Below are 57,671 nucleotides of genomic sequence, written 5' to 3'. Positions count from 1 at the left end.
TCCCGGTAGGGGACCACCATCTCGGCAAACGAGAGGCGATGCGCCACCGACCGATCCCGGCCGCCGTCGCGGTAACTCACCTGGTGCAGGGTCATGCCCTCGCGGTAGTTGAAACCGACGCGCAGTGACCAGTTCTGCCAGGTGAGCTTGTTGCCGTCCAACTGAAACGACGGACCGTCGGGCTGGGTGATCTCCAGCGGCTTCAGGTCGGGCCGGGCGAAGGTGTCGCGGATTCGCTGCGGAATGCGACGCGGCACATACTCACCCATCACCTCCGGCGTCTCGAATCCGCCGGTATCTTCAATCCGCAGCAACTCCATCGTGTTGACGTCGATGACGCAGTGAAGTCCCGGAACAGGATTCGCGTACGGGTTGGTGCCCTCCGCGTCCTTGACCCAGGTGTCCGACCAGCCGAGCCGCCGACCCCGGTACTCCTCGGGAATGAGCACCCCGCCGTAGGTCCAGGTGTCCATGAACACCAGGTCCAGATCGGTGATGCCGCGAGCGGCCAGTGCCGCCTGGACATCCGGGTGTGCACGCAGCACGCGGTCGCATTCCTCGAACTCGTCGACGGTGAAGTTGGCCTGCACCCCCGGGATGGCGTCGAAGGACTCCACGCTCGAATCCGACAGTGAGACAAACGACTTGTAGGTGAGATTCTCCCCGGTGTTGAAGCACACCACCACCGCGCGCCGCGGTGGCACCGTGCCGTCGGCGTCGAAGGCGGCGAGCTCGGCCTTGGACGGTTCGGCCAATTCGATGGAGGCATAACGCCATCCGTCGCCGACCCCCTGTTCGGCCGCCAACAGAGCGGTGACACTGCGGAATTCGTCGGATGACAGCGGATCAAGCGGGTACATCGACTCGGCCTCCTTAGGCGTTGTTCTTGATGGCCTCACACAGTACGGACAGTCCCTCACGCAGCAGGTCCTCACCGATCACCAGCGGCGGCAGCAGCCGGATCACGTTGCCGAACGTTCCGCAGGTGAGGATCACGACGCCGGCGGCGTGACATGCGGCGGCCACCGCCTTGGTCAGCGCAGGATTGTGGTTCGACGCGCGCGGCGCATCCGGCGTCACCAGCTCGATCGCGATCATCGCACCACGTCCACGGACCTCACCGATCACCGGCTTGCCCTGCGCGGCAAGCTCATCGGCCAGCGATGACAGTGCCTCGCGGACGATCTCCTCGATCCGGCGGGCCCGCCCGGCGAGATCGAGGGTCTGCATCTGATCGATCGCGGCGATGCCCGCCGCGCACGCCACCGGGTTCCCCCCGTAGGTACCGCCGAGGCCGCTGGGATGCACCGCATCCATCAGTTCGGCGCGGCCGGTGACCGCGGCGAGCGGCATGCCGCCGGCGATACCCTTGGCCATCGTCATCAGATCGGGGACGATGTCCTCGTCGTCGCAGGCGAACCACGATCCGGTGCGGGCGAACCCGGCCTGCACCTCGTCGGCGATGAACACCACACCGTTCTCCCGGCACCACGCCACCAGCGTCGGCAGGAAACCCGGTGCGGGAACGATGAATCCGCCCTCACCCTGAATGGGTTCGATGATCACCGCGGCCAGTTGGCCGGCGCCGATCTGCGTCGACATCAGCGAGATCACGTGCTCGGCCGCGGCCACACCGTCGTCGCCGAACTGATCGCGCAGCGGATAACTCATCGGCATCCGGTACACCTCGGGGGTGAACGGCCCGAAACCCTGCTTGTACGGCATGTTCTTGGCGGTCAACGCCATCGTCAGATTCGTCCGACCGTGGTAGGCGTGATCGAAGGCGACCACCGCGTTCCGGTCGGTGGCCAGACGCGCGATCTTCACCGCGTTCTCCACCGCCTCGGCGCCCGAGTTGAACAGCGCGGTGCGCTTGTCGTGATCACCGGGCGTCAGCGCGTTGAGCTTCTCCGCGATCTCCACGTACCCCTCGTACGGCGCGACCATGAAGCAGGTGTGGATGAGATGCCCCGCCTGATCGGCGACCGCGGCCGCCACCGCCGGGTTGGCCGAACCGACCGAGGTCACCGCGATGCCCGACCCCAGGTCGATCAACGAATTGCCGTCGACGTCGACGAGGACGCCGCCATCGCCGTCGACGGCATAGGTCGGCAGGATCGAACTCACGCCGGCGGCGACGCTCGCCGCGCGGCGCGCGCCCAGCTCCCGCGACCGCGGGCCGGGCAGTTCGGTCACCAGCCGCCGCTCCTGCGGGAGGCGGTAGGCGATCTCGGTCGTGGTGCTGGTCATGGGGCTCACCTCGTGGAGATTATGGTGGATATGCGGAGCGCGAACGCGATACGCCCAGTCTTCGCCCAATCCCGCGCCGCGTGCGCCTGACAGTTTGTCGAACGATCCGCGAAGCGCACGCCATCTTGTCCAGCTCGCGTACGGTGGGGGGATGTCGACGTCGGTCCGCTGGCTTCTCGCTCAACGCCGCCTGGAACTCGAGTTACGGGGTGGCGCCGACGGCCTCGACCGGCCGATGGACTGCGCGGTGAGCTCCGAACTGGTCACCGCCGCCGACTGGATGGTCGGTGGGGAAGTGCTGCTGACCACCGGCCTCCGCCTTCCTGACGACCCACCCATCCGCGAGCAATACGTGGAATCGCTCGCGGATGTCGGCGTCGCCGCCATCGGATTCGGCGTCGGCCTCGGCTACGAGGAGATCCCGCCCGAGATCTGCGCCGCCGCCGACCGCGTGGGTCTCCCGCTGTTCGAGGTGCCCTGGCACATCCCGTTCTCCGCCATCACCCGGGCCGTCCTCGACCACATCGCCGCGGGACGCTCCGCGCGCCTGGTCGCGGCCACCCGCGCCCAGCCGCGGATGACCCGCGCCGCGGTCGCGCGCGGCCCGGCCGCGGTCATCTCCGAACTCGCCGACGCCGTCGCGAGCCGCGTGATCCTGCTCGATGCCGCCCACGCCGAGGTGGCGGCCGCACCCGGCGGCGCCGCGGCCCCCGCCGACCTCGACCACGTTCGCACTCTCGCAGCGCGCGACCCCGCGTCGGCGGGCGCGGTCGTGGTGACCGACGACGCCACCGTCACCCTCGCCCGGATAGGCTCGTCGACAACCACATTCGGGTTTCTCGGGGTCGTCGGACCGACGCTCGACGAGGTCGCACGGATGCTCGTCGGACATGCCGTGTCACTGCTGGCGATCGAATACGCCAAGCCTCGCGACGTCCGCCGCGACATCGCCCGCGTGCAATCCGACGTCCTCGGCAATGCCCTCGACGGCGTCGTCGGCGCCACCGCGCGCTCGATCCTCGAGCGGGTCGCCACCCCCGACGGCCGCGTCCGCGCCGTCGTGTACACCTTCGCCGACGACGCGTCCGCCCGCCGTGGTGCCGACCGCCTCGCCGACGAGCTCGAGAGCCGATGGCGACCGGTGTTCGTCTTCTGCGACGGCACCGAGGTGGTGGTGCTACTCGACGGCGACGACCATGTGGACGTCGCCGTCGGAATGCTGAATCTGCTTGTCGCGCAGGGACCATTGCGGGGTGGGATCGGACCCGCCGTCGCCCTCGCCGACGCCGACGGAGCGCCGCGGCCGGACGCGATCGCCGAGTCGGTGGCCCACGCGCGGCTCGCCGCGCGCTCCGCCGCCACCGGTCAGCTCGTCGATCTCGCGGCCACCCGATCACTGCTCGGCATCCCCGAGATCCGAAATATGCTGGCCGACAGTCGAAGTCATCGTCTACGCCCGATCATCGAGCATGATCGCGAACAGGGCGCCGGGCTGGAGGCGAGCCTGCTGGCATTCCTCGAGGCCAACGGCAACTGGGGTGCGGCCGCGACGACGATCGGTGTGCATCGGCACACCCTGCGCAGCCGGGTCGAGCGGATCGAGGACATGCTCGGCATCGACCTCACCGACGCCCGGACCCGCGCCGAACTGCTGCTGATGATGCTGGGTGCCGACGCGTGAGGTGGCTGCGCCTGCTCACCCTCGCGGTCGCGCTGCTCGGGATCGTCGGCTGCGCCAGCGAAACCGGCAGCAGCGCAACACCATCGACGTCATCGGGTGTTGCGTCGTCGAGTGCTGTGCCGACCGAGTCGGCCGGTGCCACCTACGTCCACCTCGGCGACAGCTACGCCGCGGGTACCGGTGTGCTCCCGGTGGTCGGCGGATCGCCTTTCCTGTGTCAGCGGTCCGCGCTCAACTTCGGCCACCTGATCGCGCAGCGACGCGACCTCGCGATAGACGACGTGAGTTGCGCGGGCGCGACGACCGCCGACCTCACCACCGACCAGTACTACGGCGTCGGCCCGCAACTCGACGCACTCGGCCCCGACACCCGACTGGTGACGATGATGCTCGGCGGCAACGACGAGAACACCTACGGCGGCGCCATCAGCAAGTGCAGCGACCTCGGCCGCGCGACCGGCGGCGTCGGATCACCATGCCGCGACCGCTACGGCGACGAGTTGACCGCACCCATCGACGACGACATCCGCCCGGCCCTCACCGACGTGCTGCGCCGGATCCGGGAGCAGGCACCGAACGCGCGGGTCGTCATCGTCGGCTACCCGTGGATACTTCCCGCCGCCGACGGCTGCTATCCGACGATGCAGGTCGCCGCCGGTGACGTCGGATACCTGCGCGACCTGCAGGCGACCCTCAACGACGCCGTCCGCCGCGCCGCAGACGACGCCGGTGCCACCTTCGTCGACATGGCGCCGGCCTCCGAGGGACACGACGCCTGCGCCGGGGCCGATCGGTGGATCGAACCCCAGCAGGGAAGCTCCGCACGGATCACCCTGCACCCCAACGCCACCGGACAGCAGGCGCTTGCCGATCGGGTCATGTCGGTTATCGGCCGGTGACCGGAGGCGTTGTCCACAGAGGGCAATCGATCCACAGATTCGCCCGTGCGGGAGCTGTGACGCCGCGGTGATGTCGTCCGGAGCGGCACACTCACCGCCATGAGTCTTGCCAATCTCGAACTCGCACAAGATCACTGGCGCGGAGTGTTTTCGTGGACGGAACTGTCGCGTCGGGGATTCAGTCAGGCGCAGGTCGCGCGCATGGTCCGAGGTGGTGATCTGCACCTGCTCCGGCGCGGGTGGTACGCCACCGGATACGCGCATCCGCTGGTGGTCCAGGCGGTGTCGGCGGGCGGGGTGTGCTCGTGTGTGACCGCCTTGGATCTGCACGGCATCTGGGTCGTCGCACGAGGAAACCGCGCGCACGTGCGCGCCCGGAAGGCGGCGCACAACGCCGGTGGACGACGATTCTGCAAACAGTTCAGTGGCCCCGAACCCGAGATCTACCCGCTCGACGACATCCCGACGGCACTTCGGCACGCACTGCGGTGCCTCGACGCCGAAGGGATCGTGGCAGCGTGCGACTCCATCTTGAACCAGGATCTTCTCGACATGGCCGACTTGGTGGCGACCTTCGCCACGGCGCCCCTCGACATTCGTGACCTGCTCGAACTCTGCGACGGCCGAGCACAATCGGGTACGGAGAGCATCGTTCGGCTTCGTTTCCGGGCGATGGGCCTCAGGTTCGATATACAAGTGAAGATCGTCGGTCTGGGGCACGTTGACTTCCTCATCGGCGACCGTCTGATCGTCGAGATCGACAGCATCGAGTTTCACGACAAGTCGCCCGAGCAACGCGAGGCGGATCGTCTGCGTGACGAGATCGCCCATCGGCTCGGTTACATTCCGCTGCGCATGTCCTACAACCGCGTGATGTTCGAGTGGAAGGACGCCGCCGAGACGATCACTGATCTGGTTCGCCGCCGCGAGCACCTCAAGGCCCTTGCCGGTCCACGCGAACTCGTCGCAGAGATCGACGCCGCAGTCGACGGTGATCCGGATGTCGATGACACGCCCAACGGGGATGACGAGGGTGACATCGGCGGCGATGAGTACTGGGACGATCCCGATTTCGAGGGATGTTGACGTCGCGGTCGGCCGCACGCCGATACAACCGGGATGGCTCAGGGGTCTCGCGTCAATAATTGTCGTGGGTGGGCGTATTCGTCCCGGTTATATGTGGGCTGTCGGGGTGGATACCCCGACGGTTGGGCAACGTGTGGCGTGTGTGGCCGGTGGTGCTGTGAGGTGGGTCGGGCTGGTCGTTCGGGGGTTGGGATCACGGCTCGGCCGGCCGGTTGGGGTGAGTCGGGTGGGGGATTGGCCGTCGGTGCCGATACAACCGGGATGGCTCAGGGGTCTCGCGTCAATAATTGTCGTGAGTGGGCGTATTCGTCCCGGTTATATGTGGGCTGTCGGGGTGGATACCCCGACGGTTGGGCAACGTGTGGCGTGTGTGGCCGGTGGTGCTGTGAGGTGGGTCGGGCTGGTCGTTCGGGGGTTGGGATCACGGCTCGGCCGGCCGGTTGGGGTGAGTCGGGTGGGGGATTGGCCGTCGGTGCCGATATAACCGGGATGGCTCAGGGCTTTCGCGTCAATAATTGTCGTGAGTGGGCGTATTCATCCCGGTTATATCCGCACCGACCGGCGTCCGCCCGGAATACAGCGAACAGCAACCGCCCATGACGACGGCACGCTCGGCGTGCGAAGCGCCCAGTGAGTCGCAGCCCGACCGCACCGAACCCCCTGACCAGCGTGAATTTGGGTCACTCGGTGCCATTTGGAACACTGGAGCCCGTGAGCAGATCCGCCGAGGCCGCGCCGAAGTCCAGTGAACTGTTCCGTCGGGCTCAACACGCCATCCCCGGTGGGGTGAACTCGCCGGTCCGGGCGTTCTCCGCGGTCGGCGGCGATCCGCGGTTCATCGCCTCGGCCAAGGGCTGCGAGCTCACCGATGTGGACGGCAACACCTACGTCGATCTCGTCTCCTCCTGGGGACCGATGATCCTGGGTCACGCCCACCCGGCCGTCGTCGAGGCCGTGCAGAAGGCCGCCGAGGGCGGACTGTCGTTCGGCGCCCCCACCGAGTCGGAGATCGCCCTGGCCGAGGAGATCATCGACCGCGTCGACCCGGTGGAACGGGTCCGGCTGGTCAACTCCGGTACCGAGGCCACCATGTCGGCGATCCGGCTGGCCCGCGGTTTCACCGGCCGTCCCAAGATCATCAAGTTCTCCGGCTGCTATCACGGACACGTCGACGCACTGCTCGCCGACGCCGGATCGGGAATCGCCACCCTCGGGCTGCCGACCAGCCCCGGCGTCACCGGCGCGTCGGCGCACGACACCATCGTTCTGCCCTACAACGACCTCAAGGCCGTCGCGAAGGCCTTCGAAGAGTTCGGTGACGACATCGCCGCCGTCATCACCGAGGCCGCCGCCGGCAACATGGGAGCGGTACCCCCGGTCGACGGCTTCAACGCCGGACTGCGTGAGGTCACCCGACGTCACGGCGCCCTGCTCATCATCGATGAAGTGATGACCGGATTCCGGGTCAGCCCGGCCGGCTGGTTCGGACTCGAAGGCGTCGGCGCCGACCTCTACACCTTCGGCAAGGTGATGAGCGGTGGCCTACCCGCCGCGGCCTTCGGTGGTCGCGCCGACATCATGGAACGCCTCGCCCCCACCGGCCCCGTCTATCAGGCGGGCACCCTGTCCGGGAATCCGGTCGCTGTCGCCGCCGGACTCGCCACCCTGCGTACCGCCGACGCCGGCACCTACGCCACGCTCGACGCCAACGCCGACCGCCTCGCCGACCTCCTCACCACCGCCCTCACCGAGGCCGGCGTGGAGCATCGCGTGCAGAAGGCGGGCAATCTCCTCAGTGTGTTCTTCGGAACTCCCGCCGACCGCCCGATCACCGACTATGCCGCGGTGAAAGCCACCGAGACCTGGCGTTTCGCCCCGTTCTTCCACGCCCTGCTGGACGCCGGCGTGTATCCGCCGCCGAGCGCCTTCGAGGCCTGGTTTGTCTCCGCGGCCCTGGACGGGGATGCTTTCACTCGAATCGCCGACGCGCTGCCCGCGGCCGCCCGCGCTGCCGCCGCGGCGGTGCCCGCCCAGGCCGGCGCCGCGCGCACGACCGAATCCGACTCCGGGGAGAACGACTGATGCACACGATCGTCCACATGATGCGCCACGGTGAGGTGCACAATCCGGACGGCATCCTCTACGGCCGGCTGCCCGGATTCCACCTCTCCGACGCCGGTCGGGCCCAGGCCCGCAAGGTCGCCGAATCCCTCGCCGACCACGACATCACCGCCGTCTTCGCCTCGCCGCTGCAACGCGCGCAGGAGACCGCGACGCCGATCGCCGCCGCACACGATCTGCCGATCTTCACCAACGACGAACTCATCGAGGCCGACAACATCTTTGAGGGCCTCAAGGTCTCCGTCGGCGACGGCGCGTTGCGCAAGCCGCGGCACTGGCCCAAGTTGCGCGATCCGTTCACCCCGTCGTGGGGGGAGCCCTACATCCAGCTCGCGCATCGCATGCTCGCCGCCGCCAACAAGGCCCGCGACACCGCCCGCGGCCACGAGGCCATCTGCGTCAGCCATCAACTGCCGGTGTACACGCTGCGCCGCTTCCTCGAAGGTCAGCGCCTGTGGCACGATCCGCGTCGTCGGCAGTGCTCGCTGGCGTCGCTGACCAGCCTCATCTACGACGACGACGCGCTCGTCGACATCATCTACTCCGAGCCCGCCGGCTCCTCGGATCCCCTCGTCACCGGGGCGTGACGGGAAGAACGTGAAGGTTGTGAAGGTGCCAGTTCGTGGTGTGCCCGGCACGCCGATGTCCGCTCCCCGGACCGCCCGGTACCTGAAAGTCGTTTTCGCACTGTTCATCTCGATTGCCGCATTCATTGCCGCCGGCTGTAGCACCGGCGACGACGCCGTCTCCCAGGGCGACACCTTCCAATTCGTCTCGCCCGGCGGCAAAACCGTCATCACCTACGACCCCGCCGACCGCAAGCAGATCGCCACGATCTCCGGCGAGGACCTCGTCACCGGTAAACCGTTGTCGCTCGATGATCCCCGGTTCGCCGACAAGGCCGTGGTGATCAACGTGTGGGGATCGTGGTGCGCACCGTGCCGCGGTGAGTCCGCCGCCCTGGAAGAGGTGTACGAGAAGTACAAGTCGCAGGGGGTGGAATTCCTCGGCATCAACCTGCGCGACGACCGGCAGTCGGCGCAGGACTTCGTCACCGACCGCAACGTCGGTTTCCCGTCCCTCTACGACTTCCCCGGGGCGTCGCTGGCCGCGCTGACCACCCCGACGTCGGTGGTCCCCACCACGATCGTGCTCGACCGGCAGCATCGTCCGGCCGCGGTGTTCCTGCAGGCCGTCGACGCGCAGATGCTCGGCGACGCGGTGGCGAAAGTGGTCGCCGAATCACCGCAGGCGGCGCCGTGAGCACCATCGGGGAGACCTTCGCCGACACCGTGTCGTCGGGGCCATTGCTGCTCGGCGCGGCGGCCGCCGCCGTCGCCGGTCTCGTCTCGTTCGCCTCGCCGTGCGTGGTGCCGCTGGTACCCGGCTACCTGTCCTATCTCGCCGGGCTCGTCGGTGCCGAGGCACCCGCGGTGACCGTCGACGAACCCGCCAAACGCGGCCGGTCGCGGGTGGCGCTGGCCGCCGGACTGTTCGTCGCCGGATTCACCGTCGTCTTCGTCGCCGCCACCGCCACCGTGCTCGGCATCACCAGCACCTTCATCCTCAATCATGAACTGCTGCAACGCATCGGCGGTGTGGTGACGATCCTGATGGGTCTGGTCTTCATCGGCTTGGTGCCGATGATGCAACACGAGTTCCGGTTCGCGCCGCGGATGGTGTCCAACATCGTCGGCGCCCCACTGCTCGGCGCGGTGTTCGCCCTCGGCTGGACGCCGTGCCTGGGGCCGACCCTCGCGGCGGTCATCGCCACCGCCAGCGGCACCGAGGGCGCCACCGCTGCCAGAGGCGTGTTCCTCATCGTCGCCTACTGCCTCGGACTGGGCATCCCGTTCGTGATCCTGGCGTTCTCGTCGGCGTGGGCGCTGCGCAGCCTGGGCTGGCTGCGTGACCACGCCCGCGCCATCCAGGTCTTCGGTGGTGTCATGCTGATCCTCGTGGGTATCGCGCTGGTCACCGGGCTGTGGGATCAATTCATCGTGTGGGTCCGCGACGCCTTCATCACCAACCAGGAACTCCCCGTATGACGCGCGCCGACACCCCGCTCGAGGTCCCCGCCACCCCGCCGCCACCGCACAAGCCGCATTGGGCGATCCGCCGTCTCTGGTGGCCGGCCCGCAACCTGTGGCGGTCGCTGACGTCGATGCGCACCGCGCTGGTGCTGCTGTTCCTGCTGGCGCTGGCCGCGATCCCCGGCGCCCTGCTACCGCAACGTGAACTCAACGAGCAGAAGACGCTGACCTACATCGCCGACAAGGGCTGGGTCGGCCAGTGGATGGACCGGCTGCAACTGTTCGACGTCTTCTCCAGCGTGTGGTTCACCGCGATCTACGTGCTGCTGTTCGTGTCATTGGTGGGGTGTCTGACCCCACGCATGATCGAACACGCCAAGAGCCTGCGCGCCAGCCCCGTCGCCGCGCCCCGCAACCTGGCGCGGCTGCCGCGGCACATCGAGGCCACCGCCGACGGCGAGCCCGATGACCTCGCCGAACGCATCTCCGGCAACCTGCGTGGCTGGCGTCGCCACGTGGTGGTCCGGGAACCGTCGGAGAAGTATCCCGACGGCTGTGTCGAGGTGTCCGCGGAGAAGGGGTACCTGCGCGAATTCGGCAACCTGGTCTTCCACTTCGCGTTACTGGCGCTGCTCGTGTCGATCGCCGTCGGCAAGCTCTACGGCTACGAGGGCACCCGCAGCCTCGTCGCCGACGGCCAGGGCCTGTGCAACACCTCGACCGCGGTCTACGACTCCTTCCGCGCCGGCGCCCTCGTCGACGGCACCGACCTCGAGCCGTTCTGCTTCCGCGTCGACGACTTCTCGGCCACCTTCCTGCCCAACGGTCAGCCCGACATGTACGACGCGACGATGTCCTACACCGACAACGCCGCGACCCCGCCGAGCGATTGGAAGCAGACCTCGGTGCGCGTCAACGACCCGCTGCGGGTGGCCGGCGACCGCGTCTACGTCCTCGGCAACGGCTTCGCCCCGACCTTCACCGTCACCTTCCCGAATGGTGAAAAGCGGACGCAGACAGCCATTTTCATACCCGATGAACTGCAGACGATGCTGTCGTCGGGGGCGGTGCGATTCGACACCCCGGCCGGGATGTACCCCGACGAGGACGTCCGCCGCAAGAATCAGATCGCCATCGAGGGCTTGTTCGCACCGACCGCCACCTACCAGGGCACCCTGCTGAGTTCGTCGTCGCCCGTCCCGCACGACCCGCAGGTGGCCATCCGCATCTACAAGGGTGACACCGGCCTGGACACCGGCCTCCCGCAGAACGCCTACACCCTCGATCAGAGTCTGGTCGATCAGGGTCGGCTGCAGCGGCAATCCCAGGTGAATCTCGCGCAGGGGGCGAGCACCCGCCTCGCCGACGGCACCGAGGTCACCTTCGACGGGTACCAGCGATGGGTGTCGGTGCAGGTGTCCCACGACCCGGCCCAGACGTGGGTGCTGGTCTCGGCGATCGCGATGCTCGTCGGGTTGTTGGTGTCGCTGCTGGTGCGGCGTCGACGGATCTGGGCGAGGCTGGTGCCGGTGACCGCCGCCACCGATGGGGGCGGAGCGAGCACCACCTCGACGCAACGACGTACTGTAGTAGAAATCGCCGGGCTCGCCCGGACCGACCAGGCCGGTTGGGGTGAGGGCTTCGAGGAGCAGGCCACCGCCCTGATCGATCCCGACGCCCGGCCCACCGGGTGGACGGCCAAGTTCCGCAGACTCTAGCTCCGCAGGCTCTGAAGGCTGAAGAGTGACAACCGAGGTGAACCGATGAACACTGGCGCAGTACAGATCGACGAGACCCTGGCGCGGTACTCCGACCTGCTGTTCGGCACCGCCATCACCGTCTACGTGATCGCGATGTTCCTGTTCCTCGCGGCGCTCGCCGGCGCCCGCAGTCGTCGGCTCGCGGCCAGGGAACTGGTCGGCGCCACCGCCGGATCGGCCGGATCGTCGGCGTCCGGCTCGTCGACGCCGGTCGACCGGACCCCCGGCAAACTGGCACAGGGGACCCGACGCAGCTTCTCCGAGAAGCTCGGCGCGATGGCCTACCCGGTCGTCTTCGTGGGGCTGGCCGCGCACATCGCCTCGATCGTCACCCGTGGCATCGCCACCGGCCGCGCGCCGTGGGGCAACATGTACGAGTTCATCTCGATGACGTGCGCGGCGTGCGTGGTCGCCGGCGTCGTGGTGCTGCGCAAGCCGTCCAACCGGCCGCTGCTGTCGTTCGTGCTGCTGCCGGTCATCCTGCTGATGTTCATCGCCGGCCGCTGGCTCTACACCCAGGCGGCGCCGGTGGTGCCCGCGCTGAAGTCGTACTGGCTGGCCATCCACGTCTCGATCATCTCGATCAGCTCGGGCGTGCTGCTCGTCTCCGGCGTCGCGAGCGTGTTGTACCTGGTGAAGATGCAGTGGGGCGCCAAGGCCGACGATCCCAAGCGCAGCGACTCCGGATTCACCGGCGGCGTGATGCGACTCGTCGCGCACATCCCGGGCGCCGACACCCTCGACCGCCTCGCCTACAAATGCGTCGTCTTCGGGTTCCCGCTGTTCGGTCTCGGCGTCATCTGCGGCGCGATCTGGGCTGAGTCGGCGTGGGGCCGGTTCTGGGGCTGGGACCCCAAGGAGACCGTCTCGTTCATCGCGTGGGTGATCTACGCGGCCTACCTGCACGCCCGCGCGACCGCCGGCTGGCGCAACACCGCGGCCGCCTGGATCAACGTGGCCGGGTTCGTCGCGTTGCTGTTCAACCTGTTCATCATCAACCTGGTGGTCTCCGGCCTGCATTCCTACGCCGGGCTGTGATCACCGGCTGACGACGCGGTTGGTCCCGCGGACACAGCGATGTCCGGTCGATCCCGGCAGGTGTGCCGGTGATCGACCGCATCTTCACGCGTCGAGAGCGGGATGGCCGAGGATAGGTGACGCTCACGTCGAAGGCGCGGGCAATGGCCTCGACCGTCCGGAACGACGGCGTGCGGGCCCTTCCCGGAGCGTGGTTGCGACGGTGTCGCGTCGCCCCGGGGTGTACGTGCCGGGTCGTGCGTGGATGGCTGGTGGGCGTCGGTCGCGACGGTACGACGCCGACGAGGGGAGTGGTCGGACGCACCCAGTCGACGGATGCATTCAGTGGTCGGACGCACCCAGTGGTCGGACGCACCCAGTGGTTGGACGCACTCAGTGGTCGTCGGCGTCGGAACCGTTGCTACCGCGACTACGCCGGTCGAGATCCTTCAGGAAGTCGGGATCATCGTCGGGGCCGACCGGCCCCCGCGGTGCCGACCTCACGTGCCGTGACTCGTCGGGCATCTGCGGCCCGAAGGCACGCCACAACAGGAACCCGACGGCCACGATGCCGATCAGCGTGAACAGAAATGCCATGGCAACCTCCCTGTAAGCGAGTTTACGTGAGGTTTGTTGCCCAGTGGGTCATCTGTCCGACGTCAACGGGTCGTCGGCGATCGGTCGTCGCGGGGCGACGGTTTGGCTCGGTCAGGGGCGACGGTTCAGCAGCGCGACGACGTCCTCTTCACGGAAACGACGATGCCCACCGGGGGTGCGGATCGAGCCGAGGATGCCCGAGCTGGCCCAACGCGCCACGGTCTTGGGGTTCACATTGAACATCGAGGCCACCTGACCGGGGGTCAGGGTGTGCTGGCTGGCCATGCCCGGGGTGATGACGCTCATGGGGTGATTGATGGCGGTCATGAGAACTCCCTCTTCTTGCGCCGCGAATCCGATGCCGCGGCCGTGCACCATGAATACACGCAAATCGCCCAGGTACTCGAACCGTCAGCGGTAAGTAAAGAGAGTGCAAAGAAGCCTGTGACCTGCGCACACGCCCCACCAGCGCCTTTTACGCGTGCTTTGCCAAGCCCTGCCACACCGTTGGTGGGAAACCGCGCCGACGGCGGTGCACACAGCGTTCGTACAGGGTTCGCCCGGACGCCCGCGTCGACGTTGACGGCGCTCCCGCTCGCGTTGACGGCGCTCACCCACACGTTGACGGCGCTCTCGCTCGCGTTGACAGCGCTCTCGCACACGTTGACAGCGCTCTCGCTCGCGTTGACAGCGCTCCGCCGACCCGAATCGACCACCGGGTTACCCTGGAAATCGTGAGTGAAGAGCAACAAGCGCAGGGCAGCGCCGGCAGCCTGGCCCTGGCCGTCGCCCTGTACACCCTGGCCCGTCTGGCTCTCGTGGTCGTCCTCGCGGCGATCATCTGGGGCATCGGCAAGCTGGCCGGGGTCGACGTCCCCATCCTGGTGGCCGCCGTGTTCGGTGTGCTGATCGCGTTGCCGTTGGGCATGGTGGTGTTCAAGTCGCTGCGGTTGCGCGTGAACGAGCAGATCGCCGCCGTCGACGAGCAGCGCCGACGCCGTCACGACGACCTGCAGACGCGTCTGCGCGGCAGCGGCAGCTGAACCGCGGCCGATGACCCGCGACACCGTGCCCCCGACGGCACCCCCGACGCCACAGATCCGCACCGTCGACATCGACCGCCGCCTCGATCGCGGCTGGGCCGACAACGCCGTCCGCATCATCGAGGCCGACGCCCGCCGCAGCGCCGACACCCATCTGCTGCGCATCGAACTGCCCGAATGGTCCCGCTGGATCGACGAGTCGGGTGCCGAGGTCGGCGTCGACCTCTACCTCAAGGACGAGAGCACCCACCCGACCGGATCGCTCAAACACCGCCTCGCGCGGTCGCTGTTCCTGTACGCGATCTGCAACGGCTGGATCACCGAGGGCACCACCGTCATCGAGGCGTCGTCGGGCTCGACGGCGGTCAGTGAGGCCTACTTCGCCCGCCTGATCGGCGTGCCGTTCATCGCCGTGATGACCTCCAACACCTCGCCGTCGAAGACCGCTCTCATCGAACGTCAAGGTGGCCGTTGCCATCTCGTCGACCGGCCGTCCGACGTGTACGACGCGGCGCTCACCCTGGAAGCCGAACTCGGCGGCCATTTCATCGACCAGTTCACCATGGCCGAACGGGCCACCGACTGGCGCGGCAACAACAACATCGCCGAGTCGATCTTCGCGCAGATGGCCGACGAGGAACACCCGGTGCCCACCTGGATCGTCGTCGGCGCCGGCACCGGCGGCACGTCGGCCACCCTCGGCCGGTACCTGCGCTATCGCCGCCATCCGACCTGGCTCGCCGTCGTCGACCCGGAGAACTCGGTCTTCCTGCCCGCCTACTCCTCCGGCGACGGATCGATCACCTCGGAAATCGGTTCCCGCATCGAGGGCATCGGCCGACCGCGCGTCGAGCCGTCGTTCGTCTCCCAGGTCATCGACCGCATGATCGGCGTGCCCGACGCCGCGTCCGTCGCCACCGCCCGCTGCATCAGCAACCGGCTCGGCCGGCGCGTCGGCGGATCCACCGGCACCAACGTGTGGGGTGCACTGAAATTGGTGTCCGAGATGGTCGCCGGCCGTCGGCCCGGCAGCGTCGTCACCCTGCTCTGCGACTCCGGAGACCGTTACAGCACAACGTATTTCGACGATGATTGGCTGGCATCGCAGGGGCTGGAGCTGACCGCGCCGACGGCCGTGCTCGATGAGTTCTACGCCACTGGACGGTTCACCGGGTGAGCCTTCCCACTACGATCTGATCCCATGGCAGCGGTGGGGGAGCAGAACCTGGTGGAGGCCGTCGATCTGGTGCGGGAGTACTCGCTCGGTGATGAACGGGTGCGAGCCCTCGACGGGGTCAACCTCTCGTTGCCGGGCGGCCAATTCGTCTCCGTCGTCGGACCGTCGGGTGCGGGCAAATCGACGCTGCTGCACCTGATGGGTGCGCTCGACACCCCCACGTCCGGCTCGATCCGCGTCGACGGCGTCGACCTCGGCTCCCTCGACGACAACGCCGCATCGGCGTTCCGCCGCACCCGCGTCGGCTTCATCTTCCAGTTCTTCAACCTGGTGCCGACGATGTCGGCGTGGGAAAACGTCGCTCTGCCAAGGCTTCTCGACAGTCAGTCGCTGCGCAAGGCCAAACCCCGCGCCATCGATCTCCTCGACCGCGTCGGTCTCGGTGACCGCGTCAATCACCGGCCGTCGGAGTTGTCCGGCGGCCAGATGCAACGCGTGGCCATCGCCCGTTCGCTCATCATGGAACCAGCGATCCTGCTGGCCGACGAACCCACCGGCAACCTCGACTCGGCCACCGGGGCGTCGGTCCTCGACCTCCTCTCGGAGGTGGCGCACGAGGGTCAGCGTCGCCTGGTGGTGATGGTGACCCACGACGCGGCCGCCGCCGGCGTCGCCGACACCACGATCACGGTGCGCGACGGACAGATCGCGTGAACCGCGTCCGCGCCGTCGCCGGCGGGGTGCTCGCCGGGCTCACCCGCGTCCGCATCCTCAACCTGCGCGAGATCCGCACCCACCGACTACGCGTGTTCACCTCGCTCAGCGTGGTGCTGGTGTCCTCGGCGTTGCTCGTCGCCGTGCTGGGGACATACGGGTCGTTCACCGAATCGGTCCGTGATTTCAACGCCGCGATCTCCGGGACCGCCGACGTCGAGGTCGCCGCCATCACCGACTCCGGGATCGACGACTCGCTGGCCGGCCGGATACGCGCCGAGGTGCCCGACGCGAAGGCGGTGGTGCCGATGATCCGCGGTGCCGTCACCGTCGACGGCAGACCGATCCCGTTGTTGGGCTCCGATTTCCGGGTCACCGCCCTGTCCGGTGACCTCCGGTCGATGCAGGGCGGCACCGGCCTGTCGCTCGACGATCTCGCCGACGGGGTGATCGTCGGCCCGAACACCGGATTCCGTGAGGGCCAACGGCTCTCGATCGACGGCATCGACTTGCGGGTGCTGCAGGTCGCGACCGGCGAGGGCGCCGACCGGCTCAACGGCGGCACCTACATGTTCGCCTATCTCGATCTGGCACAACGGCTCACCGGCAAGGAGGGTGGACTGGGCAACGGTGATGTGGTGTTTCCCGGGAAGGTCGACTCGATCTTCATCGTCGCCAAACCCGGTGTCGACATCGCCTCATTGCGCACGCAGATCTCCGACGTCGTCGGCGGGCGGGCGGTGGTCGTGGACCCCGACTTCCGCACCCGCCAAGCCGAAGTCGCCACCTCGGTCACCCGCGATGCGACGCTGCTGGTGTCACTGATCTCCCTGGTGATCGCGGCATTCCTGGTGTTCAACACGATGAACATGGCCGTCGCCTCCCGCCGGCAGTCCCTGGCGATGGTGCGGGCCCTCGGGGCGCATCGTCGCAACCTCGTCGGCGACATGCTCGGCGAGGCAGCGCTGTTCGGCCTGATCGGCGGTGGGATCGGCGTACCGATCGGCATTCTCGCCGGCCGGTGGGCGGTGTCGACGGTGCCACCGGTGACCCGCGACGCGGTGACCATGAAGATCGCCTACCACCTACCCGCCTACGCGCCCGTCGTCGCCGTCGTGGCCTGTGTGATCGCGTGCGTCGGTGCGACGAGTCTGGCTGCGCGATCGGTGTTCTCGGTGTCGCCGGTGGAGGCGATGTCGCCCGGCGAGGTCGCCGACAGCGTGCCCCGTCGTCGTGTGGTGGTCTGGAGCGCCGGCATCGTCGGGGTTCTCACCGTCATCGCCGCGTGGATCGTCGTCACCGTCCCGGGCCGCCCGGCCATCGTCGCCGGTGCCGTGTACGCCGTCGGCGCGCTGCTGATCTGCTTCGCTCTGACCCGGCCGCTGGTGGCCGCGGTGGTCCGATTGGCCCAATTATTCGGTGGCCCAGGGCGTCTCGCGTCGGTCAACACCCAACGTGCGCCGCGTCGTGCCTGGGCGACACTGATGACGGTGGCCGTCGCGATCGCCGTCGGCATGGGTACCTCCGGTGCCCTGGACAATCTGGTGTCGTCGATCTCGTCGTCGCTCGACGGTCTCGGTGACCCGGACTTCTACATCTCGTCACAGTCGAAAGATCAAGTGCCCCTGGGTCCGGAGCTGCCACCGGAGATCTATCACGAGGCCCGGGAGGTCCCCGGCGTCACCGATGTGGTGGTCGGCCAGTGGGCCAACGTCAACGCCGGTGCCGACCGCATCCTGCTGCAGGGCCTGGTGCCGGGATCCCGGGCACCGTTCATGCGCAAGGCCTCTCCCGAGGCGGTGCGACAGGTGTTGGACGGCAACGGGATTCTGCTGTCCAACGTGCTGGCGCGCACCCTCGGCGTCGAGACCGGCGACACTCTGCGGCTGGCGTCGCCGACCGGATATCACGACGTGATCGTCCGCGACATAGTCGATTACGTGTCCATCGACTCCGGAACGGGTGCGGTGTCCAACGCGCTGCTGTCGAGGTGGTTCGACCGCAGCGGGGCCACCTACCTTCAGGTGATCACCGCACCCGACGCCGACACGACCGCGGTCCGCGCGGCGCTGGAACGCATCGCCGTCGAGAATCCGTCGCAGGGCGGCTCCCCGGTGTATGTGTACTCCGGCGCCGAGGCGCTCGCCGCGACCCGTGGGCAGGCCGAGCAGTCCGGTGCCTTCACCGTCGCCATCCAGTGGATCGTCTCGGTGGCCGCGGCGATCGCGCTGCTCAACACGCTGTTGCTGTCGGTGATCGAACGGCGACGCGAACTCGGCGTGCTGCGTGCGATGGGCGCATCCCGACGGTTCGTGTCCCGCATGGTGCTCGCCGAGGCCGGCGCGGTGGCCGTCGTCGGAGCGCTCACCGGCCTCGTCATCGGCGCCATCCTGCATGTGCTGAGCGACGAGATCCTCGCCGCCACGACGTCGATCGACGTCGCCTACTCGCCGCGGCCGATCACCATCGTGTTCGTGGCGGCATCGGTGGTGCTGTGCCTCGTCGGGGCGGTGGTCCCTGCCCGACGCGCAGCCCGCATGAACATCACCGAGGCCATCGCCAACGAGTAGGGCGGGGCGCCCCCCCCCGGTTGCACTGACAGCGTTCTCTCCGACGTTGACAGCGCTCTGTCCTGCACTGACAGCGCTCTCTCCGACGTTGACAGCGCTCTCGGACACGCATAACCCCAGTTCAGACCCGCCACCGAGCCGCGCGCGTCGTCGCGGAATAATCCTTCGTCAATGATTCTTGACATAGGTAGTCAGTCAAGATAACCTGACACTATGCACGACGAGAACACCGAATCCACCAAGGCTCAGAACCTGGCCGGAGCCGCCGCGAGCGACGACCCGGCACGGGGGTTGGCAGCAGTACGCGCCCTGCGCACACTCGCCGACCACCTCGAGGGAGTGCAGGTGGCCAATGCCCGCGACAAGGGCTGGAGCTGGCAGGCGATCGCAGAGGTCTTGCAGATCAGCCGCCAGGCCGTGCACCAGAAACATTCATCACGCGAGACCCAGTGATGGGGCCCGCACAATCTCTAAGGAGAGCCATCATGTTTGGTCGATTCACTCAAGACGACAAGATGCTGCTGGCCTTTGCCACGCAGGAAGCCGCCGATCTGGGGCACACCCGGCTCGGCAACGATCACCTGATTCTCGGAATGCTGTGCAACGCGCGTTCGCCGCTGTTCGGCATCCTCACCGAGCAGGGGTTGACCCTGGCGGGGGCGCGTGACGCGGCCCGCGCCTACCACGACGAGAACGACGTCGACGACGACACCGCCGCCGAGCAGAGTGCCGCCGACCGCTACGAGGAAGACCGGGAAGCATTGCGCTCCATCGGTATCGACCTCGACAAGGTGCGGGACGCGGTGCGTGACAACTTCGGCGACGACCTCGCCGACGGCTGGGCCGAGCGCCCCGAACGTGGACGCGGTCGAGGCCGCGGCCGTGGATCGCGTGGTCATCGCGGCCACCACGGTCACGGCGAAGGACGCGGCCGTGGTCAGGGAATCTGCGGTCCCGACGCATTCGGTCCCGGCGGTTTCGGTCCCGGGGGCCCGGGCGGACGCGGCGGTTTCGGTCAGGGCGGTCCCGGCGGACGGGGCGGTTTCGGTCAGGGCGGTCCCGGCGGACGCGGTGGCTTCGGTCAGGGCGGTCCCGGTGGACGGGGCGGTTTCGGTCCCGGCGGTCCGGGCGAGGACGTTGACTTCGGTGACGGACCGTTCGAACCGGGCCGCGGCCGGCGCGGACCGCGCGGCCGGGGCATGCGCCCCCGCTTCGCACCCGAGACGCGACAGGCGCTCGAGGCCGCGATCCGTATCGCCCGTGAACGCGGGGACACCACCCTGCGCGGCGAGTACCTGCTGCTCGGCATCCTCGAGACCGCAGACGCCGCGTCGGTGGCCGTGATCACCTCGGCCACCACGGTCGACGATCTCAAGGCCGCGGTCCTCGCGAGCCTTCCCGAGGCGCCCGCCGGCGTCTGACTCCCGTCAGGCCAGGTCAAGCACCCAATCGCAATCGGCCGCACACCACCGGTGTGCGGCCGATTGTCGCGTCCGGACCCCGTCGCCGGCGATCTGCGCGCGGCCACCTCGGCCACGCGCGGTAGCTTAGTGTCACCTAAATAGTTGCCCACGAGTCCGTGACGAGGTGATGCGAGTCCATGAACCGTTCCCGCTACCGAGCCCACCCGTTGGTGCTGCGTTGTGTGCAGGTGCGCCGCGTCGAGGACATCACGCCGCGGATGCGCCGCGTCACCGTCGGCGGCCCCCAACTCGGTGAGTTCACCCGCGACGGCATGACATTCCCCGCGTTCGACGCCCCGATGTTCGACGACCACGTCAAACTCATCTTCGCGCCCGGCGGAGACATCGCCGACGCAGTGCCCCACCAGAGCGAAAACGGCATCGACTGGCGGCCGTCGGAGCATCGTGAGACGCGCGACTACACCCCGCATCACCACGATCCGGCGGCCCTCGAGGTGTCCTTCGACTTCGTCGTCCACACCTCGGATCGACACGCGGGTGGCCCGGCCGAGGCGTGGGCGCGGTCCGCGCAACCCGGTGACGACCTCTGGTTCGTCGGGCCCAAGGCCTCGACGATCATTCCCGATGACGTCGACGAGATGATCCTCATCGGCGATGAGACCGCCGTCCCGGCGATCGACCGATTCTTCACCGAACGGCCCGTCGACGGCCCCGCCCGCGCGATCATCACCATCTCCGATTATCGTGCCCGTCAGGACATCCTTACTCGCACAGGGGATTCGGTCACCTGGGTCCTCGCTGAACCCGGCGATCGGGACGCCTTCACCGCGGCGGTGGCATCCGTGCCCGCGCCCCGCGGAGTCGGTTACGTCTGGGCCGCCGCGGAAAGCCGTGCACTGCTAGCGCTTCGACGACACGTCAACCGGGACTGGGGAATTCCCAAGTCGCACAGCGATATCACCGGCTACTGGCACATCCGTGACGATCACGGTGTCGATGCTGTGGCAGAGGCGGACACGTCGACCTCGCCTGCCGAGATCGGTTCTCCCGTGCCGTGGTTGGCGACCCGCGCGGCACTGAAGCTGGGACTGCTCGATGCTGTCGCCGCGGGCCCCCGCGACCGCGGTGAACTCGCCGATTCCCTGAATGTGGCTGCCGCACAGATCGACCCGGTGATCAACGTGCTGCTGGATGTCGCGGTTCTACGTCTGGACGGCGACAAGGTCGCGGTCGGGGAGTACGGCGAGCGACTCGTCGACGATGACCACGCCCGTGAGGAATTCGACAGCCTCTATGCCGATCAGGTGCTCGCGCTCGCCGGACTCGCCGACGCCGTCACCGCGCGACGGTCGGCGTGGGAACACAGCACGGATACCACCTTGCGCCGGCATGTCGCATCCGCGGCGGATCGCTACGACGAACTGGTCGACGAGGCCGACGGCCTGACCTTCCTGATGCCCGCTCTTGCTCGACTTCCTTTGTGGCGCGGATACTCCGACATTTCCATCGGCGGCCCGGCCGCACTCGTCGTCGCCGACGGGCTGCGCGACGGCGGCGTCAAAGCATCCATGCGGATCGTCGAGGAGGCGGAACCGCTGTCTGCGCTCCGGCGGGCAGATTCGCAGGGCGACAAGGACTTCGGTGAGGAGTGGACCCGCACCGACGTGATGGTGCTGGCGAGCGCATGCGAACACCGCACCGACGACGAGGTGATCGGACACCTACGGGAACTCGTCGAGATCGCCGACTCGCTGATCCTCGTCGAATCGACCGAACCCGACGCGCTCAACACCCGCGCCACCGAAATGGCCCTGGTGCACCTCGGCGCCGTCGGCGTCCCCCCGCGCACCCAGGTCGACATCGAGCGGCTCACCACCGCCGCCGGCTGGTCGATCGTCACCTCCACGCCACTCGGGTGGGGCGTGGACTGCATCGAACTGACACCGACCGAGAGCTGACCGCTCGCCGACCGGTCGCTGACCCCGGCATCGTTGACGGCGCTCTCTCACGCGTTGACAGCGCTCGCGTGAACGTCGACAGCGCTTTCGAATGCCGTGAATCGGTGAATCGTGGCCACCACTGGTAGAAATAGGGCACCATGCCCCCGGCCCCGTCCCTGACCCGTGACGCCATCGTCGACGCCGCCATCCTCATCATCGAGCGCGACGGTGTCGACGGCCTCAGCATGCGCCGCCTGGCGGCAGAGCTCGGCTCCAAGCCGATGACGCTCTACAATTACGTGGCCAACAAAACCGAACTGCTGCAACTGGTTCTGACCGAAGTGGCGGCACGAATCCCATGGGTCCGGCCCGACGGTCCGCCGCGTGACCGGATGATCGACGTCGCGGTCGGCATGTACGACGAACTGGCGCGCATCTCCTGGATCGTCCCGATTCTGCGTGACGGGACCACCGTCGGCGCACCTGCGCTGGTCCTTGCCGACACCTTCGTCGAGGCCGCCCTGGAGCTGGGGGTCGACGAGGTCGAGGCGATGTCGGCCTGGCGCGCGGTGTGGTACATCGTCGCCTCCGAACTCCAATGGCAGGACACCCTCGCGCGCCGCACACCGGGCGAGAAGTCGTGGCATCAGACCATCGATCCCGCCGATCTCGTCGACGTCCCGACGATCGCGCGCCTTCTGCCGCACCTGCCTGAGTACGCGGCACAGTTCCGGGTTCGGGACGCCGTGTCGGCACAGGTCGACGGGGTGCTCGCGCGGGCGTCGCGAGGCGCCTGAGCGCTGTCAACGGCGCGGTGGCCCCTCCCGCTTTACCTCCGGCAGAACTTAGTCTACCCTCACGTACGCATACGTAAACGTACGCGTACCGAAACGCGTCGCGTACCCCCGAACGGAGGTTCCCGTGACCACGCCGTCGACGTCCGTCGCCGCGCCCGCACACCATCGGGCACTCATCGCGACGATCTTCTCGCTGCAGTTCCTCGTCGCGCTCGACATGTCCCTGGTCAACATCGCGCTCCCGCAGATGCGTAGTGACCTCGGATTCAGCGCCGCCGGACTGCAATGGGTGGTCACCGCCTACCTGCTGACCTTCGCCGGTCTGATGCTGCTCGGCGGACGCCTCGGCGACCTCTGGGGACGACGGACGGTCATCCTGGCCGGCCTCGCCCTCTTCGCGGTGGCCAGCATCGCCGGGGGGATGGCGACGGGCCCGGCGCTGCTCGTCGGCGCCCGCGCACTGCAGGGCGTCGCCGGGGCACTCCTGGCGCCCGCATCCCTCGCTCTCGCGTCGAGCATCGCCGACCCGGCCGTCCGCAAGACGGCGATGGCGTTCTGGGGTGGCGCGGGAGCCGCCGGAGGTGCGGTCGGCGTCGTGCTCAGCGGCGTCCTCACCGACTGGTTCTCCTGGCGTGCAGTGCTGTTCGTGAATGTGCCGATCGTCGCGATCGCCTTCGCCGCAGCGCTGCGCGGTGTCGCGCACGAGCAACGGCGCGATGCCGGACGCCTCGACGTCCCGGGTGCCGTCCTCGTCACCGCAGGCGTCGGTGCGCTGGTCTACGCGGTCAGCTCCGGCGGCGACCACGGCTGGTCGTCGGCGCCCACCGTCATCGGATTCATCTGTGCGGCAGTACTACTGATCGGATTCGCTCTCATCGAGAGATTCGTCACCCACCCGCTCATGCCACCGCATCTGATGGCCGCCCGTAGTATCCTGGGCGCCAACATCTTCGGATTCATGCTCGCCGCCGGCCAACTCGCGGCATTCTACTTCGCCTCACTGTTCGTGCAGACGGTCTGGAATGTCGAATCCGACATCGCCGGACTACTGTTCCTGCCGTTCTGCGGCGGCGTCGTCATCGGCATCGTGGTGTCGAGCCGGATCGCACCGATCATCGGTCCCCGCAACAGCATCGGGGTTCTCGGTCTGCTTGGCGCCGTCGGGCTGCTGCTGTTCGCGCTGATGCCCGACGAGTTCGACTTCTGGCGCGGAATCCTGTTGCCGTCCATGGTCGCGGCCATCGGTATCGGCGGATCGATGGTGCTCGTCGGCGCCGTCGGCACCGCCGGCGTGCGCGACTCCGACGTCGGCCTCGCCTCCGGCGTCCTCAACAGTTCCCGGCAACTCGGCGGCACCATCGGCCTCGCGATCCTGGTGACCGTCGCCGCGCACTCCACACTCCCCGCCGACGGCTTCCGGACCGGATTCGCTTTGGGCGCAGCGTTTCTCGCGTTCGGCACGGTGATCGCATGGTTCGTGCTACCCCGCACGAACCACCAGCACGACGCTCAGAAGTAGACCACCATGATCTGCGCCAGTAGCACTTTCACGATCATCGACACCGGGAAGAGCACCGCATACCCCAGCGCCACCCGCTGATCGGGAACCTTACCCATCGCGAACGCATACGGCGCCGGATTCAGTTGCGACCCGGTCAGACCGCCGAGCGCCCGCGCCGTCCCGTAATGCAGCACGGTACGCAGGCCGACGACGCACACCAGGGCGTGTGCCAGGGAGATCGTCAACCCCAGCACCACCAACTGAATACCGTTGTTGCCCAAAGCCGTCACCAACCCGGCTCCGGCGCCGGTGCCGACCGCCACCAGAAACACCAACAGCGAGTACTGATTCAAGGTGTTGGCGACGTTGCCCGGCAATGTCCACACCACCGGACCGGTGCGGCCGAGCGCGCCCAGGATCACACCGACGATGAGAGGCGCTGTGGCCGTGCCCAATACGAGCGTGCCGCCTCCGGGCAGCGGGATCTCGACGAACGCCAGCATCAGACCGATCGTCAATCCCAGGCCGAGGCCGATCGGATTGATGTCACCGGCGGCGCGTTCGGAATCACCGAGTTCGGTGGCGATCTCGGCGAGCCGATCGCGGTGTGCGGTCACCCGGAGACGATCCCCGCTCTGCAGCACCAGATCCGGCGTGGCGATGATGTCGACGTCGCCGCGACGCACCCGGCTGACCACCGCGTCGAACCGCTCCTCCATCCGTAGCTCCTGCAACTCACGGCCCACCAGCCGCGGATTCGACAGGGTGATCCGACGAAAGTCGATGGCACTGCGATCCATCCACGGTTCCGACGCCGCGGGCCGCCCCAACTCGTCGACGATCGATTCCGCCACATTCTCCCGCGCCGTGATGGTCACCAGGTCGCCGGGATACAGACGTTCGGACTCATGCGCGACGACGGTCTCCGCGTCCCGGGTCAATCGCGAGATGACCGCCGAAAACCGTTGGGAGAAATCGTGAACGGTCAGGCCCGGATCATGCACGATCTCCAGGGTGCGCACCACGATCGGCGGGAGCTTCTCCCGGTCCTCGGCGGTCGGCTTGCGTCTGCCGGCCGAGATCAGATACGTACACGCCAGGATCGTCAGGAACACCGTGATCGGATACGCCACGGCGTAGCCGATCGCGGGTTGCGGTGGGATGGGGCCATCGCCGGCGAGTTGCTCCTGCACGGCGCCGAGCGCGGCGGTCGCGGTACCCGCACCGGCGAACGACCCGGCGATCGTCCCGATGTCCAGCCCGAAGGCCTTGCCCACGCCGAGCGCGGCGGCGGCCATCGCGATGATGGCGGTGATCGACACCAGCACGGGTTTCCAGCCGGTGCGAATGGCGTTGACGAATGACGGCCCCGCGGCGATTCCGACGACATAACAGAACACGCACAGCGACAGGCTCGTCACGATCGGCGGCAATGACACATCGGAGTCGATCGCCGACAACGCGAGCGCGACGAACAATGCGCCCGCCGGGCCGAAGGAAACGGGGCCGAACGGGATTTTCCCCACGATGCATCCGACCCCGACGCAGAAGAACAGGGTGAGAAGTGGGCTGTCGACAAACCAGTGCATGAACTGCTCCCGACGTGAGTTCGAAACCTCTCACAGATCACCACGTCCATCACCCGATGGCAAGGGGCGCCGAAATCCCACCAGTCTCATCATTCACATCTATGCTGGGCGAAAGTCCCTGCCCCTACGTTCGACCGAAGGGGATGATCGTCGATGTCCCGACGACGGCAACGCGCACTCGCCGCGATCGGACTTGCCCTGATGGCGACGCTGACGGCATGCGGATCACCCACCCGACCACCCGAGAATCCTGCGCAAATGGTCACGCTCGACGACGAAACGATCCCCGCCCAATTCGACATGACCTACCGCTGGATTCCCGGTCCCGTCGTCGAGGTCAATGGCCCGGAGGGCACATTCGTGCGTGCCTTTGTCGAATCCTTCGAATTGGCCAACGCCGGGGAATCCCTGCAGTGGGGATATCCCGGTTTCGCCGATGCCGCGCCATCGAATATTTCCCAGATGATCACCGTCTATCCACCCGAGGTGTCCCCGACGGAGCCCGGCGTGGGTACCACCTTCTACACCGCGCTGCGCCGCGAGGACAGGGCCGACTGGACGCGAATCGTGTTGTGCCGATACAGCTATCAATCGGTGCGCGGCGCCGACAGCCCCAAGTGGCGATCCCGGACGATGCCCGCCCGCCCGGTCGAGATCGACCTCGTCCGCACCGGCGCCACCCCACCCGCCCGACCCACCGGCCCCGGTCGTACCACTGGCCGCAACGTCTTCGGCGGCTGGTATGTCACCCGCTTCGACTTCATGGCGATCTACCCGACACCCACCGCCGACCAGCACGCCTGCGACGCCGCGACGCCGGCCGACCTGCCCCGCCGCGAACCGATCGACCAGTCCCAGCCCTGGCCGACGATGCCACCGAGCCCCGGCTGGGCGACCGCGCCGCAGGTGTGACCGATCCCCTGGGAACTCGGCGTCGACGTCGCGTCGGCCGCCCGCACCGGCCGTGGCACGATCAAGGGCGTGGCAACCCCAACCCAGTGGATCGCAGGCGCGCGACCCCGAACCCTGCCCAACGCGATCGCCCCGGTGGTCGCCGGTGTCGGCGCAGCCCTCTACGTCGGCGACGTCACCTGGTGGAAGGCGGTGCTCGCGCTGCTGGTGTCCGTCGCCCTGATCATCGGGGTGAACTTCGCCAACGACTACTCCGACGGCATCCGCGGCACCGACGATGAGCGGGTCGGGCCGATGCGGCTGGTCGGGTCCGGGGCCGCCGCACCCGGGGCGGTCAAGGCCGCCGCGTTCGCCTGCTTCGGGTTCGGTGCTGTCTGCGGTCTGATCCTCGCGGTCACCACCGCGTGGTGGCTGGTGGTGATCGGTGCCGTCTGCATCGCCGGCGCCTGGTTCTACACCGGCGGATCCAAACCGTACGGCTATTACGGACTCGGCGAGATCGCCGTGTTCACCTTCTTCGGCCTGGTCGCGGTGCTCGGCACCCAGTACGTCACGTCGGGCCGCGTCGACTGGGTGGGCCTGGTCTGCGCGATCGCCGTCGGCGCCATCTCCACCTCGGTCCTGGTGGTCAACAACCTCCGCGACATCCCCAGCGACACCGAATCCGGCAAGATCACCCTCGCCGTCCGGCTCGGCGACCGCGCCACCCGCGTCCTGTTCGTCGTCCTCCTGTCGGTGCCGCTGATCGCGAGTCTGGTGCTCATCCCCGCCACCCCATGGGTGTTGATCGGGTTGGCCACCGCACCGTTGATCGTCGTCGCCGCCCGCCCGGTCCTCCGACACGCCACCGGTCCCGGTCTCATCCCGTCGCTGGGTGCCACCGGCATCGCGATGCTGGTCTGGTCGATCCTCACCGCGGTCGGTGTGGCCCTGGCCTGACGGGCCTGTAGCGGATCACTCGATATAACTGGGATGGCTCAGCGGTCTCGCGTCAATAATTGTCGTGAGTGGTCGTATTCATCCCGGTTGTATCGGCATCGGCGCCCGCGACCCCGCTTCCCGTGCCGCATCGATTGCTGCAGCATGCGGGTCTCGTCCTGTAGCGCGTGGTCGGTGCTCGCCGCGGTCGGTGTGGGCCTGGCTTGACGGGCCTGTAGCGGATGAGCCGATATAACCGGGATGGCTCAGCGGTCTCGCGTCAATAATTGTCGTGAGTGGTCGTATTCATCCCGGTTATATCGGCATCGGCGGCCGCGACCCCGCCTTCCGCGCCCAACGATTCCCGCAGCATGCGGATCTCGTCCTTCAACTCGCGGATCTCGGCGGCGGTCGCGGCCCGGCCGGCGTCATCCTCCTCGGCAACCCGCTCGACGATCCACGACGCGATCGTCGCGGTGACCACACCGATGAGACTGATCCCGCCGATCATCAGCAGCACCGCGACCACCCGTCCGGTGATCGTCACCGGCGCGAAATCCCCGTAGCCGACGGTGGTGACGGTGACGAACGACCACCACACCGCATCCCCGAACGACGTGATCGTCGCGCCCGGACGTCCCCGTTCGGCGTCGTACACCGCCAGGGATGCCACATAGATCAGCAGGATCGCCGTCGCGGAGGTGTAGATCGCGACCCGACCGCGGATCGCACCACCGAGCGCCTTCTGCAGCGCACCGACCAGGATAACCAAGCTGACCAGCCGCAACGGTCGCAGGATCGGCAGGACCACGACCGCCAGATCGAACAGGTGCCGCACAAACCAGCGTCCCCGATCCGGGGTGATCGACAACCGCACGAAGTAGTCGACGACGAACACCAGCCACGACAACCCGACGACGATCCCGATACCGAAGGAGAACAGCCGACCGGGATCGCCGAGGACATCCACCGAGTACGCGATCAGGAACAGGGCGGCGATGATCGCCAGCGGCCATTCCGCACGTTTCTCCCACCCGGCAAGGAGATCGAAGCGCTCCTCGCGCGATCGTGGCATCCCATGTCCTCACGTCGGGTGAACTGTCATCCGAATCGGTCGGCCCACGGTACCTGCCCGGTCCGACATCGGTGATCACTCGGCGGGTTCGGCCTCCGGGATGTCGCTCGGGCCGGACTCCGAGGACTCCGAGGGCTCCGACGGCTCCGAAGAGGTGCTCGGAATCACCTGCGCATCGAATTCGGGGACCTCGGGGACCGCGGGTTGCTCGTTCGGCGTCACCGGCGCATGGGTTTCGGAGGTGCTCGGCTCCGTCGTGGTCGTCGACGTCGTCGAACTCGATTCGGCAGCACCGCCGCCACCGCTGCCCGCGTCGGGGGCTTCGGAGGTGGTCTCGGCGGGCGGGGCGGGTGCGGTGGTCGCCTCGGTCGGGGCGGACGGAATGGGTGTCGACGGCACCGGGCTCGCCGGATCGGTCGCCGCCGGGGCGGCCGCGGACTCGGGGTCGACGGAGGCGACCTGGGCGGCAAGGGTCTGCTGGGTCGCGACGAGCGCGGTCGGGTCGGTGGCCTGGATGGCGGCCGTCGCCGCGACGAGCAGATCCATCACCGCGCCGGGTTCGGTGCCCGCAACACCGAGGGAACTCCACACCTCGTATCCGCGGACCTTGCCCCGATACCGTTTGGCCAATTCGGCTGCGAAGGCCGCGAACTCGTCGATGCGCGGGGCGTCGGTGTCGGTCTCGCCCGCCGACCACGGTGAGGTGACCCCCGCGACGATCACCACGTTCATGCCGCGCGCCTGGGCCCCCTCGACGATGTCGTCCAGGCGTGACCACGCCGCCGAATTCTCGCCATCGGCCTCCAGATACTGCCACGGCGCGCCGACCCGGATGTCGGTCACACCCAGCGCACTCAGGTTGTCCAGGGTCGCGTCGAGGTCGGCGTCGGAGATCCGGTAGATCTTGTCGTCGACGACACCGAGTTGGGTGGGTTCGGCCCCCATCGAGGCCAGCGCGACCTGCAGGTCGGTGCTGGGTGCCGACGCGCTGGTGTCGACGCCGGGTACCGCCCACACCGTGGTGCCGACCATCACGCCCGCTATCCCGGCCATTAGCACACCCGCAGCGACGCGGCGCGTCAGCGGGGTGAAACTCGGCATCATGACGGGACTTTCTCAGGTGCGATAAGGACGTACTCAGGATTGTCCCGTACTTGGGGGCCATAAGGGAAGTAAATGCCTGTCCTACGACCAAGCGAATTTCAAAAAGGGCGCAATCCGTGACCGCGTCGGGTCATCCCGACGGACCGAGGGGGTCTCAGGACGACGCCGGCAACCCGAACGCCGCGAGCACCGTCTTCGACCACAGCTTCTGGCCCGCCTCGTTCGGATTGAGGCCGTCGGCCATCAACGCGGCGCGTGCGGAGGCGTCGGCGGGAAACGCCGAGTACACGTCGATCACCTGAATGCCCGCGGCATCCATCGCCGACGCGTACCCCGACACCTGGTCGGAATTGTCGCCGTCACGCGGCGGATTCTGCTTGATCACCGCAATCCCGGCATCCGGATATTTCTTCTGAATGGCCGAGATGAGTGGCTGGATCTGCTCGGCCAGCGGCTGCGACGCATCCTCGGTGAGGCCGAAGTTGAGCAGCACCAGATCCGGTGTGCCGATCGATTCGCCCGACGGGGCGGTGGTCAGCGCGGTCAGATTGTCCAGCGCATACGCCGCGTCCTTGCCCGACGCCGAACCGTTCCAGAAGCCGATCGCCCCGTTGGGGCCGGTGCCGAGGACCACCGGTGCCCCGTACTTGGAGGTCGTGGGGTTCCAGTAGGCGGTGGCGACCGTCCGGTCCAGTGAACTGCTGATCGCCCGGCCCAGCTCCGGGGCCCACCCCGACGTCGAGGCTCCCGTCGAATCACCAAGCAGCAGAATCGTTTTCGGCTCCTTCGGGTCCGCCTTCGCGGCGTCGAAGAAGGCGACGGTGGCCGGGGTGGCCGCGGGCGCGGTGGTACTCGGCGCGCTCGGCGTCGTCGTCGCGGTCGATGACGTCGGAGCGGTCCGGTTGGACGAGATCACCAGCCCGACCACCAGGATCACCACGCACACGGCCATGACAATCCACGCCCACAGCGGAGCGGAATCATAGATCCGCCGCACCCAATTCTTCACGTCGCCAAACCCCGATCACCGAACCGCACGCCCAACAAATGTCCTCACCCTAGCGGGCCCCGGGAATCACTGCCCGATTCACCGTCGCCGTCGTGTGGTCCGATCGAGGGAATTCTCGTCCGGGAAATTCGCCTCAACAATCACCGGTGGCCGGCTGTCCGGCGAAACGCGCGGCGATCCACTGTCCGAGCAGTGCACCGGGGTCCAGCGAATGCCCCTGCCCCTCGCGACGCACCCTCGTCACGGTGTCCCCGAGCGTGCACGCCCGACCGAGGGTGACTTCCATCACGTCGACCGGGATGATCTCGTCGACGCTGCCGTACATCGCGAGGATGGGCACGTCGGTTCGGGTGCGCGGCAACGACATCGAGTCCAGGACGCCCCGCAGCCGGTCGGCGTCGGCGGCATCGGCCATGAAGGCGTCGCCGTCGGCGGCGTTCACCTCGTCGGTCAATCCCGAGCGTTCCCCCGAACACGACACCAGCGCGTCGACGTTCTGCCCGACCGCCCCGTGCAGGTAATCCCCGGCGGTGAGCTGCGGATTCGCCTGCGCGACGCCCTTCACCAGAATCGGATACAGCCACCGTTGTGACGGCGTCAGTTCGCCCGACTGGGCGCGATCGACGAGGTAACCGGCGTCGAGCAGGGGCACCGTCGCCGCCGCTCCCACCAACTGCCCGGCGCCCGGACCGTAACCGGCGAACTCCTCGGCGCTCGCCCACGCCGCCGCGCCGCCCTGAGAGGCGCCGACCGCCACCCACTCCGGGCCGATCGTCGGCTCCACCGACCGTGCCGCGCGGGTGGCGTCGATGACGTTGTAGCCCGCGGTCCGCGGCTCCAGATAGGGGTGAGCCGGCCCGCTCGTGCGTTCGCCCAGACCCTGATAATCGGTCGTGACCACCGCATATCCGGAGTTCAGAAAGCCGGCGACGGCCCGGATGTCACCGAACATGTCCGCGCGGTCGGACGGCCCGCAATCGCGGGTCACACCCGTGGTGCCGTGCGCATAGGCGATCAACGGCCAGCCGCCCGCGGGCCGGTCACCGCCGGGAACGAACACCGCACCGGAGACGGTGGTGGCCGCGCCGTCGACCCCGGACACCGACCGATACACGATGCGGGTGGCGCGCGTCTCCGACGGCAGGTACGACGACCACGCGGTCAGCGGATCGGTGGACGACACCACCTGCCCGCGCGCCGCCAGGGTCGCCGCCGCCGGCGAGGGTGCCGCGGCGGGGGAGTGCACGGCCTCCGGTGCCGCGGAATCGCAGCCGACGACGACGATCGCGGTGCACACCGCCACCACCGCACCGGCCATCCGATTCCGCAACAACACACGGAGAACGGTAGCGGGCCCGCCGACGCCGGATTGCATTGGCGTTGCGGGTGCATGATTCTGTTTCGCGTGGGTGTGCTTCTCGGGGGAGAAATCGGGACCGACGACGACGCTGTCGACGACAGGCGGCGGCGCAAGTCGATGCCGCCGGAAATCAGTGCCGACCCCGAGGCGATCGTCGCGCCCGCCGACGACGAGATCTACGAATACCTGGGCCCACAGATGCGATGGGTGCAGCTCGCGTTGCTGATCGCGTTCGGGTTGTCGGCGTGGTCGCTGACCGCCTTCGCCACCGCGCACCCCTGGCTGTGGCCGGCGCTGGTGGTGCTGGGCCTCAACGCCATCGGCACCCTGCTGTCCCTGGCGACCGGCCTCAGCCGACGTCATGTGACCTGGCGCACACATCAACAGTGTGCTGCCACTTGGGTTCCCGACGGCGGGGTGTTCGCCTCCGTCGACGTGTTCCTGCCGACCTGCGGCGAAAGCCTGGCCATCCTGCGCGCCACCTACACTCACGTCGCGGCGTTGTGCTGGCCGGGTGAGCTCACCGTGCACGTGCTCGACGACGCCGCCTCCGACGAGGTCCGCGACCTCGCCGCCGAATTCGGATTCCGCTATCACCTCCGCCCCGACCGCGGGCACCTCCGCAAGGCCGGGAACCTCCGTTACGGATTCACCCAGAGCTCCGGTGACGTGGTGATCATCTTCGACGCCGACTTCTGCCCACGCCACGACTTCCTCGCGCACCTGATGCCCTACCTCGACGACCCGCGGGTCGCCATCGTGCAGAGTCCGCAATGCTTCGCCACCACCGAGACGATGGGCTGGATCCAACGCACCGCCGGCGCCACCCAGGAGTTCTTCTACCGGTGGGTGCAGCCGTCCCGCGACCGCATGGACGCCGCCAATTGCGTTGGCACATCGGCCCTCTACCGGCGCAGCGCCCTCGAGGCGGTCGGCGGGTTCGCCCCCATCGAACACAGCGAGGACCTGCACACCGGCCGTCACCTGCAGCAGGCCGGCTACCTGATTCGCTATGTGCCGGTGGTGCTCTCACGGGGACTGTGCCCGTCGGATCTCGCCGGCTTCCTCAACCAGCAGTACCGCTGGTGCATGGGATCGCTGTCGCGGGTGCGCAATACCGTTGTGGCCGAGCCGAAACGGATGACCTTCCGGCAGGCGATGGCCCATTGGGCCGGGGTCTTCTACTACCTGACGACCGCATTCAACGTCTTCCTGGTCTTCCTGCCCGGCGTCATCATGGTGACCGCCTTCCCCGACGACGTCCGGCCCTGGCAGCTGGTGCCGTTCCTGTTCGGGCTGTGGGTGTATGTGGTGATGTTCCCGTTGGTGTCGCGCACCCGCTGGCGATTCGAGGTGCTGCGCATCCAGATGGCCTACAGCTTCGCCCACGCCATCGCCATCCTGCACAAGATCATCGGCCGCGAAATCGGTTGGGTGCCCACCGGAGTCGTCGGCAAGTCCAACTCGCTGGCCCGCTCCATCAGCATCCTCGGCGCGGTGTCGCTGGGGGCGTCGCTGATCGTGTTCTGGGTGTTCATCCTGCGCGACATCCGCTACCACGGACTCGCCTCATTCTGGATGATGGTCGGATTCGCCTGCGTCTACACCTATCTCGCCCTCCCCCTGTTCGTCGAATTCATGCGGATCCTGTTCTCCCGCGGACGATCGAAGGTGTCGGCATGAACGGCTGGACCGACCCCGACGACCATCCCACCCAGCGCATTCCGCGGATCGCGGACGTGCCCGGATACGAGATGGGTCCCGACGACGTGGACACCGACCGGTTCGGTGCGGCGGAGCCGACCCCGCAGGCCGACGTTCCCCCGCGCGACACCCTGCCCCGCCCCAGCATCACCGACCGCCGCCCGACGGCCCCGAACTGGAACCGCATCACCGTGTGGGAAGTGGTGGGCTACACCGCCGTCATCGTGTTCATCGGGGCGGTGGCATTGGGTGTCTTCGACATCATGTTGCCGTGGACGACGTCGTGACCGCACCGCACACCTCGAAGTTCTTCACCGACATCGCCGGGCTCCGCGGCGTCGCGGTGCTGCTCGTCGTCCTGTTCCACGCCCGCATCCCCGGACTCGACGGCGGGTTCGTCGGCGTCGACATCTTCTTCGTCATCTCCGGGTTCCTCATCACCGGCCTGCTGATCCGGGAGTTCGAACGCAGCGGATCGTTGTCGTTCAAGGGGTTCTACGCCCGGCGCTTCCGGCGGATCATCCCGGCCGCCGCCCTGGTGATCGTGGTGTCGCTGATCGGCGCGATGCTGACGATGCCGCTGCTGCGGGTGTTCAAACAGGCCATCGACTTGCTCGCCGCCGCAGCCAATCTCGCGAACTGGCACTTCATCGCGCAGAACGCCGACTACCTCGCCGGCGCCATCGACGGCAGCCTCGCCACCCACTTCTGGTCACTGGCCATCGAGGAACAGCTCTACTTCGTGTGGCCGCTGACGATCTTCTTCGCCGCCATCCTCGTCGCGAGAACCCCACTGCGCAGACACCTTTCGATCCGCTGGTCCATCGCGCTGGTCGTCGGACTGTTGACCATCGGGTCGTTGATCTGGGCGATCCGGCTCACCCCGGTCGATCCGGCCACCGCGTACATGGCCACCTACACCCGCGTCTGGCAGTTCGGGGTCGGTGGACTGCTCGCCGTGATCGAACCATTGCTGGCGTGGTGGTCGCGAAAAGCGCTGTCGGCGCGAGCGTTCGCGATCCTGCTGGGGTGGGCCGGGCTCGCGGGCATCGTCGCATCGGCGGTCCTCATCGACGCCTCCACGCCGTACCCGGGAACGGCGGCACTGCTGCCGACGCTGGCGGCGGCCCTGCTGATCCTGTCCGGACAGGTCAGTCCCGGAGCATGGTTCGCCCCCGGATTCCTGCTGTCGTTTCCGCCGATGCGTTTTCTCGGTCGGGTGTCGTACTCGTGGTACCTGTGGCATTGGCCGGCGCTGGTGCTCTTCGAGACGCAGACCGGGATCACCACCTGGCCCGCGTTGCTCGCGGTGAGCGGGGTGTCGCTGCTGATCGCGACCGCCTCGACGCTGTACTTCGAAGAGCCGATCATCCGCAATGCCGAACTGAAGCGCAACAATTCGGCGTCCATCTCGGTCGGGCTGACCGGGCTGGTCATCGGGTTGGCGACGGCGATGGTCGTCGGCGTGGTGACCGTCAACATCGCCAGCAAGGACACCATCACCAACGCCACGTTGAGTTATCAGTCGGTGTTCGGGCAGGAGAGTTCGGCCACGTCGGGACCGGTGGTACCCAACCCGTTCCAGGCCTACGACGACCGTCCCGAACCCCACGAATGCCTGGTCCCGGTGGGGGAGTACGGCCCACCACACGAATGCGCCTTCGGGCCCGGTGACGGTATCCCGGTGGTGCTGTTCGGTGACTCGCACGCCGAACAGTGGGCGGAGACGATGCGCGACATCGGGAATGCGCACGGCTGGCGGATCTACCAGTTCACCAAGGCGGCCTGCCCGGTGCAGAACATCCTGCCGCAACGCGGACGACCCGACCCGTTCAACAAGGAGGACTGCATCCGCTGGCGGGAGGACACCCTCAACCAGATTGCGGCCATCCAGCCGAAGGTCATCGTGTTCTCGTCACTGTCGACGTATGTACCCACCTACGAGGAGTCGGCCGCGGCCTGGGACGACAGCCTCACCCGGCTCCGCGACACCGGTGCCGAACTGGTCTACCTTGCCGACACCCCGTACCCCAATTTCCAGATCGCCGACTGCATGTCGGGTGCCCTCGACGACTGGACGAAATGCAACTTCCACCTCGACGACGTCGTCCGCCACGAACCCATCCTCACCGAACAGGCCCGCGGCGGCGACCGCGACATCCTCACCCTGTCGGTCAATGATCTTCTGTGCGAGGGCAATACCTGCTTCCCGGCCCGCAACAAGATTCTCTTCTACCGTGACGAATCCCACCTGACCGCCACCGCCGCACGCGTTCTCGGCCCGGCCCTCACCAAACAACTCGACAAGGCGCGCTTCGACTATCGGGCGAGGTAGCTCTGATGCTGCAACTCAAGTCGCTGGTCGGGCCGACCCGGGCGCTGCCCCTTGGTCTGGGCTGCAGTTCAATTCGCTGGTCGAGCCGACCCGGGCGCCGTCCCTTGGTCTGGGCGGCAACTCAATTCGCTGGTCGAGCCGAACCGACCGTCGTCCCTTGATCCGGGCTGGAACTCAATTCGATGGTCGAGCTGACCCGGGCGCTGCCCCTTGGTCTGGGCTGCAATTCAATTCGATGGTCGAGCCGACCGGAGCGCCAGCGGAGGTCGTGTCGAGACCGGGTGACCCGGTGCTGGGAGCTGCTGGGCTGGGTGTCGTGAAGGCTGTCCGTCCAGCACGAACCCGCCGATGTGCCAATATAACCGGGACCGCTCAGCCTATCGGAAGCAATTATTGTTTCTGATCCGCTGAGCCATCCCGGTTATAATGCCTCGCCGCCCGATCCCACCCCACAGGCCGATATAAACGCGGTGTGAGAGGGCCTTCGCGTCGTATATATCGACACGAGCGGCCTCTCACACCGCGTTTGTATCCGGTGCTGGTGCCGTTGCGGCGAGATCAACCCCCGCTGGCCGACCGTAACCCCGCTGGCCGAGTGCTCGTGAGGAACGAGCGAGTGTATCCGCCGTCGAGGTCGAGGCCACTCCCGCAGCTCTCCGCACCATCGCCGAGCACGAACCCGCCGGTGCGCCAATATAATCGGGACCGCTCAGCCCATCGGAAGCAATTATTGTTTCTGATCCGCTGAGCCATCCCGGTTATATCGCCTCGCCGCCCGATCCCACCCCACAGGCCGATACATCCGGCGAGATCAACCCCGCTGGACGACGGACTGCTCGTGACGTAACCCCCGCTGGCCGAGTGCTCGCGAGGAACGAGCGAGTGTATCCGCCGGGCAGATACACCGACTCGCAAGCTCACCGGCACTCGGCCAACGGGAGTTGGTCGGTGCGAACTACTCGGTGCGCCAATATAATCGGGACCGCTCAGCCTATCGGAAGCAATTATTGTTTCCGATCCGCTGAGCCATCCCGGTTATATCGCCTCGCCGCCCGATCTCACCCCAAACGCCGATACAAACGCGGTGTCACAGGGCCTTCGCGTCGTATATCGACACGGGCGGCCTCTCACACCGCGTTTATGTCGGTATCCGGCGGATCCAGCCGTCGCGACCCGTCAATTCTGGTCGCAGGCAACCCCGTCGCCGTCACGGTCGAGGCCCGGCCGGTAGCCGGGTTCGCCGAGATACAGCGGAGCCGCCCCGGCCGCGCGGGCATCGGCGCAACTCGAGTAGTACGCACCCGGCGCCTGCGTGGTGGTCGGCACACGGGGAATCGTGGTGGTCGGCTCGGGGGTCTCGGTGCTGGTCGGGATGAGCCCACGGGGGACCGTACTGGCGTTCGGCACCGCCGAGGTCGACGCCGGGGCCGACGACGACGCCCTCGAACTGGTGCTCGGCGATTCGGTGACCGTCACCGTCGACACACTGGTCACCGTCGTGGTGCTCGGCGCGGCCGCGGTGTCCCCGCCGGAGCCGATCACCCCGCCGATCCCGCACGACAGCAGCAGCGCAAACAGTCCGAGAATGATGGCGCCGATGATGAGCAGCGGCTTCTTACCCCCACCCGACGACCCACCCGACGGCGGTTGCCCACCCGTCGGCGGCTGATCACCCGGCGGCGGGGTCGGGGGAGTCGGCGGCCACTGCTGCGTTGTCATACTTGTTCGCCTTTCACACGATCTCCCGTGTTCCTACCAGTCCGGGTGCAGGTGTCACTGTCCCCCGAAGAGACCAATTCGGACAATCCGCCAGGTCAGCCGCCGACCATCGTCGCCAGTCCCTGCCGGAACGCGGCCAGGCTCGCCGGCGTCGAATTGAAACGCCAGTCCCGTTCCTTGTCCATCTGAAACCAGACGAATCCCTGCACCCGCGAGTGGTTTTCGACGACACCGAAGAAGTCGCGAATCCAGTTGGCCTTGGCGTCGGGACCCTCGCCCTCGGCGGCGGCGACCTCGGTGATGAGGATCGGGTGGCGGGAATCCAGACGTGCCAACGCCGCCAGACCCGACGTGAACAGGTCGGGGGCGCTCTGCCAGTGATGGCCGGGCACATCACCCCAGTTGTAGCCGTCCAGGCCGAGCCGATCCACCAGGTTGGGTCCGGGGTAGGCGTCGTCAAAAGGACTGGTGCCCAGGGTCAGTGTGTTGGGCGCCCACACGAACTCCAGTGTGCCCGGACGTTGCGCGCTGATCACCGTGTGCATCCGCGTCCACGCGGCGCGGTAGTCGGCGGCGGTGTTGCCGTTCACGCCGACCGCCCACGGATACCACGTCCCGTTCATCTCCTGAGCGAACCGCAGCAGCACCGGTTTGCCCCACGACGCGAGAGTGCGTCCCCAACGGGCGAATTCGGTGTCGTACCGACCGGCGGCCACCTGCGACAACGCATACGCGGGCTGGGTGATCCCGCCGTCGGGACGCCACGGTTCCAGCGTCAGTAGGGGAGTCGCGCCGAACTCGATGATCGCCGACAGCGTGCGCAGCGGCACCTCGTCGCCGATCGCGGCAAAGCAGTGCGCATACGACGGCGGCGCGCCCGCCAGATTCGTCAGCTGCTGCAGCGGGGTGCGCGTGGTCCCCGCGATCGGCATCACCGACGGAATGAACGCGCCCCACCGTCGCGGCGGCGGGGCCGCCGAGGAACTGGTCTCCGCAGGCGTCGTCGACGAACAGGCCGCCACCGCGAGGCCCGTCGCACCCAGCAGACCCGCACGCAGCAGGTCACGGCGTCGCAGGCCCGGCATCTCCACCCGGCAATGCTATGCGACGCCGACCCGGCCGGTCCCGGCACGCTCCGGGACCACTCACCCGTCCCGCCATTTCCCCACCGAGCGCCGCACGCCGTGAATACACTTTCGAAACAATGCCCACAGAGTCATCGGGAGGCTCGCAGTGAATGCCCGCAGAATCACGTGCCGGACATGGGTGACGACATTCATCGCGGTCATTTCCGTGGTGATTGCACTGCTCGGCGTGACGATCGCCAACCCGACCGCCCGCGCCGCCGACGTCCCCGCCCCGGACGATGGTTACGGCTTTTCGCAGGGCGCCGCCACCCAGTACCTCAGCGCGGCCGACGTGAACCGCGAGCTCGACGCGGTGGCGAAGACGCATGCGCAGTGGCTGCGGGTGTTCATCGACTGGTCGAGCGTGGAGGCCACGAAGGGCAGCTACGACTGGACCATCCCCGATCGTCTGGTCGCCGCGGCCCGCGCACGCAACCTGAAGGTCCTCGCGCTGGTCACCACCACTCCGACATGGGCGCGGCGAGCCGCGGCACCCGGCCAACTCGGCATCTACGCCCCGCCGTCCGACCCGGCGACGCTCGGCGCATTCCTGCAGAAGGTGATAGCGCGCTACGACGACGTCACACGATTCGAGATCTGGAACGAGCCGAACCTGCCCGCATTCTGGGGTCTGACACCGTCGAATCCCACCGAGTACACGGCCCTGCTGAAAGCGGCCTACGCAGCGGTCAAACAGAAACTGCCGGGAACCGAATCGACGGTGGTGGCCGCCGGAATGAGCCCTGATGCCGGCGCCGTGGATTTCGTCACGAAAATGTATGCGGCAGGCGCGAAAAGCTATTTCGACGCCGCGGCAATGCATCCCTACGTCTTTCCCGGCGGCATCTCCGCGACCCCCAACGGCTGGACGGAACTGCAACAGATCCGAGGGGTGATGGAATCCTACGGCGACTCCGCCAAGCGCATCTGGATCACCGAGATGGGCGCGCCCACCCGGCCGACGACCACCTCGGACACCACCAGTTCGTCGGGCTCCACCGGGTCGCTGGGATTCGGGGTCAACGAGATGGTCAGTCAGCAGGAGCAGGCCACCCAGATCCTCGACGTCCTCAGCGCCGCCAAGAACTCCGGCTACTGCGGGCCCGCGTTCATCTACTCGGTGCGCGACTGGGGGACCTCGGCCAACAACCGCGAGGACAACTTCGGCGCGCTGCTCACCAACGACTGGCAACCCAAGTACACCGCGTCGGTGCTCGCGCGGTAGGTCACCGCATCCGCGTCGGGGTGTGCCGTCCGGTGCGTTGACGGGCCGTGACCGTCACCGCCCACACCGCGATCCCGACCGCCACCGCCGACAGCAGATCCGATTCGGTGACGCCGTTATGGCTGGTCACGGCGAGCAGCACGGCCCCCTCGAGCGGACGATTCCAGATCACCCACGCCCCGGCCACCAGCACCAGCACGACGGCCGCGCGGATACTCGGCCGCAGCAGAGTCCACAGCCCGCACGCGAAGAGCAGGTTCAGCAGCACAAGGGCATGGAAGAGGTCAGGTGAACGCATCGTGAACAAGTATGGCCGGATTCGCTGCCGCGTCGCTGACCGACCGGTGTGAGCCTGCCCTCGCGCCCCTCGCGCCAAGGCACGATTCCGAATCGATTCGAACCATTCCATTGCGATACCAGGGCAGATCGTGTCACCGTCCGCGTGTCGGGACAGTCATCACACCGAGGAGCGACATGACCTATCCCCCGAACAACCCCGGTGGCACGCCCAACCCGGAGGACCCCTACGGCAACCAGGGCTACGGCAATCAGTCCTACGGCAACCAGCCATATGGAAACCAACCGTACGGCGGCCAACCGCAGTCCGACCAGCCCTACGGGCAGTATCCGCCACCGCCCGCGGCGCCCGGCGGATATGCCACCGGCCCCGCCGATTTCGACCTCGGAACGGCATTGAGCTACGGCTGGAACAAGTTCAAGGCCAACGCCGGGACGTGGATCGGCATCTCGTTGATCGCGTTCATCATCGTCGCGGTGATCGACAGCGCCGCAAGGGGATTCGACTATGAGTCGACGAGTGTCACGTCGAACATCATTCCCGGCTTGGTATCCGGAATCCTCAGTGTGCTGGTGCAGGCCGCGTTCACCCGCGGCGCGCTCGACGAACTCGACGGCCGCAAGCCGGGTATCGGTGACTTCTTCAAGTGGAACAACCTCGGCAACGTCTTCATCGCGGCGATCCTCGTGTGGGTGATCACCACGATCGGCTACATCCTGCTCATCATTCCCGGCCTGATCGCCACGTTCCTGCTCTGGTACACCTTCGCTTTCGTCATCGACCGCAATCTGTCGGCGGTCGACGGACTCAAGGCCAGCTTCAATCTGACGTCGAAGAACGTCGGCTCACTGTTGCTGCTCGCGGTCGTGGTGATCGTGCTCAACATCGTCGGCGCGATCCTCTGCGGTGTCGGACTGCTCGTCTCGGCCCCGGTGACCCTCATCGCGTCGACGTACGCCTACCGCACCCTCTCCGGTGGAGCGGTGAGCCCGGCGCAGTGACGCACCGAGACGCCCGCGCATCTGTGGTGCCCGTCACTCGATGACACTGGAAGCGAGTCCTGTCTCACTCTCGCGTGCACGCATGGTGGATCGACCGATCCACACCTTAAGCTCACCTCATGATGATGAGTCGGGGCATCATCGCAGGAATCGTAGGCGTCTTCGCGGCGCTCACCATGTCTGCGTGCAGCCAATCACCTGTCAGTAGCGGACCCACGTCCGCTTCCACCACCGCTGAATTGCCCGCGGGCATGAAGCTCACCGCCAATGGCGACGAAATCGTCTGGTGCGCAATATCTCCGCCCTACCAAGGGATGTACTGGGTGGTCGTCGTCGGCGATCCAACCGGTGGACCCTGCGGCGCCGGGGAGGTCATCACCCAGGAGCAGTTCGACGCCATCGGGGCCACCGAGGTCTGCGAGGTCACACTTCCTGACGGGGGTACCGCCACGTACTACGCCAACTCGGCGGCACGTGCCCGGAACCTCGCCCAGGGAGCATGTGTCGCGAGTTGATCTGCGGCACAGGTAATTTCAGTATCCACCACATCAATCTTCGGGGGAGATTGTTCATGTTCTCTGGAATGCGCATGCGCGCAACCACTCTCGCCGTGGCGGCAGCCATCGGCACCACCATCGCCGCGGGTCCGGCACTCGCCGATCCAACGCCGGTGCCGGCGTCGACGCAGTCGGCGATCGGTCTGGACTGGACCGCCATCGGCGCGCACGCGGCCGCCGCCGGTGACTCCGCGGGCGCGGCCGCCGCTGGTTGGGTTCTCGACGGTCAGCGTGGCGTGACACCCACCGCCGCCGACAGGCTCACCGTCGAGCACGCGGTGCTCGCCGCGGTCGCCTACGACGACGACACCACGGGTACCACCACCGAGGGCGCCACCGGCGAGGGCACCACGGGCACCGCGACGCCGGACACGTCCACCGGGTCGTCGTCGACGGGGTCCTCCGACCTCGGTTCGGACTTCATCCAGGACGCCCTCAAGCAGTTCTTCGCCGACTTCGACTGGTCGGTGATCACCATCCCGCTGCTGTCCATTGCGCTTCAGGGACAGGGGATTCCGGCGGTGATCGCGACACCGTTGGCGCAGCTGATCTGGACGGTCATCGAGGCCACGTTCCCCTCGGCAACCAAGTAGCAACGAACCTTGACTCGGCCGGTCCGGCTCCCACTTCCTCGGGGCCGGACCGGCGGAGTCGTGTGGACCGAACGGACGAATCCGACACGAGCACGCGCCATCCGGCGGGGCAGCGGGTTGAATACCGCACATGCCGATCATCCGCCGTGTGCTTGTGTCCGCGACCGCGCTGGTCGCCGGGTGCGTGGTGGCGGCCTGCACGGCGACCGTCGACGGTGACGCCGACGCCGTCGACGACGTGATGCCGGTGTCGTCGGTGGACGCGTCCGAACTGCCGACGGTGCTCGACGAACTCGAACCCGAGGCCAGCAGCCTGACGCTGGCTCCGGAACTCACGACCACCTCGGTGATGCCGGCCGGACCCTCCACGTGCGGTCCGGCACCCGAGTGGCGGGCGTATGTGGTGGTCACGTCCGGGGAACTGTCCTGCCCCGACGCGATCACCCTCATCGAGAACTTCAACAACGACCCCGGTATCCGCCGCGGCGATCACGGTGCCACCGTCGACGGCTGGAACTGCAACATCTACGGCGCAGCCGAAGTCCCGGACACCGGCTACGTCATCAAGTGCGTTCGTCCCGATGGTGCGACGGTGACCGTGTCGGATCCGCGGCGGGCGCCGTGAGGGCGAGAGCGGTTCGCGGCGATGCTGTCGGTGAGTGACGAACGCCGTTCGGGATAGTGCCCGGATGACCTCTGACACAGCCGCGCCGGCCGGGTTAGCTTGTGCACGAAGGGCTTGTCGCACGGCGACGGGGTCGGGATCATGGACGCGAACTCACCGGTCGTGTCGGGGACGACGGTACACCTGCAACACCTCGTGAGGTTGATCATGGTTGTCGCTGTCCTCGTCATTGTCGTCGCCACCGTGGTGGTGCTCGTCTCCCTGCCCGTCACTCGCGCAACATCGGCCGACTTCTATCACCGGTCGACTGCGGCGACATGGAAATCGCGGAGGTAACCGGCCTACTGCTGACCCCTCTTGCCCATTTCTAGACATGTGGTCGAGTATCGGACGTCCGTGACCTGGGGTTTTGTCGCGAGGCTACTCGGCAGATGTCTAGAAATGGGCAAGGGTCGGCGTGGTCGTGCGTATCTCTGGCCCCGGATAGGCCTCTCTCGTTCACTGACAGCCGGCTTGAATTGCATTGATGCCCACTATTTTCCGTCGGTCGAGCCGACGAGGCGCTAGCCGAGGAGGTGTCGAGACCTCCGGTGGTAGGGCTGGTTCTGCTCTGAGGCATGGCGTTGGAACGGAGTGCGGTCAACGTAATTCAGAGTGCTGTCAACGGAAGTCAGTCGAGGCTCCGCTCGACGAACTCGTCGAACCGAACGTGTTGACTGGGTGGTCGTAGCACCGGCTGACGTTGCCGCTCGACCCACAAGCACGGATTGCCGTCCACGTCCCGAGCCAGCTTGTGGCGACGGATGATTCGGGTTCCGATCGACGGGATGGTCGCCGGTTCGATCTCGTGGACCACTTCACCGTCGGCGGTGTGCACACGCAACACTTCGGCGACCGGCGCGTCGACCAACGTCGGCTCCTCACCGGACAGATCGGCAATTCGCCGCTGTACCAACCGTCGTCGGAACTGCCCGTTCACGCGGACCTCGTCGACCCCGTACGCATGCCAGAACGGAGTCGGTGTGGTGCCGGGGAGATAGCTGTAGCGCCGCGCGCCGGGATCGATCGTCGGTGCTGCAGCGGCGGGAGCCTCGGCGGACGCTGATGACGCGGCCGCCTCCCGTCCGTCGATACGCTCCTCGACGGCCCACAGCAGATTGCTGTACTCATCGAGCCCGAACAGCACCTCCTCGATGGCGGGACCCTCGACCGGGGTGAGCGCGCGAAGCCACACCACCAGCGACCACGGGTCGGCTCCGGACATCCCGAACATCGACCAATCATCCGGCACCCGTGCGGTATACGTGCATCCGAAAGAGTCGGTCACCTCGATCTCGCCGTCCAGCAGTGTGCTGACATGACCGGCCGGCACGTCGATCGGGAAGAGGAACCAATCGTCGGCGTGCGAGCAGATCAACGAGATCAGCATGGCGGTCACCGGATGCGCACTGTCCGGCGGATACCCGCCGATGTCGACGGCGGCATCCCCGATCTCCCACCACCGGCTCGCCGGTGCACCCGGATACTCCAACTGCGCCGGATACGCATGCGACGCCACCACGTCACCGGCGAACCCGGCACCGGAGGCATCGGTACTCAACCAGTCCACCTCGCCGCCCCGATGGCGTGGCACTCGCAGCATCGGCGATCCGTCGTCACCGGTGGGAAACTCCGTGGCATACACCAGTTCATCAGGCTGCCAGGCAGATCCACGCCGAGCCGGAACGCCGACGGCGACGAAGTCGGCGTCGCCGAGGCCCAACGGGTCCGGATCACGCCACATCGCCAGGCCGTCGACTGCGCCGACCAGGTTCTCGTACGGCGGTGGCGGCGCCGAGAACCGATACTCCGCGTCGACGTCGCCGAGCCGATCCGCCAGCACCCGGCCGATCCGCAACCGGCGTCCCATCGTCCACCATCCGGTGTCTTCATCCTCGATGATCGCCTCGGCGGGCACCTTGGTCGGGTCTATGTCGGGCGCCACCGGCGATGGGTCGATCGGAGTGGTCACCGTCGAATAGTCCACCCGGACCGGGCTACTCGCGTTCTCGCCCTGCATCTCACCCATCTGCCATTGGCGCGTCAGGAACCACAGTGGATCGGCGATGCGGGCGGAGAAGCCCGTGGTGAAATCCTGCTGACGCGGATGCGGATCGAGACGGTAGTGGCAGTCCACACGAATCACCATGGCAGCAGCCTCCTTTCACGTAGAGACGACGTCACGGATAGCTCGTGTCGGTATCGAGGCGCAGCCCGGTCGGAGAGGCGGCGGCGAACATTGCGGTCCCCACCGCCGCCTGCAAACCGCCGAACTGATGAGGGCCGGCGGCACGGGCCCGTGCGCTGAGCCGGGTGTCGGCGACGATCTCGACGAGCAACTCCTCGTCCAGGGGCGCACCGAAGTCGCTGAGTTCGGGAGGTACCGCAATGAGGATCGCCTGCGGCGCACGAGACGTCGGCGCATTGAAACCGAAAGCCGCCGTGGTGGTCTGCACGGGACGTGGCACCGACTCCACCCAGCTGTCGACCAGCCCAACCGACACTTGTGCCTCGGGATCACCATCCAGCCGGTCCGTCGAGTGCGCGGCGACGAACCGTGGTACCGACCCGCTGGGGTCGGCACGCCGGTTGCGTTCGGTGACGAAGTCGGCCAATGCCTCCCGCTGCCAATGATCCTCGCGCGAGTTGCTCCACGTCAGCAGCGGAGGGAAGGCCGACGGCACCATCGCCTCGAGCTGTAGCGCTTCCACCCGCGCCAGGTGCGGGCGGACCGCCGCGCACACCGACAACCAATCCTCGTCGAGATCGTTGTCTTCGGTGGGATCGATCCCGGTGACCCGCAGCAGGTCTCCGAGCTTCATCGACGCGAGCACGCCGACTCGTCCTGTCGGTGAGGCGAGTTCGACGATGGCTCGCGCGATCGTCTCGTCGGCACGCGGGATCTCCTGGGCATCCGGGGCTGTCGCGGGTAGTTCCGGCGCGGCGTCGACACGGACCGTCAGAGCGGTCGCTGCCTTGCCGGCCAGGTCACGGAGCTCGACGACAGACGCAGGCGCCAGATCGGCGGGCGGCGCCACTCCCAGCATCGCCGACAACACCGCCGGTCGTCGCGCGCCTTCGACGTGCGGGACCACACCCCATCGCAGCGCCGACGACAGTGCCTCCGCGCACGCCTCGGCGTCACCGCCACCGGAAACATTCGTCAATATGCCGGCGACTGTAGTGGCAACAGCTCGTAACGTGTTGTACCGCACCAGCAGATCGTCGGCGATACCCCCATCGAGCGCGGCGATCTCGGCCGGACCAAGACTCGCAGCGTCGGACACCACGTCGGCGACAAACGCCGGCGCTCCGAGAGAGTCGAGCACATCGGTCGCCCGACGATGCCGCCGAAGTGCCGTGGAGGCAACGGGATCGGGCGGACCACCCAGCACACACGCCGCGAGGTCGCCGAGCAGATCCGGCGCGAGGGCCGCGGCATCGGCGGGAGTCAGCTTGAGATCGGCGAGCGTGGCCCGCGGTGCCGGCGCGCCGTCGACGGCCGCACCCACCCACACCCACTCGTCGGCCGCCCCGGACTGCGCCTCGATCGCCGCCGCCACCGAGGGGTCAGCGATGAACGCCGGGCCGTCACCACCACCCGCAGGGGCGACGGGAAGAACACTGATCACGCTGGTACGCAATGCTTCCGCCGCCAACGGCGTACGGACCACATCAAGCTTCGGGGGAGTGGCGAACCCGGCGGCGACATCCATGACGTTGCCGGCGATGTCGGGTCGTCCGCTGACCACCTGGTGAACCCCCTCCGCGACCAGCAGGTCGCCGTACGTGTCCAGGGCCGCCCGGATCTCCTTCAGTCCATCCCGCCGGCCGTCGACGTCCATGTCGACGACGGTCCCGCCGGTCGGCCCGAGCAGCGTGTCGAGAGCCTCGATGCCGTGGCAGACCCGCGCCGCATCCGGGCGATCGAGCCGCAGCGGGAACCGCTTTCGCACCGTCTCCACGTCGTCGTGGCCGGCGATCACCCGTTCCACCTGGCGTCCGATCGCCTCGAACGGATGGGCACCGATACGCACCTCGTCGGCGATCTCGTCGGCGAGCCGAATGCTGTTCGACTCCAGGCTCATCGGCACCTCGGCGTCACGCAGAATGATCGCGGTGAGCGCCTGCTCATGAGACGGTGTATGCAGGACACCGGCATCCGTGGGGCCGGGTGACCCGAGCAGCGGCCCGTCGACCCAGCCGTACAGACCGAGCCGGTGGCGGGCGGTCGGCGACTCCGAGAGTCCCCGCAACCGTCGCGACACCATACCTGTGAACCATGGGTCGATGCGGTGAGTGGCCGTGTCGAGGGTGGCACGCAGAGCGAACTCGAGCTGCTCGACGGCGCCCGGCAAGGTCACGATGTCGCAGAGCTGCGTGATGCCGTCGATCACCGTCCGCGCGAGATCGTAGGCCGGTCCGCTGTAGCCGAGCGTCTCGTCGTACTGATAGGCGTAGGCGCCCAATTCGGTGCCGTTCAGCTCGACGTACGGATGATCGAGCATCGGGTCGGTGAGTTTGAGGAAGTCGCGCACGACATAGGCCTCGGCCGTCAACTTGGACTGCCACAGCATCCGGATCAGAAGGCTGTCGGGCATCATCCCCCGTTCTCTCCCCTCGCCGCCCCAGATGCCGGGCAGGTCCAGCCCAGAGACGGTGGCTATCTCCTTCAGCACCTGCGCCATCGCCTCGCCGACCGGCATCTCCTCGGTGTACCAGTGCGGCCACCGCGTGGGCACGACGAGCGGGAGTTCGAGGGTGGTGGCCTCCCCGACGCCGAAGTAGGTGCGGGCGGGGTCCTGGGCGTAGAGATCCTTCGCCAACGCCACCACATCGGCCACCTTCTCCTCGAACGCATCGGCGTCGACGCCCGCACTGACGTAGAGCTGCTGCCACAATTCGGCCGAGAAGAAGGGCCGATACACGTAGTCGTGGGACACCGCGTCCACGCCGATCAGTTCCATCAGACGGTCCGGGGAGGCGCCGGCGGCGGTCGGCGAATCAGCACCCGATCCACCGACGGCGGCCGTTTCGGCCACCTCCCGAATGCGGTTCAGTACCTCCGCCATTCGAGGTTCGCAGTCGGCGTCTGCCTCATCGTCGACCGACCACCGACCCATCACCGACGTCGGCAGGAGTCCGTACGGTTGCTCGCTGATGCGAATGGGCGGGTAGGGACCTTGAGGTGAAAGGTTGGTGGCGGCCCAGAGCCCGAGTCGGTCGGTGTCCGGACCAAACGCCCACAGATCCCGGAAATGGTGCCCCCACAACACCGGCCACGCCGACTGGACGAGGAGGCGATCCAGGCCGGCAGGTCCGTCGAAGTCGCCTCTGCCGGGAATGGGACCCAGACGAAAGAAGTCACCGGTCAGCGGCAGCGACACCCACGGGTCAGAGAGGTCGTCATGAAGCCGTCGACGCGCGATCGCCAGCCATGTCTGCGGGTCAGCGCCCAGATCGGCGGCGTTGGCACCGTCGACAGTATTGGTCGGCGTACCCAACGGAACTCGCGACATCCCACCGGCATTGACGAGTTCGGCGAAATGGTCCTCCGGCGAGTCATCGCCGATACCCACCACATACAGCGCCGCAACGTCATCCGGCGAATGCCCCGCCGGCAACTCGAAGGTCGCCCCCAGACCGACCTCCATGGCGGCCTCGAACGACACCCACCACCGATCGGTCGGCTCGACCACCGTCGGATCGCCTTCCTCGTCGACGACGAGGTCCGCGCCGACGACATCGAACGGAAGGTCACTCTGCGGAATGTCGATGACGTGGACGCGTTCTGCACCACCGCCGAAGTCGCACCACACCTCGATGGTCGGCGGTAGCCCGGACACTCGATTCGGAGGTGTGGGGTGGGCCGCGCCGGCGTCGATGTGGATCTGACCCGCCACGATCCGGTTCGGTGGGAACGATCCGACCAACCAGGCTGCCCGCGGGCCGCCGAACCTGCTGCACAACGTTTCCCAGGGCGCGGAGATCAGCTGGTCCTGATCGAACCACTTGAGGTAGCGAGTCTGCTGAACGGCTGGGGGAAGACTGTCGTAGAGCTGTTGCCACATGGCGGTGACGAGGGCGATCTCGGTGTCGGTGGGTTCGGGATCGTGGCGCAGTACGCTGGGTTCGTCGGGGATGATGCGCAGTCGCATGATCCACGGATCGGTGGAGGAGTCCTGGCTGACAATGGTTTCCAGCCGTACCGGCAGCAGGACGCCGACGTCACGCCAGAGATATGCCCGCAGGTCGATCGGGTCGGCCAGTCGCGCGGCGCGGGCGATGGCCACCAAGCTGTTGACGGACGAATCACCCACTGCCGCTCTGAGATCCGGTACCGAGGTGCGTGGTCCGGGACGCATGGCGGCGATGGTGGTCGCGACGACAAGGTCGACGGCGGGAGGCGGGGATCCGTGAGGCGAGTTCGCCTGATGAACCGGGTCCTTGGCTGCGGCGTCGGCGATCTCACCGGCGGTGCGGTGCTGCAGCCAGGCCAGCATGGTGACTTCGCCGTAGTGGTCGCTGCGTTCGTCGGCTGGAGCTTCCGACAGGAGTTGGCGCTCGACCTCGAGCTGCTCGCGCAGCGGCACGGCCAACGGAACGCCCATGAGTTCGGGTGGTTCGGCGCCGCCGGCTATGGCGATGGCGAACTCAACCGCCGCCACCCGTGCATCGAACAGCGCTGTGCTCTCGGTCATCACGGAGTTCCTATCGCCAGGCCGCGTGCCTTGAGGTCGGCGCCGTCGAAGGCGACGCGGGTCGGATGGTCGAGGGTGGCGTTCGCGAATGCTGCTGACGTGGTGGCGGATTCACCGAGGGGAGCGGCCAGCGCGTCGTCGGCCTCTCCGCTGAATCGGCGGAACCGCAACTCGGTGGGCGGTTCGTCCAGCACCACCCAGAACTTCTCGAGGGTGCCCGGGTCGATGTCGAAGGAGAAGAAGACGATGTCGCGGCTGATGGTGCCCTGGAAGTTGGGTGCGATGTGCTTGCCGCTTCCCGATGGATCGAGGAATCCCGGTGTTTGACGCAGTAATTGGTCGACGGTTGCCGGATTGTCGGGTACGGGTTTGCGAACCAGGTACACCAGGGTCTTGGGATAGCGGCGGAACAGGTCGGTGCGGAACACGAGGACCAGATCGCCGGTGGCGCCGTGGTCGACGCCGGTCGGAACCTGATGTTCGGGGCCGCCGAGGTCGCTGGTGTCGGCCCAGTCGCCGACGCCGCGGATGTCGGCAACGCGGGCACCGGTCCGGAAATCGATGTGCCGCCAGAACGACAGCAGCGGGGTGGACGATCGGTCGATCGGGATGGTCCGCCAACGCAGTTCGCCGAGTACTTGCTCGTTGATCCCGACCAGGAAGGCGTCGATGAACGTCGGGTTGGTCTGCATGGCGACCACCGAATCGGGATCCAGGGTGCCGACGCCGGGCAGGAGCCACTCTTTGGCCCTGTCGCGCAGCAGAATCCAGGTCGGATAGTCCACGCCGGCGGGATACTCGGGCGGGCGGAGATCCCCGATGTCGAGGCCTCGGATGCGGGACTGGACGCGTCGACGGCCGGGGGAGTTCGGTCCTCGCGGATCGAGACTGGGGGTGATCACCCCGGCGACACCACCCAGATAGGTGGGATTGCACCGTGGTTTCGGTGGCTGCGGCAGCAGGGACACCACGATGTCGACGGGGAACTCGACACCGAGGTGGCCACGCGGATCGCGCAGCAGCTCCTCGGCGGGTGGTGCCCCGAGAGCCTCTGCGACGCTGTCGATGCCGGGGAATCCGTCGCCGGTCGGCACCGGATCGATGCGACACGTGTTGACGTATCCGATGGCCGAGGTATGGGTGACCGGTGCGGTGGCGTGACGAGTGCGTGCGGTGCGGGGCCGCAGCATGCGGCGGGCCGCGGTGGAGAACACTTCTGGGACCAGGGGGCTCTCGGCCCCGGTGATCGCCTCCATCGCCGACCCGGTGGTCGCGCGCAGTCGACGCAGCAGCGGTGCGAGCAGCGCCACCTGTTCGGTCGGGTCGTCGGGAAGCATTCGCCGCCAGAGTGATCCACCGATCTCGACGCCGAAGGCGAGGTGAGCGACGAGATGTGCCGCCAGGGTGGTGGCGCCCAGCTCGGCGACGATGGCCGCCACCAGATCGTCCTGGGCGTCCTGACCCATCCGGACGCCGAGGGCGGCGGTACCGCGCAGCCGAGGGTCGTCGTTGAGGGTGGTGCCCCAGGTGGTGGTGCGCGGATCGGTCACCCAACTGCGTCCGTACCGGGGTGGGCCGATGACGCTGCGCCCCAACGGATCGGCCAACGCCTCGGCGTCGGCGAGCAGCGCCGACACGTCGTCGCGGAGGCGGTCGACCTCGGTGATCTCGGCCGGGGTGTCGTCGGCGAGGGTGCTGATCGCGCCCCGCACATGGACGTCGGCCCGCACTGCGCCACGTGCGTATCGCAGTGGTGCGGTGCCCAATCCGGCCGCGCTGTCCGGGTCGATGGCGGTGGCCAGGGATTCGAAGTCGCCGGAGTCGCCGGTGCGGAAACTCCACGAGTACAGCAACGTCAGCTCGATCGGCGATCCGATCGGACCCGTCCACGCGGGACCCGCGGCGTCGTCGAACGCGGTCACCACCGCGGCGGTGTAGTCGCGATGGGCGATCAGGAGTTCACCGCCCGCGGCGCCCGGCACGCGATGCGGACAGACCAACCGCGCAATCTCACCGCGGCCGTCCTCGCGCTGCACATGAGCCCACACGTGTGAGCGGGTGAGGTTGAGGTCGGCGATGACGCTCGGCTGCACCCGAATCCGTCCCGCGGTCCGGTCGATCTGCATGTCGGCGGATTCCCCGACCAGCAGCACCATCCACGGGCGCAGCGCCGCACCGGCGGCCCGGGTGGGCGAATACTGCCACGGCAGAGCGGGATCGGCGAAGTCGATGTGCACCATCTTGGTGGTCTCCGCGTCGACGACCCCGGTGGCCGGGGCGGTCCGCAGCACGGTGCGTGGATCGATGCCGTCGATGTCGCGGGGCGCGATGAAGTGAAACGGTACCGATCCCGGTGTGGTGACGCCGGGTTCGGCGGTATCGGTCATGGACAGGTTGAGCCGGCCGGTGAGTCGGCCGTCGACCGGGGCAGCCTGGGCGAGGCTGTACAGCGCGGAGCGCCGCCAACTGGTGAACGAGAGTCCGGCGGGATCAGGCATGGCTGAGTCCTCGAGGGTCGATGGTCACAGGGGAACGCTGATGTCGGCGTCGGCGACGGGGAATGCGGTCGCGGATGTCCGGGACTGCTGGAATGCCTGAAGAGCGGTGGTCGGGGCCGATACTTCGCTGGCGTCGGCCGTTCGGAAGGTCTCGTCGGTGACGCTGACCGCGGCCGGGCGGGCCGCAACCGTCGGCGTGGTGTCGCGCTCCCGCACCGCGTCGAGGAGCCCGCGAACCCGGTAGCCGACGACGCCGGTCACGAGAAAGGGTGGTGACGTGGGGCCGGGCACCTTCTTCAGATGCAATGTCAGCGATGCGGCCACCGCATCCCCGGAGGTGACCGCCCCACCGCCGACGATGCGCATGCCGCCCGGGAGGTGTTCGAAACCCGGATTGTTGAGCGTCTGCGAGGACTTGAGATCCAGTGCGGTGAACGATCCTGGACTGAACCATTCACGCTCCTCGGTGGTGCCGCCGACGCCGGATGCGGTGACGTGCAGCCGATGTCCCGATCCCGCCAGTGGTGCTCCCTCGAAGCGGTCGACGTCGGTGTCGAGGGGGACCCGTTTCTGCGTCCACATCAGCGTGCCGGTCGGCGAGACGAGGGCAATGTTCTCGGGGCGGGCGATGTTGCGGCGCAGCCGAATGGACGGGTCGGTGCCCTCGGCTCGCAGATTCTCGCGCTGCGCGAGTTCCTCGGCGACCGCCGTCAGCAGACTGGGGATGGCACGAACGGAATCACCATTGCGCGAACCGAGTTCGAACGTGGCGCTGCCCCGCACCCGCACGAACAAGACTTTGACGCTGGCCTGGGCACGCACCACCAGAGGGCCGGGCCCGGTGACGCGACCGGAGACGGTGATGCTGCCGAAGGTTTCGCCGAACACCCGAATGGCCAAGCCGGCGGCGAAGTCGACGTCAAAGGTGAACGGCTTGAACGTGATCAGTGCGTCGAACTGGAAGAAGCCGTCGACACTCAACGGCCCCAGACGCATTCCGGCCTGTACCCGTGCCCCCGCCTGCAGTGTGTTCGGCGTGAAGGCGGTGTACATCTCCAGGCGCAGGAACACCCCGACCGGAGCCTCCAACGCCGCCCCGACCCGGGCGATCGAAGGCAGATCGAGCGGTCCCGGATCAAACCGCGGATGGAACCCGCCGATGCTCAGCAGCACATACGGATTGGGGCCGTAGAAGATCCGTAACGCCATCCCGCCGGTGAGGCGGAAGATGCCCATGGCATGGGAGTTGACCAGCGCGGCGTCGACGGAGATCAGTTGCCGTTGCAGGTCGACAACACCCAGAAAGTCCATGCGCAAGAACAGCAATGCGAGGTTCTCGTCGGCGCCGATGAGCACCCGCAGCGTTCCGAGGAGGACGATCTTCGACGGACCGGGCAGCTCGATGAGCACGGCGGCGTCGGCGCGCACGATCGGCGAGAGCCAACTGAGCTGCAGGGTGGGCCCGACGATGAGTGTGCCTGCGGCGGCTGGGAAGAACCTGCTCAGATCGTCGAGGATCGCCGGGGCGTTGGCGACCGGGTCGTCGGAGAACAGTACGTTGCCGACGGCGCCACCGGCCAGGCGGTGACGCATGAGGTCGGTGTCGGCGCGGCGGTTGATGCCGATGAGCCCGCCGACACCGGTGAGTTCGAAGCCGAAGCTCAGTTGGATTCCCGGCGTGAAGTGGATACCGAGGACCGTCAGGATGCTGGGATCGCCACCGACGTGGCCGATGATGAACAGGCCGGTGACATCCACGGGTCCGAGGTCGGCGGCGATCGCGCCGAGCCATTCGCGGGTTGCCTTGTTGTGGCGGATGTAGCCGCCACCGGTGATGCCGGCAAGGTCGATCGCGGCGTGCCCACCGTCGGGGGCCTGGGGTGTGATGACCGGTCGAACGGTTAATTCGGCTGCGGTGAAATCGATCTGGAGGCCGGTGTGTACGACGATGTGATCGACCCCGACGGTGATGCCGGGTGGTCCGCCGGTGATGTCGATACCGATGTCGGCGCCGAGTTCGGGAGCGAAGGGCACCACCGCGCCGTTGACGACAAACGTGACGTCGGTGTGCACTCCGTCGCTCATGGTTCAGCCCTTCACTCAGGCACTGCGGTGATGGAGATCGAAGGTGGGCGGTCCCGCGGCGGGCCGCGTGTACGTCGGGCTGTACTGCTCGTCGATGGTCGCGATCGAAATGACCTCGGACAGAACACCCAACGACGACCCGAGATCGATGTGCGCGCGCATCCCGGCCGTCGCAGGCGTCGTGGCATCGCCGAGTGCGATCGTCAACGCATACGGCTTTGCCCCGGCCACCGGTTGGGAATTGAGATCGACTGTGGCCGCGGCCCTTCCGGTGGTCAACGTGACCGGAGTCGCGGTGAGGTCAGGCGGGTCCCAGAACAGGGTGGCGGCGACGGTCGCCGGCGTCACCGGTTTGCCGAGAGGTTTCCCGAACGTAAAGGTCCACTGACCGGCGCCGTGCGCCGCGAGCGACAGCCCGATCCCGCCGGCAACCGGAAAGTTCGCGGTGACGTCCTTGTGGATCCGCAGAAAGATGCCACGGGACAGCGGATTCCCGGCGGCATCGGTGTGGGTGAGAGGTGCGACGCCCAGCGTCGCCGCAGCCTGCGCGTCGACGGTGTAGGTCAGCGTGATCATCGGTGACCAGCCCGGCGGCTGCATCGCGCCGACGGTCAGGTGATCGTCGAGGGCGCTGAGCCTCACCACGAGGAACATCAGCAGGGAGAACCAGTCGGGGTCGCTGACCAGATCATCGAGGGCGTCCCGCGCCCCATCGGGAAGGTCGTGCGCCTCATCGGTCAGGTCCCCGGCCTTCCGGAAGATCTCGTTCAGTTCCTCACGCTGGGCGTCGGTCGACTTCTGGATCTCGGCAAGGAGCTGCGAACCGAGCGCATCCAGCGTCTGCGGGGTCGCGGTGGCCATGGTCACAGTGTCGCGCGGCGTGATGGTGGCGGCAAGGGGCCGCGTATGCCGAAGAGACCACCCGCTGCGCTCGCGGCTGCAGAGAGTGCGGCGTCGTCCGGCGTGCGACGATCGCCGAAACCGCGCACAGTGCAACCAGGTAGACGCCGAAGACCCAGTAGCGATCGGCCAGCACATCGCGCAGACCCGGTGCCGTCCCACCCACCAGCGCCACGATCACCGCATAGGGAACGCCGTTTCCGCGGCGCGCACGTCGGCGGGAAACAGTGACGCCAGCACCCCGGGGAGGGCGGCACACAGAATCGCCAGGATCACGGTGGCGATCGCCAGCCCCGCAACGTATGTGCCGAGACCGCCCGACGGTGCGGTGAGAGCGAGAACGGCCGGACTCACCACCAGGCCCGCGATCGCCGCGCGGCGATACACCGTGTGCAGTGACCATCGTCGGATCAACCTGCTCGTGCCGACGACGATCACCGCGAACGCACACGTCTGCACCAGCGATACCCAGAACATCACCCGTGGTTCCACGTCGAGATAGGCTGTGGCATAAGGGACTACGGCAGCAACCCAGATGTTGTACGCCGCGGTGGTGCCGACGCTCAGTCCGGCGACCACCGCCATCCTCCGCCACAGCCAACCCCGAGCGACCGCCGGCTCCGCGTCTGGCACGTCCGAGTTCCGTGCACCCGTCCGCGCATCCGACGACCCGACACCGGCATACCAACCGAGCGAGTACACCAGCAGTGCAACACCGCCCACGCCTCCGACCAGATAGGGCACACGCCAACCGAAGTCGATCATCTGATCAGTCGTGAGCGCACTGGCCATCACCAGGGTCACGATCAGTGACAGCACCTTTCCGGCCGCACCCATCGCGTACACGAGCACGCTGGGTTCCCACGACATCACGTCGCGGATCTCGTAGATGCTCGCGTTCACCACGCCGGCGAGGCCTCCGTGCGCGGCACCGAGCGCCATCCTGAGCACCAGGATGAGCAGCGGCGCGAGCCACGAGGGGTGCAGTCCGGATGGAATGAACGCCATGGCACCCGTCGTCACCGTGCTCACTGCCAGGGCCGCACGAAACGCGTATGACCGCCCCACCCGATCGGCGAGTCGACCGAAGACCAGTGCGCCGACGGGGCGGGCGGCGAACCCGAGTGCGAAGATGACAAACCCGGTGGTGAAGGGCGACGACACGCCCGCGAGTGGTCCCTTGGTGAGGTAGGGGAGCAGCGCCAGGAAGGTCACCCAGTCGTAGCCCTCGACGGCGGTACCGAGGGCCACCGTGGCGGCGGATCTTCTGGTGGCGGTCACCTCGATCACTGTGGTCGCCTCCACCCTCACTGTCGCCCCGGCTGCCACGTAATACGGATCACATGACCCACGAGATCGACGCTGAGCTGCGGCTATGGCCGCGATGCGCGTTTCGATAACGCTCACGATGAGCCCAATTCTGCACCAGATAGTTATCGCGGCTAATCTCTGCGGTGTCGATGGAGAGTTGCTCGAGAGCCCCTTGCTGCCGAGCCCGGAACCTCACGACACGAAGGCTGGCAGTACCACCGGCGCACGGCGACGTGTGCGGGTGAATCGGCGAACCATCACAAGCAAGGGGCATCTGTATGACTTCCACTCTTCCACCGCGGCTGTCGCATTCGACGCTCGTGCCGCGCGAGCACGTCCACCGCGACGCACTCTCCGAGGTCTACCTCACCGACAT

47 protein-coding genes and 1 pseudogene (2 of these 48 only partly in view) are annotated in these 57,671 nt (G+C 67.5%); 29 read left to right on the top strand and 19 right to left on the bottom strand.

The window, feature by feature from the left end:
* Both ABLE92_RS12610 and gabT read right to left on the bottom strand, forming a co-directional pair.
* Positions 1 to 860 carry the beginning of a primary-amine oxidase gene (locus ABLE92_RS12610; protein ID WP_348805105.1) on the bottom strand. It extends 1,078 nt beyond the left edge of the window, so only the first 860 of its 1,938 coding nucleotides appear in the window; the start codon lies at positions 858 to 860; its stop codon lies off the left edge, out of view.
* A gap of 13 nt (positions 861 to 873) precedes the next feature.
* On the bottom strand, positions 874 to 2,250 hold the full coding sequence (gene gabT / locus ABLE92_RS12605) for a 4-aminobutyrate--2-oxoglutarate transaminase (protein ID WP_348805104.1): 1,377 nt from the start codon (positions 2,248 to 2,250) through the stop codon (positions 874 to 876).
* 151 nt (positions 2,251 to 2,401) lie between these two features.
* Between gabT and ABLE92_RS12600 the strand changes: the two genes are divergently transcribed.
* The 9 genes from ABLE92_RS12600 to ccsB all read left to right on the top strand — a co-directional run bounded on the left by ABLE92_RS12600 (position 2,402) and on the right by ccsB (position 12,868).
* Entirely contained in the window at positions 2,402 to 3,931 is a 1,530-nt protein-coding gene (locus ABLE92_RS12600) for a PucR family transcriptional regulator (protein WP_348805102.1), read from the top strand.
* A complete protein-coding gene (locus ABLE92_RS12595; RefSeq protein WP_348805100.1) occupies positions 3,928 to 4,830 on the top strand; it encodes an SGNH/GDSL hydrolase family protein in 903 nt (300 codons plus the stop codon). Before ABLE92_RS12600 ends, ABLE92_RS12595 begins: the two co-directional genes overlap by 4 nt.
* Before the next feature lie 99 nt (positions 4,831 to 4,929).
* Complete coding sequence (locus ABLE92_RS12590; protein ID WP_348805099.1) at positions 4,930 to 5,916, top strand: DUF559 domain-containing protein; 987 nt, start codon at positions 4,930 to 4,932, stop codon at positions 5,914 to 5,916.
* Positions 5,917 to 6,627: 711 nt separating this feature from the next.
* Positions 6,628 to 7,998, top strand: a complete 1,371-nt coding sequence (gene hemL, locus ABLE92_RS12585) for a glutamate-1-semialdehyde 2,1-aminomutase (protein WP_348805098.1) — start codon at positions 6,628 to 6,630, stop codon at positions 7,996 to 7,998.
* Positions 7,998 to 8,624, top strand: a complete 627-nt coding sequence (locus tag ABLE92_RS12580; RefSeq protein ID WP_348805097.1) for a histidine phosphatase family protein — start codon at positions 7,998 to 8,000, stop codon at positions 8,622 to 8,624. The genes hemL and ABLE92_RS12580 overlap by 1 nt, the downstream gene beginning before the upstream one ends.
* Positions 8,625 to 8,679: 55 nt before the next feature.
* Complete coding sequence (locus ABLE92_RS12575; protein WP_496560800.1) at positions 8,680 to 9,300, top strand: TlpA family protein disulfide reductase; 621 nt, start codon at positions 8,680 to 8,682, stop codon at positions 9,298 to 9,300.
* Positions 9,297 to 10,085 (top strand): cytochrome c biogenesis CcdA family protein, encoded by a 789-nt coding sequence (locus ABLE92_RS12570; protein WP_348805096.1) that lies wholly within the window; start codon positions 9,297 to 9,299, stop codon positions 10,083 to 10,085. Before ABLE92_RS12575 ends, ABLE92_RS12570 begins: the two co-directional genes overlap by 4 nt.
* Complete coding sequence (resB, locus tag ABLE92_RS12565; RefSeq protein WP_348805095.1) at positions 10,082 to 11,788, top strand: cytochrome c biogenesis protein ResB; 1,707 nt, start codon at positions 10,082 to 10,084, stop codon at positions 11,786 to 11,788. Before ABLE92_RS12570 ends, resB begins: the two co-directional genes overlap by 4 nt.
* Before the next feature lie 45 nt (positions 11,789 to 11,833).
* Positions 11,834 to 12,868 carry a c-type cytochrome biogenesis protein CcsB gene (gene ccsB, locus ABLE92_RS12560; RefSeq protein WP_348805094.1) on the top strand — a complete coding sequence of 345 codons (1,035 nt, stop codon included), beginning with the start codon at positions 11,834 to 11,836 and terminating at the stop codon, positions 12,866 to 12,868.
* On the opposite strand, the pseudogene ABLE92_RS12555 reads toward ccsB, so the two are convergent.
* The 3 genes and pseudogenes from ABLE92_RS12555 to ABLE92_RS12545 form a co-directional block, all read right to left on the bottom strand.
* Positions 12,825 to 13,052: pseudogene (locus ABLE92_RS12555) on the bottom strand (helix-turn-helix domain-containing protein); the annotation flags it as partial. The gene ccsB and the pseudogene ABLE92_RS12555 sit on opposite strands and share 44 nt — an antisense overlap.
* Positions 13,053 to 13,240: 188 nt before the next feature.
* Positions 13,241 to 13,444: a hypothetical protein gene (locus tag ABLE92_RS12550; RefSeq protein ID WP_348805093.1), complete on the bottom strand. Its 204-nt coding sequence runs from the start codon at positions 13,442 to 13,444 to the stop codon at positions 13,241 to 13,243.
* Positions 13,445 to 13,555: 111 nt separating this feature from the next.
* Complete coding sequence (locus tag ABLE92_RS12545; protein WP_348805092.1) at positions 13,556 to 13,771, bottom strand: BldC family transcriptional regulator; 216 nt, start codon at positions 13,769 to 13,771, stop codon at positions 13,556 to 13,558.
* A gap of 404 nt (positions 13,772 to 14,175) precedes the next feature.
* Between ABLE92_RS12545 and ABLE92_RS12540 the strand changes: the two genes are divergently transcribed.
* From ABLE92_RS12540 to ABLE92_RS12500, 9 genes are all read left to right on the top strand, one after another.
* Positions 14,176 to 14,487 carry a DUF4229 domain-containing protein gene (locus ABLE92_RS12540; protein WP_496560799.1) on the top strand — a complete coding sequence of 104 codons (312 nt, stop codon included), beginning with the start codon at positions 14,176 to 14,178 and terminating at the stop codon, positions 14,485 to 14,487.
* 10 nt (positions 14,488 to 14,497) lie between these two features.
* A complete protein-coding gene (cds1, locus tag ABLE92_RS12535) occupies positions 14,498 to 15,664 on the top strand; it encodes an L-cysteine desulfhydrase Cds1 (protein WP_348805089.1) in 1,167 nt (388 codons plus the stop codon).
* Positions 15,665 to 15,688: 24 nt separating this feature from the next.
* Entirely contained in the window at positions 15,689 to 16,378 is a 690-nt protein-coding gene (locus ABLE92_RS12530) for an ABC transporter ATP-binding protein (protein ID WP_348805088.1), read from the top strand.
* Positions 16,375 to 18,948: an FtsX-like permease family protein gene (locus tag ABLE92_RS12525; protein ID WP_348805087.1), complete on the top strand. Its 2,574-nt coding sequence runs from the start codon at positions 16,375 to 16,377 to the stop codon at positions 18,946 to 18,948. Before ABLE92_RS12530 ends, ABLE92_RS12525 begins: the two co-directional genes overlap by 4 nt.
* A 213-nt stretch (positions 18,949 to 19,161) precedes the next feature.
* Positions 19,162 to 19,401, top strand: coding sequence for a helix-turn-helix domain-containing protein (locus tag ABLE92_RS12520; protein ID WP_348805086.1), 240 nt, complete (start codon positions 19,162 to 19,164; stop codon positions 19,399 to 19,401).
* Between the two features lie 32 nt (positions 19,402 to 19,433).
* Positions 19,434 to 20,369 carry a Clp protease N-terminal domain-containing protein gene (locus ABLE92_RS12515; protein WP_348805085.1) on the top strand — a complete coding sequence of 312 codons (936 nt, stop codon included), beginning with the start codon at positions 19,434 to 19,436 and terminating at the stop codon, positions 20,367 to 20,369.
* Between the two features lie 179 nt (positions 20,370 to 20,548).
* Positions 20,549 to 22,330 carry a siderophore-interacting protein gene (locus ABLE92_RS12510; RefSeq protein ID WP_348805084.1) on the top strand — a complete coding sequence of 594 codons (1,782 nt, stop codon included), beginning with the start codon at positions 20,549 to 20,551 and terminating at the stop codon, positions 22,328 to 22,330.
* 140 nt (positions 22,331 to 22,470) lie between these two features.
* Positions 22,471 to 23,109: a TetR/AcrR family transcriptional regulator gene (locus ABLE92_RS12505; RefSeq protein ID WP_348805083.1), complete on the top strand. Its 639-nt coding sequence runs from the start codon at positions 22,471 to 22,473 to the stop codon at positions 23,107 to 23,109.
* Between the two features lie 124 nt (positions 23,110 to 23,233).
* Positions 23,234 to 24,628: an MFS transporter gene (locus tag ABLE92_RS12500; RefSeq protein ID WP_348805082.1), complete on the top strand. Its 1,395-nt coding sequence runs from the start codon at positions 23,234 to 23,236 to the stop codon at positions 24,626 to 24,628.
* Here the strand turns inward: ABLE92_RS12500 and ABLE92_RS12495 are convergent.
* Complete coding sequence (locus tag ABLE92_RS12495; protein WP_348805081.1) at positions 24,619 to 26,199, bottom strand: aspartate:alanine exchanger family transporter; 1,581 nt, start codon at positions 26,197 to 26,199, stop codon at positions 24,619 to 24,621. The two genes, ABLE92_RS12500 and ABLE92_RS12495, sit on opposite strands and share 10 nt — an antisense overlap.
* Before the next feature lie 153 nt (positions 26,200 to 26,352).
* Between ABLE92_RS12495 and ABLE92_RS12490 the strand changes: the two genes are divergently transcribed.
* Together ABLE92_RS12490 and ABLE92_RS12485 are read left to right on the top strand one after the other, a co-directional pair.
* Positions 26,353 to 27,111, top strand: coding sequence for a hypothetical protein (locus ABLE92_RS12490; RefSeq protein ID WP_348805080.1), 759 nt, complete (start codon positions 26,353 to 26,355; stop codon positions 27,109 to 27,111).
* 69 nt (positions 27,112 to 27,180) lie between these two features.
* On the top strand, positions 27,181 to 28,050 hold the full coding sequence (locus ABLE92_RS12485; RefSeq protein WP_348805078.1) for a 1,4-dihydroxy-2-naphthoate polyprenyltransferase: 870 nt from the start codon (positions 27,181 to 27,183) through the stop codon (positions 28,048 to 28,050).
* A 259-nt stretch (positions 28,051 to 28,309) separates the two neighbouring features.
* Here ABLE92_RS12485 and ABLE92_RS12480 read toward each other — a convergent pair whose 3' ends face one another.
* The 4 genes from ABLE92_RS12480 to ABLE92_RS12465 all read right to left on the bottom strand — a co-directional run bounded on the left by ABLE92_RS12480 (position 28,310) and on the right by ABLE92_RS12465 (position 32,535).
* Positions 28,310 to 29,104 (bottom strand): potassium channel family protein, encoded by a 795-nt coding sequence (locus ABLE92_RS12480; RefSeq protein WP_348805077.1) that lies wholly within the window; start codon positions 29,102 to 29,104, stop codon positions 28,310 to 28,312.
* A 75-nt stretch (positions 29,105 to 29,179) separates the two neighbouring features.
* Entirely contained in the window at positions 29,180 to 30,208 is a 1,029-nt protein-coding gene (locus ABLE92_RS12475; RefSeq protein ID WP_348805076.1) for a cellulase family glycosylhydrolase, read from the bottom strand.
* A 154-nt stretch (positions 30,209 to 30,362) separates the two neighbouring features.
* Positions 30,363 to 31,217 (bottom strand): SGNH/GDSL hydrolase family protein, encoded by an 855-nt coding sequence (locus ABLE92_RS12470; protein ID WP_348805075.1) that lies wholly within the window; start codon positions 31,215 to 31,217, stop codon positions 30,363 to 30,365.
* Between the two features lie 133 nt (positions 31,218 to 31,350).
* Positions 31,351 to 32,535, bottom strand: a complete 1,185-nt coding sequence (locus ABLE92_RS12465) for a lipase family protein (protein WP_449741878.1) — start codon at positions 32,533 to 32,535, stop codon at positions 31,351 to 31,353.
* A 159-nt stretch (positions 32,536 to 32,694) separates the two neighbouring features.
* On the opposite strand from ABLE92_RS12465, the gene ABLE92_RS12460 reads away from it, so the two are divergent.
* The 3 genes from ABLE92_RS12460 to ABLE92_RS12450 are packed head-to-tail and all read left to right on the top strand — an operon-like array spanning position 32,695 to position 36,616.
* The gene (locus tag ABLE92_RS12460; protein ID WP_348805129.1) at positions 32,695 to 34,260 is read left to right on the top strand and encodes a glycosyltransferase family 2 protein; all 1,566 of its coding nucleotides are present in this window, start codon (positions 32,695 to 32,697) and stop codon (positions 34,258 to 34,260) included.
* A complete protein-coding gene (locus tag ABLE92_RS12455) occupies positions 34,257 to 34,568 on the top strand; it encodes a hypothetical protein (protein WP_348805073.1) in 312 nt (103 codons plus the stop codon). Before ABLE92_RS12460 ends, ABLE92_RS12455 begins: the two co-directional genes overlap by 4 nt.
* Entirely contained in the window at positions 34,553 to 36,616 is a 2,064-nt protein-coding gene (locus ABLE92_RS12450; protein ID WP_348805072.1) for an acyltransferase family protein, read from the top strand. The genes ABLE92_RS12455 and ABLE92_RS12450 overlap by 16 nt, the downstream gene beginning before the upstream one ends.
* Before the next feature lie 1,176 nt (positions 36,617 to 37,792).
* Here the strand turns inward: ABLE92_RS12450 and ABLE92_RS12445 are convergent.
* Entirely contained in the window at positions 37,793 to 38,335 is a 543-nt protein-coding gene (locus ABLE92_RS12445) for an excalibur calcium-binding domain-containing protein (RefSeq protein WP_348805071.1), read from the bottom strand.
* A 95-nt stretch (positions 38,336 to 38,430) separates the two neighbouring features.
* Positions 38,431 to 39,420: a glycoside hydrolase family 26 protein gene (locus ABLE92_RS12440; RefSeq protein WP_425476112.1), complete on the bottom strand. Its 990-nt coding sequence runs from the start codon at positions 39,418 to 39,420 to the stop codon at positions 38,431 to 38,433.
* A 181-nt stretch (positions 39,421 to 39,601) separates the two neighbouring features.
* Between ABLE92_RS12440 and ABLE92_RS12435 the strand changes: the two genes are divergently transcribed.
* A complete protein-coding gene (locus tag ABLE92_RS12435) occupies positions 39,602 to 40,687 on the top strand; it encodes a hypothetical protein (protein WP_348805069.1) in 1,086 nt (361 codons plus the stop codon).
* Between the two features lies 1 nt (position 40,688).
* Here the strand turns inward: ABLE92_RS12435 and ABLE92_RS12430 are convergent, their stop codons facing one another.
* Complete coding sequence (locus tag ABLE92_RS12430; protein WP_348805068.1) at positions 40,689 to 40,985, bottom strand: hypothetical protein; 297 nt, start codon at positions 40,983 to 40,985, stop codon at positions 40,689 to 40,691.
* Positions 40,986 to 41,161: 176 nt separating this feature from the next.
* Here ABLE92_RS12430 and ABLE92_RS12425 point away from each other — a divergent pair, with 176 nt between their 5' ends.
* The 4 genes from ABLE92_RS12425 to ABLE92_RS12410 all read left to right on the top strand — a co-directional run bounded on the left by ABLE92_RS12425 (position 41,162) and on the right by ABLE92_RS12410 (position 43,761).
* Complete coding sequence (locus ABLE92_RS12425) at positions 41,162 to 41,986, top strand: DUF2189 domain-containing protein (protein ID WP_348805066.1); 825 nt, start codon at positions 41,162 to 41,164, stop codon at positions 41,984 to 41,986.
* A gap of 251 nt (positions 41,987 to 42,237) precedes the next feature.
* Positions 42,238 to 42,501, top strand: coding sequence for a hypothetical protein (locus ABLE92_RS12420; protein ID WP_348805065.1), 264 nt, complete (start codon positions 42,238 to 42,240; stop codon positions 42,499 to 42,501).
* 74 nt (positions 42,502 to 42,575) lie between these two features.
* Complete coding sequence (locus ABLE92_RS12415; protein ID WP_348805064.1) at positions 42,576 to 43,136, top strand: hypothetical protein; 561 nt, start codon at positions 42,576 to 42,578, stop codon at positions 43,134 to 43,136.
* 130 nt (positions 43,137 to 43,266) lie between these two features.
* Positions 43,267 to 43,761 (top strand): hypothetical protein, encoded by a 495-nt coding sequence (locus tag ABLE92_RS12410; RefSeq protein ID WP_348805063.1) that lies wholly within the window; start codon positions 43,267 to 43,269, stop codon positions 43,759 to 43,761.
* Positions 43,762 to 44,431: 670 nt separating this feature from the next.
* On the opposite strand, the gene ABLE92_RS12405 is transcribed toward ABLE92_RS12410, so the two are convergent.
* The 6 genes from ABLE92_RS12405 to ABLE92_RS12380 all read right to left on the bottom strand — a co-directional run bounded on the left by ABLE92_RS12405 (position 44,432) and on the right by ABLE92_RS12380 (position 57,265).
* Positions 44,432 to 45,949 carry a hypothetical protein gene (locus ABLE92_RS12405; RefSeq protein WP_348805062.1) on the bottom strand — a complete coding sequence of 506 codons (1,518 nt, stop codon included), beginning with the start codon at positions 45,947 to 45,949 and terminating at the stop codon, positions 44,432 to 44,434.
* A gap of 31 nt (positions 45,950 to 45,980) precedes the next feature.
* Positions 45,981 to 50,501 carry a hypothetical protein gene (locus ABLE92_RS12400; RefSeq protein ID WP_348805061.1) on the bottom strand — a complete coding sequence of 1,507 codons (4,521 nt, stop codon included), beginning with the start codon at positions 50,499 to 50,501 and terminating at the stop codon, positions 45,981 to 45,983.
* Positions 50,501 to 52,999 carry a hypothetical protein gene (locus tag ABLE92_RS12395; RefSeq protein WP_348805060.1) on the bottom strand — a complete coding sequence of 833 codons (2,499 nt, stop codon included), beginning with the start codon at positions 52,997 to 52,999 and terminating at the stop codon, positions 50,501 to 50,503. Before ABLE92_RS12395 ends, ABLE92_RS12400 begins: the two co-directional genes overlap by 1 nt.
* Positions 53,000 to 53,023: 24 nt before the next feature.
* Positions 53,024 to 55,084 carry a DUF6603 domain-containing protein gene (locus tag ABLE92_RS12390; RefSeq protein ID WP_348805059.1) on the bottom strand — a complete coding sequence of 687 codons (2,061 nt, stop codon included), beginning with the start codon at positions 55,082 to 55,084 and terminating at the stop codon, positions 53,024 to 53,026.
* Between the two features lie 15 nt (positions 55,085 to 55,099).
* Positions 55,100 to 55,945, bottom strand: coding sequence for a hypothetical protein (locus ABLE92_RS12385; protein ID WP_348805058.1), 846 nt, complete (start codon positions 55,943 to 55,945; stop codon positions 55,100 to 55,102).
* A gap of 216 nt (positions 55,946 to 56,161) precedes the next feature.
* The gene (locus tag ABLE92_RS12380) at positions 56,162 to 57,265 is read right to left on the bottom strand and encodes an MFS transporter (RefSeq protein WP_348805057.1); all 1,104 of its coding nucleotides are present in this window, start codon (positions 57,263 to 57,265) and stop codon (positions 56,162 to 56,164) included.
* A 308-nt stretch (positions 57,266 to 57,573) separates the two neighbouring features.
* On the opposite strand from ABLE92_RS12380, the gene ABLE92_RS12375 reads away from it, so the two are divergent.
* Positions 57,574 to 57,671, top strand: the 5' end (the start) of a protein-coding gene (locus tag ABLE92_RS12375) for an AfsA-related hotdog domain-containing protein (protein ID WP_348805056.1). Its footprint extends 940 nt past the window's final position; only the first 98 of its 1,038 coding nucleotides appear in the window; its start codon is at positions 57,574 to 57,576; its stop codon lies beyond the right edge, outside the window.

The sequence above is a fragment of the Gordonia oleivorans genome, assembly GCF_040044975.1.
Lineage (GTDB): Bacteria > Actinomycetota > Actinomycetes > Mycobacteriales > Mycobacteriaceae > Gordonia > Gordonia oleivorans.
This window is presented reverse-complemented; position numbering and strand designations above follow the sequence as displayed.

What these genes read in the sequence shown, in the direction of transcription:
- ABLE92_RS12465 (WP_449741878.1), bottom strand. Translation starts at nt 32,535, where the DNA reads ATGGCCGGTGCGGTGGTGGCGGTGTGCACCGCGATCGTCGTCGTCGGC.
- ABLE92_RS12430 (WP_348805068.1), bottom strand. Translation starts at nt 40,985, where the DNA reads ATGCGTTCACCTGACCTCTTCCATGCCCTTGTGCTGCTGAACCTGCTC.
- ccsB (WP_348805094.1), top strand. Translation starts at nt 11,834, where the DNA reads ATGAACACTGGCGCAGTACAGATCGACGAGACCCTGGCGCGGTACTCC.
- ABLE92_RS12390 (WP_348805059.1), bottom strand. Translation starts at nt 55,084, where the DNA reads ATGAGCGACGGAGTGCACACCGACGTCACGTTTGTCGTCAACGGCGCG.
- ABLE92_RS12530 (WP_348805088.1), top strand. Translation starts at nt 15,689, where the DNA reads ATGGCAGCGGTGGGGGAGCAGAACCTGGTGGAGGCCGTCGATCTGGTG.
- ABLE92_RS12440 (WP_425476112.1), bottom strand. Translation starts at nt 39,420, where the DNA reads ATGCCGGGCCTGCGACGCCGTGACCTGCTGCGTGCGGGTCTGCTGGGT.
- resB (WP_348805095.1), top strand. Translation starts at nt 10,082, where the DNA reads ATGACGCGCGCCGACACCCCGCTCGAGGTCCCCGCCACCCCGCCGCCA.
- ABLE92_RS12415 (WP_348805064.1), top strand. Translation starts at nt 42,576, where the DNA reads ATGCGCGCAACCACTCTCGCCGTGGCGGCAGCCATCGGCACCACCATC.
- ABLE92_RS12550 (WP_348805093.1), bottom strand. Translation starts at nt 13,444, where the DNA reads ATGGCATTTCTGTTCACGCTGATCGGCATCGTGGCCGTCGGGTTCCTG.
- ABLE92_RS12455 (WP_348805073.1), top strand. Translation starts at nt 34,257, where the DNA reads ATGAACGGCTGGACCGACCCCGACGACCATCCCACCCAGCGCATTCCG.
- ABLE92_RS12475 (WP_348805076.1), bottom strand. Translation starts at nt 30,208, where the DNA reads ATGATGCCGAGTTTCACCCCGCTGACGCGCCGCGTCGCTGCGGGTGTG.
- ABLE92_RS12590 (WP_348805099.1), top strand. Translation starts at nt 4,930, where the DNA reads ATGAGTCTTGCCAATCTCGAACTCGCACAAGATCACTGGCGCGGAGTG.
- ABLE92_RS12520 (WP_348805086.1), top strand. Translation starts at nt 19,162, where the DNA reads ATGCACGACGAGAACACCGAATCCACCAAGGCTCAGAACCTGGCCGGA.
- ABLE92_RS12515 (WP_348805085.1), top strand. Translation starts at nt 19,434, where the DNA reads ATGTTTGGTCGATTCACTCAAGACGACAAGATGCTGCTGGCCTTTGCC.
- ABLE92_RS12510 (WP_348805084.1), top strand. Translation starts at nt 20,549, where the DNA reads ATGAACCGTTCCCGCTACCGAGCCCACCCGTTGGTGCTGCGTTGTGTG.
- cds1 (WP_348805089.1), top strand. Translation starts at nt 14,498, where the DNA reads ATGACCCGCGACACCGTGCCCCCGACGGCACCCCCGACGCCACAGATC.
- ABLE92_RS12395 (WP_348805060.1), bottom strand. Translation starts at nt 52,999, where the DNA reads ATGCCTGATCCCGCCGGACTCTCGTTCACCAGTTGGCGGCGCTCCGCG.
- ABLE92_RS12490 (WP_348805080.1), top strand. Translation starts at nt 26,353, where the DNA reads ATGTCCCGACGACGGCAACGCGCACTCGCCGCGATCGGACTTGCCCTG.
- ABLE92_RS12580 (WP_348805097.1), top strand. Translation starts at nt 7,998, where the DNA reads ATGCACACGATCGTCCACATGATGCGCCACGGTGAGGTGCACAATCCG.
- gabT (WP_348805104.1), bottom strand. Translation starts at nt 2,250, where the DNA reads ATGACCAGCACCACGACCGAGATCGCCTACCGCCTCCCGCAGGAGCGG.
- ABLE92_RS12575 (WP_496560800.1), top strand. Translation starts at nt 8,680, where the DNA reads ATGTCCGCTCCCCGGACCGCCCGGTACCTGAAAGTCGTTTTCGCACTG.
- ABLE92_RS12495 (WP_348805081.1), bottom strand. Translation starts at nt 26,199, where the DNA reads ATGCACTGGTTTGTCGACAGCCCACTTCTCACCCTGTTCTTCTGCGTC.
- ABLE92_RS12410 (WP_348805063.1), top strand. Translation starts at nt 43,267, where the DNA reads ATGCCGATCATCCGCCGTGTGCTTGTGTCCGCGACCGCGCTGGTCGCC.
- ABLE92_RS12405 (WP_348805062.1), bottom strand. Translation starts at nt 45,949, where the DNA reads ATGGTGATTCGTGTGGACTGCCACTACCGTCTCGATCCGCATCCGCGT.
- ABLE92_RS12425 (WP_348805066.1), top strand. Translation starts at nt 41,162, where the DNA reads ATGACCTATCCCCCGAACAACCCCGGTGGCACGCCCAACCCGGAGGAC.
- ABLE92_RS12600 (WP_348805102.1), top strand. Translation starts at nt 2,402, where the DNA reads ATGTCGACGTCGGTCCGCTGGCTTCTCGCTCAACGCCGCCTGGAACTC.
- ABLE92_RS12420 (WP_348805065.1), top strand. Translation starts at nt 42,238, where the DNA reads ATGAAGCTCACCGCCAATGGCGACGAAATCGTCTGGTGCGCAATATCT.
- ABLE92_RS12505 (WP_348805083.1), top strand. Translation starts at nt 22,471, where the DNA reads ATGCCCCCGGCCCCGTCCCTGACCCGTGACGCCATCGTCGACGCCGCC.
- ABLE92_RS12385 (WP_348805058.1), bottom strand. Translation starts at nt 55,945, where the DNA reads ATGGCCACCGCGACCCCGCAGACGCTGGATGCGCTCGGTTCGCAGCTC.
- ABLE92_RS12480 (WP_348805077.1), bottom strand. Translation starts at nt 29,104, where the DNA reads ATGCCACGATCGCGCGAGGAGCGCTTCGATCTCCTTGCCGGGTGGGAG.
- ABLE92_RS12545 (WP_348805092.1), bottom strand. Translation starts at nt 13,771, where the DNA reads ATGACCGCCATCAATCACCCCATGAGCGTCATCACCCCGGGCATGGCC.
- ABLE92_RS12445 (WP_348805071.1), bottom strand. Translation starts at nt 38,335, where the DNA reads ATGACAACGCAGCAGTGGCCGCCGACTCCCCCGACCCCGCCGCCGGGT.
- ABLE92_RS12400 (WP_348805061.1), bottom strand. Translation starts at nt 50,501, where the DNA reads ATGACCGAGAGCACAGCGCTGTTCGATGCACGGGTGGCGGCGGTTGAG.
- ABLE92_RS12460 (WP_348805129.1), top strand. Translation starts at nt 32,695, where the DNA reads ATGCCGCCGGAAATCAGTGCCGACCCCGAGGCGATCGTCGCGCCCGCC.